Genomic DNA, 56,541 nt, shown 5'->3' with positions numbered 1-56,541 from the left:
CCGGGCGCCAAGAACCCCTGACTGCTGCCATGCAGCGTGCGCCAACGTATCTAGCTCAACCCCTGATACTTCATAGTCGTACTCCAGTGACATGTGGGAAGCGTTCTGCAACCGCCCTAATTCTTCAAGGTTACCGGCCTCCAGCGCCTTCTCTGCCCGGATACACCGCTCATTTTCAAGGACTGCGTGCCGGGCGCGCTTCAACAGATTCTCCTTATCAATTAAATACATGTACTCGTCAAACGTCTGCGCATCTAATTCACCAAGGGCTTTAATTTGAAGCTTCTGTTGTAACTCCTTCAAGGCCGCCTGGCACTCTTCCACCCGCTCATTATACTTTGATTCCACTAATTCCCGTGGCTTATTAGTATTCATGATTACAATCACGTTATCCTTTAAGTCAAGGGGAACGTATTTATAATCCAGCGTGTTGGTGTCTAACAAAATTGCTTGTCCCGCCTTACTCATCCCCACGGCAAACTGGTCAAGAATACCGCTAGAAAGACCTAAAAAGTCATTTTCGGTTTTAACTCCCATCTTAACGATGTCCAAGCGGTCAACGTCCAGGGCAAACAGGCGTTGCACCATCACCCCAAACAACATTTCAATTGATGCCGACGATGACAGCCCAGACCCGCCCTGGGGTAAGTTCCCCCAGATGTAGACGTCCATTCCACGATCTACCGTGTATCCGGCTTCCTTTAAATAATAAATCATTCCCTTAGCGTAATTGGCCCAGTTGTCCTTCTTGGCATACTTCAACTGGGCGAGTGAACATTCAATTACCCCGAGGTCCGGGAAATTACCAGAGAAGAACCGGAGTTTGTTGTCGTCTCGCTTCCGGGCAGCCCCCCACGTCCCCAGTGAGATTGCACACGGGAAAACGTGCCCCCCATTGTAGTCAGTATGTTCCCCGATCAGGTTAATCCGCCCCGGTGAAAAGAATGCCGCCTCTGGTTCATGGCCGTATTGCTTAGTAAATGCCGCCGTAATTTCTTGTTTATCCATTTAAACCAACCCCCATCGGTAATTCTCCGGCTAAGTAACCGGTTTCTTAAACACCTCTTATTGTAACCGTTTTTACTAAAGGTGGCAATACGTTTAGTTAATTTTTACCCGAATTAATTACTTAATAATTACTGACTTGGGGCGAAGATATGCTAGAATAGAAGTAAGTGACTTACGGAACGCCTGAAATCATCCCAAAACATGTTTACTGAATTTCAGCGTTTTTATAGAGGGGGGAATTACCGTGGCTACTATTAAGGACATTGCCGCGCTTGCGGGGGTTTCATCAGCAACGGTTTCACGGGTGCTTAACTACGACAAAACCATGTCAGTAAGCGATGCGACCCGGGAACGGATTTTCACTGCTGCCGAAAAGCTTGACTACCTCGAACAACGCAAGCACAAAAAGAAAACCAAATCAGGCACCGTTGCCGTTGTTCAGTGGTACACCAAAAAAGAGGAACTGAACGATCTGTACTACTACTCCATCCGAACGGGAATTGAGGAACGCGCCCGGGAACTGGGATACGTCATCCACCGGGTCTTTCATAATGATTCGTTAGATAAACTCCGAACAGTTGACGGAATTATCGCCATCGGAAAATACAGCTTGCAACAACAACGGGAGTTTCGCCAGTATAACCACAACTTAATTTTCGTTGACAGTAATACCGTCAACCGTGGATTTAGCTGCGTGACCTCCGATATGGTTACCGCCACAACGAAGGTGCTCGACCACTTCATCGAACACGGGCAACGTAAAATTGGGTTGCTAGTGGGGGAGGAACAGACCGCTGACCACACGCAAACCATCATCGACCCGCGCTTTACCACCTTTAAGGCGTACATGACGGAGTTAGCCCTCTATAACCCGAAATACGTATATGTTGGTGATTTTACGACCGATTCGGGATACCAAATGATGAACCAGGCCATTAAAGAACTCGGGGATGCCCTTCCCCAGGCATTCTTTGTAGCTAATGATTCCATCGGAATTGGCTCCTTACGTGCCCTTCACGAAGCAAACATTGCGGTTCCCCAGCGGGTGAGCCTGATTGCGTTTAACGACACGTCCATCGCCAAGTACATCTACCCGTCACTCAGCTCTGTTCGGGTAGCAACAGAACAGATGGGAATCGAGGGAGTTAACCTTCTTGATCAGCAGATTAACGGCACCGATTCTTTCCCGAAAATGATCACGCTAGGAACGGAGCTGAAACTCCGCGATAGCAGTATTAACTAGCCAATCACCTACTAAAACAACGACCGCGGCTTTTATGCGGTCGTTGTTTTTTCATGATCTTGAGACACAACAAAAGGGATGGCCTAAAACGACCACCCCACAAGAGGTTCTTGATAATGGTTTTAACTAGTTTTTCGTAATCGTTAATGCCACTTCATCTGGCTTAATCTCCGTTCCATCAGCAGGAACTACGTCAACCCGGTCAAAATCATTGGAATTTGTGACCGTAATGATTACGGTATCGTCCAACCCGGCTTTCTTAATCGCCGGATCCCAGAATTCAAGGAGCTTATCACCCTTCTTGATTATCTGGCCCTGATCAACGTAGGAAATAAAGCCAGTTCCCTGCATCTCAACGGTGCCGATCCCAATGTGGATCAACATCTTAATCCCCGTTGAGGATTCAATCCCGATTGCATGCCGGGTTGGGTACAGCTGCTTAACCGTCCCGTCAAACGGAGCGTAAACGTCACCGTCCGTTGGCTCAACGGCGTAACCAAGCCCCATGGCTCCCTTCGAGAAGAGCTCATCCTTAACGGCACTCAGCGGCATTACCTTTCCCTGAATTGGGGCGGTAACGTTGTATTCACCAGCAACAACTGGCGCGTCTTTTGTGGTTTCAACGTTGCCGTTTTCACCCCATGTCCGTTCGAGTTCTTCAACGATTTCGGCGTGTTTAGCTTCCGTCAACTTAACCTTCTTCCAGAAGAAGAGGCATCCCAAGAGAATCAGGACTAACGGCAGTGCAATTACCATTACCTTAAAGATCATGATGTCATGCGGCGTCACTGTCTTGTAGGACGCACCCTTGGTCATGTGGGCTAAGATTGCGATTGGTCCCATGCACCATCCAGCAATGGCGCCCCCAAACTTATCAAGCAGTGGCCGCACTGCTAGTGTCAAGGATTCGTCCCGGTGCCCTAACTTCAACTGTCCGTACTCGATTGAGTCGGTAATTGTCATTAAAATAACCAGGAAAACGACAGCTTGCGGCGTTGCGAAAAGCTCCATCGCAATTACAACTAAAACCATGCTCTGGCCGGCAACTGTCAGTAACAGTGCCCCAACCGTCATGATTGCAATACATGCGTAGAACACGTTCTTCCGGTTAAACGCCTTGGCCAAAATCGGAAAGGCTGAAATTGAGAAGAACCCAATTACCATGTTAATCGAACCAATAATAGCGAACTTGGATGACTGGCCTAATACGTAAGTAAAGTAGTACAGCTCAGCGGAATTAAAGATGTTAATTCCGATACAGTACAATCCGTACGAAACGGCCGTCCACATTAACTGGTCATTTCCTAATAAGACCTTAAAGACATCCCGTAGCTTCGTTTCCTCTTCGTTCTTCCGCAGATCGGAATCCAACTCGTGAGTCCCGAAACATACAGCCAGCACAGTAATAATTACGATAATCCCCGTAATCATTCCGAACATTGACCACCCACGAAGGTCCCCAGCACCGTTATTCTTCGTCAGTGAGAAGAACAGCACCAGCGGCATGATTACCATCCCAGGAAGGTTTCCCCCAATGTTTGATCCAATCCGGGCAAACGTCGAAATCTTTTCCCGTTCACCGGAATTAAACGTCAAAGATGACATTTCTGACCAGAAACTCGTATCCTTAAACGAATAGAAAATATCCATCACGATGTACAGAAAAGCAAAAATCAGCAGGTAAATAAACGGGTGCGTCCGGTTTAATCCCCCCATGTTCGTAAACAGGACGGACATGGAAATCGCACTAACCAACCCACCACCGAAGATCCATGGCTTAAACTTCCCCCACCGGGTCTTTGTCCGGTCAATCAGGTTCCCGATAATCGGGTCGATGAATAACTCAATAATCCGGAGGGCTGCGATAATGTTAGTAATATAAAGAATCATTGCATTGTCGCCCTTACCAAACAGGTGCGACGTAATGAACATGATGAAGTACGTCGAAAGTACGGCGTAGAACCAGTCATTACCAAATGCCCCTGTGGCGTAGGACAACCGGGTAACCCACTTGTTACCCTTTTCCTGTTGAACGTTTGTGTCCATAGCAAAAGCTCCCTTCATTTCGACTACACTCTTATTGTAATCGTTTCCGGATAGTTTGCAAGCGCTTTTAGTAAATTAATTAGTAAATTTTTCAGCATATAGTAAACATGCTGTTCCGTTTAATTAGAACATAACCTTCCTCTCTGCCCTTTGTAGTAAATTAGGAAGCAAAAATAAGCGTGCCGGAAGCTCATCAATTTCCACCACGCTTAGATTCTTCATTGGGATGTACTCCCCTATAATTTCGCCGTCAACTTAACGTCCGGGTATTTATCCGCAAACCACCGCTCCGCAAACTCATTCTCAAAGAGGAAGAGCGGCGCACCCTGCCGGTCCTTTACCAGCAGGTTCCGGGAACTAGCCATCTTCTCATCTAGCTGCTCCGGATCAATCCACCGGGCAATCTTCCGCCCCAATGGTTTCATTATTACCTCTGAATTATACTCATTTTGCATCCGAAACTGAAAAACTTCAAACTGCAGTTGGCCGACCGCCCCGAGAATATAATCTCCCGTATTATAGCTGCGGTACAACTGCACGGCCCCTTCCTGGACAAGCTGTTCGATTCCCTTGTGGAACGACTTTTGCTTCATCACGTTCTTAGCACTAACCTGAACAAAGAGCTCTGGGGTAAACTGCGGCAATTTTTCAAATTGGCGGGTCTGTTTCCCCGTATAAACCGTATCCCCAATCTGAAAATTTCCGGTATCGTACAGCCCGATAATATCGCCGGCAACCGCATTTTCGACCGTCTCACGGCTGTCTGCCATAAATTGGGTGGAGTTTGACAGTCGGATTTGCTTTCCCGTCCGCTGAAGGGTGACGTCCATCCCACGATCAAATTCACCCGAACAAATCCGAACAAAGGCAATCCGGTCACGGTGGTGTGGGTTCATGTTAGCCTGAATCTTAAAGATAAAGCCCGAGAACGGGTCCGTCACGGGCACCGTTTCCCCGTCGATCTGCTTGTGGGGGGTAGGAGCCGGGGCATACTTCAGGTAAGCATCTAAAAACGTCTTTACCCCAAAGTTAGTTAAGGCCGAGCCAAAGAAGACCGGTGTTAGCTTCCCGCGGGCAATCTTATCCTCATCAAACTCATTGCCCGCTTCTTGCAACAGGTCAACCTCGTCAAGAACCTGCTGGTAGGTTGCATCATCCTTAAGCGGACAATCTTCCGCAATCCGCCCAGCCGCATCAAGCGAGACGTACGGCTCATCTTCATTTTCCGGCCGGTACAACTCAATCCGGTGGTTGTAGATGTCGTACAACCCGGCTAAGCCCTTTCCCATTCCAATCGGCCAGTTCATCGGGTACGCCTCAATGCCTAAGACATCCTCTAATTCAGTAATCAGGTCCAGCGGCGGCCGTCCGTCACGGTCCAGCTTATTCATAAAGGTAAAAATCGGAATCCCCCGCATCTTGCAAACCTGGAAAAGTTTTTTGGTCTGAGGCTCAATCCCCTTTGCTGAATCGATCACCATGACGGCGGAATCCACCGCCATTAGCGTCCGGTACGTATCCTCGGAAAAATCTTCGTGCCCGGGGGTATCAAGAATGTTAATTCGCTTTCCCCCATAATCAAACTGTAAAACGGAACTTGTAACCGAAATTCCCCGCTTTTTTTCAATTTCCATCCAGTCTGACTTGGCAAACGCCCCCGACTTCCGGGCCTTCACCGTTCCCGCTTTCCGGACAACGCCCCCAAATAACAGGAGCTGTTCGGTAATCGTCGTTTTTCCGGCGTCCGGATGGGAAATAATCGCAAACGTCCGCCGCTTATCAATCGCTGTCGTTAATTCCTGCTTATCCATACTTCTAATTCTGCCAGTGACGGCACTCTTCCTCCTTTAACTCTCGGTGCCTAACGGAAATGGTGTATTAACCGGACCAACAAAGCTCTTCCCCCGCGGGTGCTCAACCAATATGCGCCGCAGCCGATCAATACAATGACGCATACGCCCAGCAACCACCGACCCCAATGGTGTTTTTTCTTCCTCGGTTTTTGCTGGGAAGCCTGCGTTTTTGCCGGAACAGCCAACGGGTCCTCCCCGTGTTCCACAAAAAATCGTTTCCGCAACCGTGCTTTATCCTTAATGCTATACCCCTTATCAAACTGCTCGTTCTTAAACCGGGTATACTCGGTATCAACATCAAAATCCAGTTGCTCCTGTTGCTTCTTCTTAATGTACGCTAACTGCTCGGGCCATGATAACGCCCGGTACCAGTTGCGGCTAAACTCGTACTTAGTAATCACTTCCGGGGTGTTACCCACCTCCCGGATCCGTCCAAAGTCTAACCACACGGTCCGCTCACAGAAGCTCTCAATCACCCGGTCCTGCGGGTCGGCAATCACAAACGCCACGCCCTGCTTTTTAAGTTTATTAATCTGCTCGCTAGCCTTAGCGTAAAAGTTCGCATCCAACAGCGTCAACAGTTCATCAATTAAGACGACGTCGGGAGTAATAAATAACGCCATCCCTAAAGCAACGCGGGCGAGCAGTCCGGTTTCTAAACGGCCAACCGGGCAATACTGCCACTGACCCAACTCCGTAAAGTTGAGGATTGCCTGCTTAATGTGTGGCCGTTGAAGTTCATCCACCTCCGCTGCGTCCATGCGGCGATCAATCCACTTAGTAACCGTTAAGCGCCGGCCGTTGGGCGCAATGGTCGTTAATGACGCAAGGTTCACCCGGGTTGCTCCGTTCACAAAACCCGTTGTTTGGGTAATCCGGCCGCTCATAATCTGCATAAGCGTCGACTTTCCCGCCCCGTTATCACCGACCAGCCCAAGGGCCTCACCGGCATTAACGCGCAAATCAATCCCGCACAACTCCCAGAAGACCGGGTGCTCTTCGTGCTCTCCTTCAGCCGAAGCGGGCATGGCCTGGCGCTTTGTAATGTATTTAACTGCGAGCTTACTCATTTCCGCCACCTATCTTTCTACTACGATAGTACCGGTTCGGGGGAAACGCGTCAATTCCTGAAAAGTTAAATTATTCCAACGTTCCCCGAATTCTCTTCGGAAAACTATGCGCTTATGATATGATTGTGTGAGTTGTGTGTAAGTAAAGTATGGTGAAACTAATATGAAACAATTTATTCACAAACACTCCGACTTTTTCTCATACACGTTTTATGGTTTCCTTGCCAGCGCGATTAACGTCGTGGTTTTCCACCAGTTGGTGAAGGTAATGGGGCTGCACTTCTACTTGGTTGCAAACATCTGCGCGTACATTGTCGCCATGCTCTTTACGTTTATGACGAATAAGCTGTTCGTCTTCCACTCGGCGTTTCGCCCGTGGGAGCATACATTCCACGAATTCACCTCGTTTTGCGGGGTACGAACCCTCTCATTTCTTCTTGATAGCCTCTTTATGATTGGAGGAATTCAGTTTTTCCACGGTCAAAAAGACCTCGTCAAGATTCTCGACCAGGTCTGCGTGGGGATTGTCAACTACTCCTTTAGTAAGTGGTTTATCTTCGAAACAACAGAAAAAATTGAGCGCGAACAACGGCACCAACGTTTGCTGCACCGCTAATAGTAAAGAACAACCGGGGTAAAGATGTACCCCGGTTATTTTTTACGGTTTCACCCGTTCATTTACTAATTCATTTTTAAAATCCGCTTATCCACCACTTCAAGGCGCTGATCAAGTGTGTACACAATTGGTTCACCGTTGTATACTTCCACGCCGTCGATCCCGGTGTCACTAATGTGTTCAATGTGCTTTAACAGCGCCCGTAACGAACTCCCGTGAGCCACAACGAGCTGGTTTCCCCCCTGCAAAAGCCGAGGCGCAATCATATCGTCCCAGTACGGGAGCAACCGCTGCGTTGCCATCTCCAAACTTTCCGCCAAAGGAAGAACCGAGCGCGGATAACGTTGGTACCGCCGATCCTCAGTGTCAGGGGCGGTTAGTTTCGGCGGAACTTCATAGAAAGAACGCCGCCAAAGAGCAACCTGTTCTTTCCCGTAAATTTTTCGGGTATCGTCCTTATTTAACCCCCGAAGTGCGCCGTAGTGCCGTTCATTTAACCGCCACGTCTTATACAGGGGTAACCACAATTGCCCGCATTCCTCACACACGAGGTTGGCCGTCTTAATTGCCCGAACCAACACCGAGGTATGCACGGCACTAAACTGCAGCTTAGCCTGTCGCAAGCGGCGTCCAGCCGCTTTAGCCTGCGCAACGCCCCGGGCAGTCAACGGCACGTCCGACCACCCCGTGTACGTATTCTCCTTATTGGCGACACTCTCCCCGTGCCGTACCAAAACCAGCTTTACCATGACGCTCCTCTTTTCCGTAGTTATCTATTTTAATGATACCGCAGGCGTCAGGTAATCAGCAATCAAACACCCTCTACTCGAGTTTTCGTTCTTTACTCCGGTTACCAATAAACGTAATAACGGAACCAAGCAAAATTACGATGATTCCCATAATCGTTTCACCGGTAATAACTTCGTGCAAAATAATCAGCGCAAGGACTGGAGCTAGTGCTGGTTTGATAAAAAACACCAACGATGCCGTGGAAACGTCCGACCATCCCATTGCCAAAAAGTAGAGTGCAAAGCCTCCACCAGTAACCCCAATTCCAATGTAAGCCAGTAATGGCAAGGTATGCCACGAAATTCCCCGAATCAATGGGAGCCGAATAAACTCGTGGAGTGCTCCCACATGAGCCATCCCGGCGACAACGGGCGCCCAGTGGGTCAACACCATTAGAATAAAAAGTTCCGCCGTCCCCGTCAGGAAGGTAAAGCAGGTCATAACAATTCCGCTTAGTTCCCGTTTAGTCGACCCGTACCGGGAAACAATTGAATACAGCCCGAACGTCACCGCCGAAAGCAGTGCTAGGATAATTCCCCCGGATAACCGGAGCCGGAACGGATTAACAATGATAAACAATCCCCCAAGGGAAATAACTACGGCCAAAAAGTTAGCCCGCCCCATCCGCTCATGCAACAAAAGAAAGGCAAAAATGAGCGCAAAAACCGGATTACAACTAAAGAGCACCGCTACGGTAGCTGCCGGGGCGTTTTGGACCGCCAGCTGGAAAAGGGTCATGCTAACAATCACGCACACAAACCCCGTCAGGGCAAATAACCCCCAGTCTTTGAGGTGCAACTGCCGGTGTTGCTTATGTAATTCAGGCAATGCTAGTGGGACTAATACAAGCCCGCCGATAAAGAACCGCAATAGATTCAGCTGGATGGCGTTAAACGCTGCTCCCGCAATCTTCAAGCTGATTTCCATGGAACTAAACAAAAACGTCGCTACTAAAATACTAAAGTACGTTCGCTTCACTTTTCTCTCTCCATTACCATTTAGTTATATTACGATAAGTATAGCACGAAAAATTATTAATCAACGACGCTTTTCGGTTAATCCGCAAAAAGAGTACGAAGACTGCAACCTCAGCCACAGTCTCCATACTCTTTTTGCATAATCGGTTTCCAAACGAACGGGCTAAATACAAGTCGGCCGCCGCCAAGCCGGTCCCGTACGCTTCGCCGGTTTACTGGCTTGGCTCCGCTCATTTTATCGGTTTACCCCTTTTTCAAAAAACTATTCGTTCCCGGATAAATCCGTTTTAATCTTCGTTGTTGAAATATCCTGCGTGCGCGGCAGGTAAATTACCTCGCAATAATCCTTAAGGAAGTCAAACTTTCCCTGCCAGTCGTCCCCCATCACAAACGTGTCGATATGGTAACGCTGAACATCTACAACCTTCTGGTCCCACGACCGCTCCGGAATGACCCGGTCAACGTAGCGAATCGCCTTGAGGATGTATTCCCGATCAGCGTAGCTCATATAGGCGTGTTTCCCCTTAATTCGGTTGAACTCATCGGTCGAAAGCCCCACTGTTAATTCATCGCCAAGGGCTGCCGCTCGTTCGAGAAGACGGACATGACCGCGATGTAACAGGTCAAACGTCCCGTACGTTAATACCCGTTTCACGGGCGCTCATCCCCTTTCTCCTCGTCATAACGCAGCTGGTAAATGTGGTAGCAGTACTGCACAACCACCTTTAACACGGCATAAAATGGAATGCCTAAGATCATCCCCGGCAAGCCCGCAATATTACCGGCTACCAACAACAGCACAATGATCGTAAGCGGGTGAATGGCCAGTGTTTTCCCAATGACATTCGGGTAAATCAGGTTCCCGTCGACCTGCTGCACCACGATACAAACGATAATCACCAGGACCGCTGTCTTAAACGAGTGCGTCAACGCCAGAATTAATGCTGGAACCAATCCAATGTACGGACCAATGTACGGAATAATGTTGGTAAAGCCAGCGAAAATTCCAACTAACAGGCCATACGGCACCCCTACCAGGCTGTAGCCCAACGCTGAAAACGTCCCGACAAACGTACACTCAATTACCTGCCCAAGGATGTAGTGGGAAATCGTTTGTCCCATCTGCAATAACAGGTTTTCAACACTAGCCGCGTGCCGCTTGGGGACCATCCGCTTAACGGCTGGCATCAGACGGTACCCGTCCTTTAACATGTAAAACAACATGAATGGCACCGTAATAATCGTTACCGTGATGTTGGTAATCGCACTAATCAGGGATCCAAAGCTACTGGTCAACGACGTCATGAAGCGCCGCACCAGGGCGGTAGTGTTAGTCCCCAGGTGCTTAGTAACCTGCTGCACATCTACGTGGTGAAGCCATTCACGGTGGTGCGGGTCGCTCAAAAACGTATTAATCCCACGCTGAGTAAGCGCAATGATATGCGGTAATTTTCCGATTAACTGTTCTACCTGCGAAATTACCCGGGGTAACAGGTATGATGCTCCCAACGCAATTAAGCTGATTAAAACCACAAACACGATGGCTACTGCCAGCGTCCGGGTAATTCGCCACCGCCGATAATGCACCTTTACGAGAAGGTTTACCAACGGATTTAGTAGGTAAAACAGGAAGCCCGCAATAATTAAGGGCACGGCTAAAGTCGAGATAAACGTCCCGACCGGCCGAAAAACAAAGCTAATCTTCGTGCATACCCATACCAGGGTCGCCACAATAAGCAACTCTAAAGACCAGAAAATAATGCGGCGCTGGTCCTCCTGTCGTTTATTCATAATATTGCCTCCTTACTGAACAGCACGGGAGCGTGACCCAACGTCATGCTCCCGTGCATTGTTATAAACCGGTCTGCTACTGCCGGCGTGACAACTCAAGGTACCGGTTGTACCAAATCTCAACGTATTCCTTAGAAAAAGGTCCCCGCCCGCGGTCAATCCAGTCGACCAGGGTCAGGACGTTGTGCTTAAGAATCTTATCGGTTTCCGCCGAATAGTGCCACTTAGCGCCGTGGGCTTCGTACTCGTCCACGTCCAGCAACCGGCGTTCGCCGTTCGGAAAGACCTTCACGTCCAAGTCATAGTCGATGTACTTGAGGGCTTCCCGGTCAAGTACTGCCGGTGATGCTAGGTTACAGTAGTACGAAATCCCGTTATCCCGGATCATCGTAACGATGTTGAACCAGTAGTGTTTATGGAAGTATACCAATGCCGGCTCGCGGGTCACCCACCGGCGCCCATCGTCTTCGGTCACCAGCGTGTGGTCGTTGCAGCCAATAATGGCATTTTCACTTGTTTTAAGAACCAGTGTGTCGCGCCATGTCCGGTGTAAGCTCCCGTCGTGTTTATAACTCTTAATGGTTATGAAGTCGCCTTCTCTGGGTCCATTTGAATGACGCATCTGCTCAACCCTGCTTTCTACACGGTATTCTCCACCGATATCATTCTGTATTATACCAAATAATCGCCGGAAAACCATTCCCGTTTCTTAAAATCACCGCAAGCTAAGCTTCACCACCGCCTCACAGCGCGCGGTTTGCGGAAACATGTCAACGGACTGGATATACTCAACGCGGTACGCCCTGGTTAGCGCCACGAGGTCCCGGGCAAGGGTTGCCGGGTTACATGAAACGTAAACCATCTTGGGGGGACGGGCCCGGAGAACCGTTTCAATCAGGTGAGCGTCCAACCCCGTCCGCGGGGGATCTACGACCAGGGCATCCGGGGCAAATCCCGCCCGCGCCCACTGCGCAAAAAGATCCTCGGCCTTCCCCACTTCATAGTGAGCGTGACGCCGGCCAGACCGGCGAGCATTCTCATTAGCGTCCGCAATTGCAGCGGGAATGACGTCCATTCCCCGCACCTCCTGGGTGGGACCAGCTACAAAGAGACTAATGGTTCCCACCCCGCAATATGCGTCACACAACACTTCACCGGGTTGCAACGCCAATGCCTTACCGACTTCAGAGTACAACTTGAGCGTTTGGTGCGGGTTTAACTGGAAAAACGCCCGCGCGGAAAGGTCAAACGTCACGTCTCCCAACCGTTCCGTAATTGTTGGTTTCCCGGCAATCAGCATCGTTTGTGCTCCCCACACCAAGGACGTTTTCTCCGGGTTAACGTTATGCATAACGGATACCACCTGCGGGCAGCGCTGCATGGTCATCTGAGCCAGGGCCGCCGCCTGGGGAAGCGCCCGGGTGCGGGTGATTATAACTACCTGCATCTCGTGGGTAGCAAACGCCTCGCGGACAACGATTGTCCGGACCACCCCCGTATGCTGGCGCTCATCATACGGCGCAATTCCCAACTCTTCAATAGCCGCTAATACGGTGCGCATCACCTTCATTGTGGCTGGGGTTTGGGTACTAAACGTTGGCAGGTCAACTAGCCGGTGACTTCCACGCTGGTACAACCCCGCAATCAGCTTCCCGTTCGGCCCCCGCCGTACCTGAAACTGGGCTTTATTCCGGTACGCATACGGGGTTGTCATCCCGATGGTTGCTCGGACATCGTAGGTAGCATACCCGGTTGGTTTAAACTTGGCCAACGCCTGCTTGATTAAATCGCGTTTAAACCTAAGTTGTGCCGGGTATGCCAGGTGTTCTAATTCAATGCCCCCGACCGGATACGAATCTCTGGGGGTTACCCGGTCGTTACTGGAACGCTTAATTTCCACCACACGGCCCTCTAAGTACCGCGGATGAATGGCCGTGAGCGCCACCACAACCTGCTCTCCCGGGAGGGCTCCCGAAACAAAGCAAATCTTTCGTTTGTAATAGGCAATTCCCTCACCATTAATTCCCAGGCGTTTAATTGTCAAGAGCACCCGCTGCCCCCGCCGTACCCGTACGTTTTGTCCCATGTAATTCTCCCCACTTCATTCGTTGCTTTTCCCATTATACACCCGTAAAACTAGGCACTTTCCCACACTTCTTCTATAATAAAGCTAGGAAGGAAGGTCAGTGTATGAAAACCATCACCGCAATTGAAGCCCAAAAACACCACGCCCACCGGTTTAACGTCTACCTGAACGGGGAATATGCGTTTCCGGTAAGCGAACAAGTCCTGGTAGACTTTACGCTGCATAAGGGCCAAGAACTCGATACCACTCAAATCGAACAAATTACTGCGGCAGACACTACATCCCGCGCCTATTCCCAAGCACTTGACTACCTGAGTCACCAACTGCGGACAACCCAAGAGGTCCAGACCGCTCTGCGCAAACGGACGGTTCCGCCAGAAATAATTGAGACGGTATGTGCCCGTCTCAAGGACCAGCACCTCCTTGATGACCAAGAATACGCCAACAGCTACGTTCGAACGGTTGCCCGGACCGAATTAAAGGGTCCCCGAATTATCCGGCAAAAATTACGCCAACGCGGGATTACCGCTACTGAAATTGACCAAGCACTCCTCCAATTTCCGCCAAAACAACGGGTCGCTAACGCCTACACACTAGCCCAAAAACTCACCCGCCGGTACCACAACAAACCCATCCGCTTGCGGCAAACCAAAGTCAACCAGGGATTAATGACGGCGGGGTTTGAGCGTGACACCATTACCCAAGCGCTCGCCCAATTTTCCCCGGAAGTTGACGAAGAACATGAAGCAGTACTCCTCCAAGCAGCCGCCGCAAAGGTTTGGCGGCGGTACGACCGCTTTGACCAGCACACCCGCATGCAAAAAGCCAAGCAAGCACTTTACCATCAGGGGTTCCCGCTTGATGAAAGCACCTTTGCCCTAGAAGACCTGGCCGCAAAAGAAGAGGAATAAAAGAGCATCTTTTAAATAACCTAAACCACAGTAAAAAGCGTGATGCAAGGACAAGTTGGGGGATCCATTCCTCCTAGTTCACCCAACTTGTTACTTTCACCACGCTGATTTTTGTTCTACTCCGCCTTTTTACCTATTATTAATTAACAGTTTTGCTTTCACGGTCCCCGTTATAAATCGTGTTCGGAACAATAACGTAATCCACCTGCCGAAGGGCACTTAGATCCCGCCCACCAGCGTACGAGATGGCTGATTGCAAGTCCTCCTCCATCGCTGTCAGGGTTGCTTCAAGCGATCCCCGAAACGGTACAAGCAATTGTTTCCCCTCGACGTGGTGGCGGTTACCCTTTTGACGCGCAGAAGCCGATCCCCAGTACCGCTTGTACTTTTGACCATCAATGGTCACAACCTCTCCGGGTGACTCGACATGGCCGGCCAATAATGAGCCGACCATTACCATAGTGGCACCAAACCGAAGGGCCTTGGCAATGTCCCCATTAGTCCTAATTCCCCCATCAGCAATAATCGGTTTCGTGGCCACAGTAGCACATGCCTGAAGCGCTGCTAACTGCCAGCCTGCCGTTCCAAACCCCGTTTTTAGCTTGGTAATGCACGCCCGCCCAGGGCCAATCCCGACTTTCGTCGCATCTGCTCCCGCAGCTTCTAAATCACGAACGGCGTCCGGCGTAGCAACATTACCGACAATCAAAAACGTTGCTGGTAGCTGGCGCTTAACGTACCGAATCATCGCCATTACGTAATCAGAGTGCCCGTGGGCAACATCAATCGTAATGTATTCAGGAATGGTGTTCGTCGTTCGCAATTCATCAATGAATTCCCGCTCCTGGTCCTTAATTCCAATTGAAATTGAAGCATACCGGTTATTTGCATGCATTTCCTGAACAAACGCTAACCGCTGATCCGGTTCAAACCGGTGCATTACATAGAAGTAATCATGATCTGCCAGCCATGTTGCAATTTCAGGGGTAATCACACTGGCCATGTTCGCCGGCACAACGGGGAGCCGAAAGCGACGCTCACCAAAGATCACGTGGGGATCCGCCTCACTCCGACTCTTAATAACACATTTCTTCGGGACGAGCTGAACGTTATCAAAATCAAAGGCTTTCATCTAACCATTCCCTTCTGGAATTATCATTCCAACCAGGCATTACTGTATATTATCCGAATATTTCTGTCAATACAACGCGCATATTTAATGAAATAGTTCGCATATACCGAACAATATTCAAATAATAATTGACATATTGCGCTCTCCAACGTTAAAATTGACCCTGTTAATCATTTTTTGGTGCTGATATAATCACTAGAATACGGCTAGTAAGTTTCTACCCGGAACCGTAAATTCCGGACTATGAGCATGTCTTTTTGACATTTATCCGGAAAAGCCGCATCCTTTTACCCAGTGTTTTATCACACCGCGAAAGGAAAAAGCTGATGCGCAAACTAATTACCCACATTCAACAAGAAGGCGTTGTGGTCAACGACAACGTCCTGAAAGTCAATTCATTTCTTAATCACCAAATCGATCCGCAGCTAATGCAAGAGATTGGAAATGCCTTTCACGCTAAATTTGCCGACCGTCCCATCACCAAAATTCTGACAATCGAAGCGTCAGGAATTGCGCCGGCCCTAATGACTGGGTTGGCGTTCAAGGCGCCCGTCGTTTTCGCTAGGAAATCAAAGAGTGCCACCCTCGCTAACGGAAACTACACTGCTAGCGTCGTTTCCTACACCAAGCACACCACAAACCAAGTCCTCGTTGACCGGCAGTTTCTCACGGCAAACGATCACGTTTTAATCATTGATGATTTCTTGGCCAACGGGGCCGCAGCACACGGCCTCATTGAGATTTGTAATCAAGCCCACTGCCACCTTGATGGCATTGGAATTGTCATTGAAAAGGCCTTCCAACCAGGAGGAAAAACACTTAGGACAGAGGGCTACCCGCTCAAATCACTTGTCCGGATTAAATCACTTGCGAACCACCACGTAACGTTTATGGAGGATTAACACTATGAAACAATTAACTCATGAAGTTTCCCACCACAAAGCATTCGTCCTTGGAATTCAACACTTACTGGCAATGTATTCCGGTGCAGTAGCTGTTCCCTTACTAATCGGAACCGCGCTGCACTTCACCAGCACCCAAATGACTTACCTCGTTTCAATTGATATTTTCATGTGTGGGCTGGCAACGATTCTCCAGCTCATCCGGAACCGGTATTTTGGAATCGGTCTTCCCGTCATTTTAGGCTGTGCAATCCAGGCAGTTGCTCCCCTCAAAATGATTGGAAAAACATACTCCATCGGTACGATGTACGGTTCTATTATTATTGCTGGAATTTTCGTCTTCCTAATTGCTGGGATCTTTGCAAAAATTCGCCGGTTCTTTCCCCCGGTCGTAACCGGAAGCTTAATCACCGTAATCGGACTTACGTTGATTCCAATTGCAGTTCAAAACCTCGGCGGGGGAACGGCAACCAGTTCTTCCTTCGGGAGTTTACGTACGTTACTTGTTGGTGGCATTACGATCCTAATCATTCTTGGAATTCAGTTCTGGAGCAAAGGTTTCATCCGGTCAATCGCGGTCTTGATTGGCCTGATTGGGGGAACCCTAATTGCAGGAATGATGGGAATGGTATCCCTTAAACCAGTTGCACAGGCTGCTTGGTTCCATTTCCCCCAGCCCTTTTTCTTCGGCGCCCCACGCTTTGCCCTATCACCAAGTCTAACAATGATTATTATTGCCCTGGTTTCCATGGTTGAATCCACAGGAGTATTCTTCGCCCTTGGGAACCTCCTCCACCGCGAAACAACCGCTGCCGACCTTAAACGCGGTTACCGGGCAGAAGGGTTAGCGGTAATTCTCGGGGGAATTTTTAACACGTTCCCGTACACAACGTTCTCCCAGAATGTCGGGCTCTTAGAATTATCGGGGATCCGAACCAAACGTCCCATCTACTGGGCGGCAACCCTTTTAATGGTAATGGGACTATTACCCAAGATTGGCGCGTTAGCAACAATTATCCCCACGCCAGTCCTCGGGGGCGCAATGCTTGTTATGTTTGCAATGATTAGTGTTCAGGGAATCCGGATGCTCGGAAACGTTGACTTCACCGATGAACGAAACCCGTTAATTGTTGCTATTTCTATTGGTGCGGGACTAGGCGTTGCGGTTTACCCCAACATCTTTCAGGCGTTCCCGCCCGCCCTTCAGCTCTTCTTGGGAAACGGAATTGTTGTGGCTAGCATTTGCGCCGTGGGGTTAAACGCACTGTTGCATCATAAGGAAATTACAACCGCAACGAATGATTCCCATTAGTTCGTAATTCCTTAAAAAAATAAACCCGTAGAAACCATTTTCCTTAATGACTTCTGCGGGTTATTTATAACTAAATTATACTGCCCATTTTCTTCACTATTTACTGAACATTTCCTTCCCGCACCTTTTCTGCGTAAGCGGTCAGCTTCCGCAGACGGTGGTTCACCCCCGACTTTGAGATACCACCAGGAATGAGCGCACCGAGTTCCTTTAAACTAGCTTCCGGGTTGGCCAACCGTACCTCAGCTACTTCGCGGAGCTTAGGCGGAAGCTGGTTTAACCCCACCGTCCGCTCAAGGAATTTAATGTTATCAATCTGTTGATTAGCCGCGTCCGCTACCTTATTGAGATTAGCCGTCTCACAGTTAACGATCCGGTTTACCGAATTCCGCATGTCACGGACAATCCGGATGTCTTCAAACTTCAGCATGGCAGTCGTCGCTCCGATGAGCGACAGGAAGTCGGCAATTTTTTCCGCTTCCTTGAGGTACGTGATGTAGCCGCTCCGCCGTTCAGTCTTCCGCGCGTTTAATCCGTAGTGGTTAATCAACGCACAGATAGTATCGTTATGTTCGGCGTACAGGGAATAGATTTCCAGGTGATAGCGACTCGTTTCAGGATTGTTAACCGAACCCCCCGCCAAAAACGCCCCCCGCAGGTACGAGCGCACCGCCGCATCGGTCGGTAAGTTTTGCGGGTCCACCGTTGGTTTGAGCTGAAACCCATCAAGAATATCAAGATCGCGTAACAGCTGTTCACTCCCGGTCTTGAGGCGCACAATGTACAGGTTATTTTTCTTAAGCTTCATCTTCCGTCGCACCAGCAGTTCAGCTTCAACCTGGTAGAACCGCTTAAGGAGCTGGTAGATTCGCCGGGCAATCGCGGGATTTTCCGTTTGCACGTTAAGCACAAAGTGGTGGTTAACCAACTCAAGGGCCCCGTTCATCCGAATTAAGGCCATCAGTTCCGCCTTTGCGTTAGCTGCAACGTGTACGTCCAGCATCGTGAGTTCCTTTTTTACCTGGCTTGCGTATGAGGCCACACCGACCCCTCCCTTACCTTAATTGTATTCGTTCGCATCCCACGACCGGGGCCGCCCCATTAACTTGGTGAGTTCCGCTACGACCTTTGACCCGTTATGAAACACCCCGTGATCACGGAGCCGCAGGAAATTATCGGAGATTACCCGGCACCCCTGCGCCCGGAGGCCCCCAAAATCGTACCGTACTTGATCGAGGTACTCGTCGTACCGCTGCCGGTCCATGTAATCAGCGGGAACCTGTTCATTATTAACCAGCACCGTATCAATGTAGTGCCCGCCCAAATGGTCGTTCAGCACCCGCACGTGATCGGCATCGGTGAAATGCTCAGTCTCGCCCTTCTGCGTCATGATGTTGCAGATGTACACCACTTCAGCGGGGGTTTGTTGGAGCGCCACGCGCACGTTTTCAATCATCAAGTTGGGCAAAATGCTGGTAAACAGGCTTCCTGGCCCTAATACAATTTGGTCAGCATGCATAATCGCCGCGATCACCTCAGGAACGGCAGCGGGTTTACTCCCATCAAGGGTTGTCACCCACACCCGCTTAATCGTCTTTTCGATTCCGGAAATCTCAGATTCCCCGGCCAGGGTGGTCCCGTCCGCAAACTCGGCGTTGAGGACGAGGGGCGTATTAGCGACCGGATAAACGTGACCGTCAACCCGCATGAGTTCCGCTAATTTCTGAACGGTCGCAAAGATGTCGTCCCCCATCATCTCAGTCATCGCCGCAATGATGAGGTTTCCCATCGCGTGACCCGCAAAGAAGTGGTCGTCAGACCGGAAACGATACTGAAAAACTTCCTTTTCAAAGTCACTCAGCCGCGACAAGGCAACCAGGACATTGCGGATATCACCGGGTGGCACCACGTTCACGTAGTTCCGCAGAATTCCTGACGATCCCCCGTCATCAGCAACCGTCACGACGGCCGTAATGTCCGCCCCGGAAGCACGCAGGTTATTTAAAATCACGGGCAACCCCGTTCCCCCGCCAATCACGACAACGCGGGGCTTTCTTCCATGAACTGTGAGTTTCATGAGCGGTTCACGGTCTCCTTTCTCCGTTGACTATCCCGGTGAAAAAGCCGGACTGGGTACTGGCCATCCTGCTTGAGGTCCGCTGCCAACCGCCGGGCAATTGCCACGGACCGGTGCTGGCCACCAGTACACCCAATCGCAATCGTCAGGCTCGTTTTCCCCTCATCAATGTACCCCGGCAACGCGCAGCGCAACGTTTTCAGGTAATTCTGGTAAAATTCCTCGGTTCGCGGAGAATTCATAACGTAGTCGTACACGTCCTTATCCATCCCCGTTTTTTCCTTTAACTCTGGAACGTAGTACGGGTTAGGTAAAAAGCGGACATCCATCACCACGTCCGCATCAATCGGAAGCCCGTACTTAAAACCAAACGAAATGACCTGGACGTGGAACGGCTCACTGTCCGCGGTGGCAAACCTCTGGAAGATTTTTTCCCGCAATTGCCGCGGGCTAATCGTTGACGTGTCGATTACGACCGACGCCCGCGCCCGCATTTCTGCCAGCATCGCCCGTTCCTTTTTAATTCCGTCCAGTATCCGGCCGCCCATCGCAAGCGGGTGGGACCGGCGGGTTTCCTTATAGCGGGCCACCAGTTCCTCGTCAGATGAATCCAGAAATACAATGCGGGGTTGGACCCCCCCTTGAGTATCCAGTTCCTGAAGGACGTTCACGATTTCCTTATAAAATTTAGGTGAGCGGGCGTCCATTACCAGCGCCACCCGCTTGTATTCCGCTGAGTTATGCAACAACTCCATCAGCTTCGGTAAGAGCAGTGGGGGCATGTTATCCACGCAGAAGTACCCGAGATCCTCGAAGCTTTGCATGGTCACGGTCTTCCCCGCACCGCTCATTCCAGTAATAATTACCAGGTCCATATCATTGGCCATCCCAGCAACCTCCTCTCTGGTTTACGGTTTCAAAGGAAATTATAGCATAGGACCTTTTACGGCTGTGCACCTTGTTCTAACCAGGATTTACCCGGGCTACCTCCCCGTAATTCTCCCTGACCGGTTTTCCCGCTCAGCGGCCCGCCTTAATTTATTTACCTGGCGGGACGGCTCTACACCTTGGTTAAATCGGGCTCCGCTCGCCCCGCCTCCGGTAAATAACGACCCCTTCCTTGGACGATTTCATCGTCCTCCGTCTGGCGTCGCTTTATTTACCTGGCGGGACGGCTCCGCACCTTGATGCACCTTGTCTTTTAAATACCGGCCCGTATAACTTTCCGGTACCCTACAAATTTCTTCCGGTGTTCCGGTGGCCACGACCGTTCCCCCACCGTCCCCGCCTTCAGGGCCGAGATCAATGATGTGGTCAGCCACCTTGATAACATCGAGGTTGTGCTCGATCACCGTAACGGTGTTGCCCTTATCAACCAACCGCTGCAGCACGCCCAACAGGCGGTTAATATCATCGGCGTGCAATCCCGTTGTGGGTTCGTCCAGAATGTAAAACGTCTTCCCGTTACTCTTCTTATGCAACTCACTTGCCAACTTCATCCGCTGGGCTTCCCCACCGGATAAGGTCGTTGCTGGCTGGCCAAGCTGGACGTACCCCAACCCAACATCGGCAATCGTCTGCAACTTCCGCCGAATCTTAGGGATGGCATCAAAGAATTCAAGCGCTTCATCAACCGTCATTGCCAGTACCTGGGCGATGTTTTTGCCCTTATACTCCACCTCAAGCGTCTCGGAGTTATACCGCGTGCCGTGACAGACCTCACACGGCACGTACACGTCCGGCAGGAAGTTCATCTCAATCTTAATAATGCCATCCCCGTGACACGCCTCACACCGGCCCCCCTTAACATTAAAGCTAAAGCGGCCCTTCCCGTACCCGCGCATCTTAGCGGCGTTAGTCGTCGCAAACAACCCGCGAATGTCATCAAACACCCCGGTATACGTGGCCGGGTTACTCCGCGGCGTCCGCCCAATCGGGGTTTGGTCAATATCAATGACCTTCTCGAGGTGCTCAACCCCCGTAATCTTCCGGTAGGCTCCTGGTTTAACCAAACTGTTATTTAACTTCTGCGCTAGTGCCCGCTTTAAAATCAGGTTAACCAGCGTGGATTTTCCGGAGCCCGATACACCCGTCACCGCGATAAACTTTCCGAGCGGAAACGCCACGTCAATCTGCTTAAGGTTATTCGCCGCCGCCCCGTAAACCGTAACGGCATGTCCGTTTCCTTCACGACGGGTTGCCGGTACCGGGATAACCTTCTTCCCGGACAAGTACTGCCCGGTGAGGGACTTCCGGCTCCGGGCCACCTGCTTGGGAGTCCCAGCTGCCATAACCTGTCCCCCATTAGCGCCCGCGCCGGGACCAATGTCAATCAGATAATCAGCCGCCCGCATCGTTTCTTCGTCGTGCTCCACAACAATTAAGGTGTTCCCCAGATCACGCATCTGCTGGAGTGATCTGATTAACCGACCGTTATCCCGCTGGTGAAGGCCAATTGACGGTTCGTCCAGAACATACATTACCCCGGACAGGTTGGACCCAATCTGGGTTGCCAGCCGAATCCGCTGGGCCTCACCCCCAGAAAGCGTCCGCGCCGACCGGCTGAGTGTCAGGTAATCCAACCCGACGTTATTTAAAAACGTCAACCGATCGTTGATCTCCTTGAGAATCGGCCGGGCAATCTGTTCGGCCTGCGCATTAAAGGTCAACCCGCTAAAGAACTTCGCTGCGGCCACCACCGGTAGTTCCGTAGCCTCACCAATGTTTTTGCCGCCAACCTGCACGGCCAACGCCCGCTCGTTAAGCCGGTACCCGTGACACTGCTGACAGGGAAGTGTCGTCATGTACTTGCGCAACAGTTCGCGGGTGAAGTCGCTACCGCTACTATGGTAGCGCCGATCAACATTGGGGATAACCCCCTCAAACTGCATATCAAGGTCGCGGGCGCCGCCCATTTCACTTCCTTGGAACTGGAAGTGGAACTGCCGCTCCCCGGCCCCGTACAAAACGGTGTGCTGATCAGCTTTACTAAGCTTTTCAAACGGCACGTCTAAGGGAATGCCAAACTGCCGGCAGGCCTGCCGCAACATCGTCGGGTAGTACTGCGCCGTTGCAGAGTTCCACGGAGCTACCGCGCCTTCTTCAAGCGACAAACGCTTATCTGGAACAACTAAATCAGGATCAACCTCAATCTTATGGCCTAACCCGTCACACGCCGGGCAAGCCCCGTACGGTGCGTTAAACGAAAACAAGCGCGGCTCAAGCTCCCCAATCGTAAACCCGCAGTATGGGCAGGCAAAATTTTCGGAAAACTGCAAAGGAGCACCACCGATCACGTCGACCGTCATAAACCCATGGGTTAGTTTGAGGGCCGCCTCCACTGAATCAAAGAGCCGGGACCGGATCCCCGGTTTGACAATAATCCGGTCAACAATCACCGCAATGGCGTGCTTCTTATTCTTTTCAAGTGCTGGCACCTCATCCAGGTCGTAACGTTCCCCGTCGACCATTACCCGGACAAACCCGGCCCGGCGAATCTTAGCTAATACCTGCTTGTGTTGCCCCTTCTTGTCCCGCACCACCGGCGCCAACAGTTGGAGCTTGGTTCGCTCCGGTAACTGCAGAATTCGTTCAACCATCTGCTGGGGGGATTGCCGCGTAATCACGTGACCATCGTGCGGACAAACCGGCGTGCCGACCCGGGCCCATAATAACCGCAGGTAATCATTAATTTCCGTCACCGTGCCAACCGTTGAACGCGGATTATGGGACGTCGTTTTCTGATCAATGGAGATGGCTGGTGAGAGCCCGTCAATCGCATCCACGTCGGGTTTACTGGTCTGCCCCAAAAACTGGCGGGCGTACGCCGACAAACTTTCCACGTACCGACGGCGCCCCTCCGCATACAACGTGTCAAATGCCAGTGAACTCTTTCCGGAGCCGGATAATCCCGTTACCACCACTAACTTGTTCTTAGGAATCGTAACGTCAATGTTTTTCAAGTTATGTTCCCGCGCTCCGTGAATCACAATCTTATTCTGTCCCACACTTTCACCTTCCGTTTACTCACCAATCTGTAATTTCAATTCCATAATCGTATCCCGGAGCGTCGCGGCTTCCTCGTAGTTTAGTTCCTTGGCCGCCCGCTGCATCTGCTGCTTTAAGTTGTTAATCAACTCGTGCTGCTCGGCCCGGCTCATCTTGCTAAACTCAACCTCGTTTTCGGGTTCATCCGTATTTTCCGGTGTCCCGTTCGTCACTGAAATAGCCGCCCTAATCTTCTTCTTAATCGTGTGCGGTGTAATGTGATGTTCTTGGTTGTATTGCTGCTGGAGGGTCCGCCGCCGCTTCGTTTCATCAATGGCCGCCCGCATCGACGCCGTTACCTCGTCCGCGTACATGATGACGTGACCGTGCTCGTTTCGGGCCGCCCGCCCAATCGTCTGAATCAACGAGCGTTCGTTACGCAAAAAGCCTTCCTTGTCAGCGTCCAGGATAGCCACCAGGGAAACCTCCGGCACGTCAATCCCCTCCCGCAGGAGGTTAATTCCGACCAAGACATCAAACTTGCCGAGTCGCAGGTCGCGGATAATCTTCGTCCGCTCCAGCGTTTTAATATCCGAATGGAGGTACTTCACCTTAATTCCTAGGTCTTTAAGGTAATCCGTCAAATCCTCGGCCATCTTCTTAGTAAGGGTCGTGACAAACACGCGCTCGTTCAGGTCAACGCGCTTATTAATTTCCCCCACGAGGTTATCCATCTGGCCCATTACCGGCCGCACCTCAACCTTGGGGTCCAGTAACCCCGTTGGCCGAATAATCTGTTCGGCCACGTGGGTGGTTCGGTCTAGCTCGTACGGCCCGGGTGTTGCAGACATATAGATAATCTGGTGGACGTGCTGTTCAAACTCGTTAAGCTTTAACGGCCGGTTATCCACCGCACTAGGTAAGCGGAACCCGTAATCCACCAACACCTGCTTGCGCGCAAGGTCGCCGTTGTACATCCCGCGCACCTGCGGCATCGTCACGTGGGACTCGTCGACCACAATCAGAAAATCATCCGGGAAAAAGTCCAGCAACGTGTGCGGTGGTTGACCGTGTTTTCGGCCTTCCAATGGTGCTGAGTAGTTCTCAATCCCCGGACAGTACCCCATCTCGCGCAACATCTCAATATCATAGGTGGTCCGCTGCTTGAGGCGTTGGGCTTCCAGCAGTTTCCCCTCCTTTTCAAAGTAAGTCTCCCGCTCTTCGAGTTCCTGCTGGATAGCTTTGATCCCCGCATCCAGGTGCACCCCATCAATCATGAAATGGGATGCCGGGAAGATGGCCACGTGATCGCGGTCACCAAACACCTCACCGGTCAGCGGATCAATTTCACGCATCCGGTCAATTTCGTCCCCGAAAAATTCAATCCGCAACGCCCGCTCATCATGGGACGCCGGGAATACCTCGACGACATCACCGTGTACCCGGAACCGCCCCCGTTGAAAGTCAATGTCGTTACGGTCGTACTGAATATCAACCAACGCACGTAACAAATCATCCCGCTCAAGTTGCTGCCCAACCCGCAGGGAAATCACGTGTTTCTGGTATTCCACCGGATCCCCCAACCCAAAGATGGAGGAGACCGATGCCACCACAATTACGTCGTTGCGCTCCAACAACGAACTCGTCGCAGAATGCCGGAGCTTATCAATCTCATCGTTAATGCTGGAATCCTTCTCAATGTACGTGTCACTGGACGGAACATACGCTTCCGGTTGGTAAAAATCATAATAACTAACGAAGTATTCAACCGCATTGTGCGGAAAGAACTGCTTAAACTCGCTATACAACTGTCCGGCCAGCGTCTTATTATGGGCTAACACCAGCGTTGGCTTATTAGCCTGCGCAATCACATTAGAAATCGTGAAGGTCTTCCCCGTCCCGGTCGCCCCCAGAAGAATCTGTTCCTTCGTTCCGGCTTGAATTCCCGCTGTCAACTGCTGAATAGCCTGGGGTTGGTCCCCCGTCGGGCGGTACTTGGACACCAACTCAAACTGGCGGTCCGCCTGCCGTTCAATCATGCGCACTTCCCTCCATTCGTACTAACTTAAAGTAATTCTATTCTACCACGCCGAACATACTTTCGCATCACACCGACTACGCAAACCGCGTCCCGGATTACCACCTCCCCTTCTTTTTTTAACGAAATATTTTCTTCCCCGTCAAAAATTACCGGCTGCTTCGTTATTAAGAGTGTAAGCTTACAAAATAATCACCAGGAGGAAGCACCATGAATAACGATCATTGGAATAAACTCAGTATCCGGCTGGGATGCACCGTCAAGGACAGTGCCCGGTTACGCCAGCGGGCGTTTAACAACGTCAACCCCACGGCGACCGATCAGACCATTCAGCAGTTTGCTAAACTGATTAGTCAGCTAACCGATGAACCGGTTAAGACAATCATGTTGACAGGGAACCGCACGATTGCGGTTCAGTAGTCACCACCGCACCACTGAAAGGGGGAATTTAAATGAAAGTACTGAACCTCACGTTCCGGGATAGCCAGGGAAAAACACGTCGCGTTCGGCTCACCAACGTCACCACCGCCCATGATAAGGATACCGTTCACCAGATCATGGACCAATTGAGCGGACTTAAACTTTTTGTTGCTGCGGATGGCAGTGAACTGCTGGCACACCCAGTGGCCGCAGAGTACGTCGATACGACGGCTGCATCACTCTTCAAGGAAGAGAAAACAGCACCAGTGACACACTAAGCACACTGGTTACCGAACAAATGGGGATGGTTACAACCATCCCCATTTTATTTTGAAAAAATTATATTCTGTTTCTTAATTACGCCCAGTGTGCCCGGCTCCTGGCCCCCAAACCCTTTACGTCTCACCCCGCAGCCGCATCATCCGCGCCCATAACTGTCGACGCCACCGGTAAACCGTACCGGGGGCCACCCCGGCCTCGCAGGCAATCTCCCTAACCGATAAATTACGGGTCAAACGTCCGATTAAAAAGATGCGCTCTCCGGTAGAAGCCTCCTGCAAAACCTGGTTAAGAAGCTGCTGAGCTTCAATTGTTTCAGCCGGTAGAAAATGAGTTACCAGGTGCGCGCTGCCCCCCCCCCCCTACTGCGGCGGGGATTAGACCGTAATTGACGGTTTTTTGGTGACGCCGTTCCCGCCGGAGATAATCGATTAATCCCCACCGGATGCGCTGGCTGGCATACATAATAATCTGGTGTTCGTCTTGAGCGGTAAACCGGGCGCAATAGTCGGCGTAGGCCGCCGCGAAAAGCAACTGCCCCTCCACGAAAAGATCTTCATAAAGCGGACTCCCCGGAGTAAGGTGAAGCCGGTGCAAGGCTGCATGGATAACCCGTTCCCGCGACGAAGACAATACATATTCAAAATGGACTGGTTTCATTGGCTCCTCCTTGGGTTACCGAACAAAACCAGTCTATCAATTCAAATAATTTATGCGAGGTCAAATTGAACATAAAATGTGAAATTTAGATTCCTCGGTAAAAAATAATGCAATCCTATTTTAATATCATATCCCAGCACTTTCGTCCATATCCAATGCCACGCATTCCCCGATTAATTGCTCTACGTGATTAACTGGATTTCCAACCGATATTTTTGTGTGACCATTTTAGTAAAATCATCCTTATTGAAAAACGGCATCTCATCCCCCATCTATCTTATAGGATACAAGAATGCACCGTAATCATAATGACCCTTTTCCCCAGATATAGTACTTTCTGGCATGATTGATACAATTATTAATTTTGAATTGTTTTTTGAAAATTTTGTTTTCACAACCGAGCCAATCGGTAACATTGAAAACATCCCTTTTTATATATTTACCTTACATAACGAATACGTACATAAAGACCCTCTAGTATAAGGTATAACAGCATAGTATTCACATATACAATCATAAAAATCATCATAACATCATCTAATTGCAAATATGGATATTGGCCCCAATGAATTGTAGATAGTAGTACTAAATCCAACGGAATATATCCTAAAACAAACAGTAAACAATATTTAACATGAGAATTAATAACTTCCTCGTTTGGTTCAATTTTCTCGAACTGAGTTGCATCGTTCCGTCTATTAGCTTCGTAACCTAGTAAACCAATAATAATTGCAATCAACCACATCCACCAATGAAACGTTAGATGAAATCCACTTAACCAGTTAGTAAACGAATTAAAAAACGGAAGAGTACACATTACTCCCATTACAAAAGTAACTCCACGATTTGAAATGAAATCGTGTTTTAGCCGTACAAAGCAATGTTCTTGTTTGTCATAGCAAATTAATGTTTTATGTCCTTTACCATCATGATGTTCCTCATGTGCTTTCAGAAAACCATAGCGTAAAATTCGCGGCCTATCGTAGTTTCCCCTCTTCAAAACCTTTCACCCCACGTATCTATCTATTACCTTATTAATTTTGTCATCTAGTTTACTTGAAATATATATTCTAGCAATCGTTTCAACCGGGCCAAGAAATTCATCGAATGCTGAGAAAAAAGAATCAACTCCAAAATCAATTGCACCATCCACCACAGTCTTTAATGCAGTTAGTTCAAGAGATTTTCGTAATCCTTCACCTTCGTGAACTTCCTCAGCAAATAATAATGTTATTCCTGTCCTTTTTAGAGCATATTTGCCACTATCTTCCATATCCGACTGGTAAAACACTATTCCTCACGTTCCTTTGCAGTTAAATGGGGAATCTTAATCTCTCTCTTATTAATTTGACCGACCACATACTCGTCAAATTTACGCCATTGATTGTCGTCATACCCCTTGTAGACCACTTCAGTAACGTCATCGTCATTGAAAAACGCCATCTCATCCCCCATTTGTCCTATTGGATATAGGAATGCGCCGTAATCGTAATAACCTTTCTCGCCAGACATGGTACTTTCTGGCATGATTGATACAATTATTAGTTTTGAATCATTCTTTGAAAACTTTGTTTTTACAATTGAGCCAATCGGTAGCAATGAGAACCCTCCTTTTTATACGTGTATATTCTTACTTTACATAATGAGTACGCACATAAAGCCCTTCTATTATGATGCAAAGATATATAATGTTAAGCCATATAACCCAAAAGACAAGCAAAATTCCCCAAAAATCATAATTAGGAAACTGGTCTGCGCCCAACCAGAGAAGAAATATACTGAATGGAATAACTCCCAAAAAATACAACAAAACATAGACAACATTTGCATTAATTACTTTATCGCTTGCATCTATTCGCTCAAACTGTTCAGCATCATTACGCCGTTTAAACTCATAACTAACTAAACTGAATAAAATTACCGGGACAATCATCCACCAATGAAATGTTATTTTCACCTTAGATAAAAGATTTACAAAAGGACTTCCGATTGCTACTAATCCCAAAAAAGCTAACCCTCGAGATGCCATAAAATCGTGCTTTAAACGCACGAAGCAATGTTCCTGCTTATCGTAGCAAATTAATGTCTTATAACCTTTTCCGTCATGATGTTCTTCATGCGCCTTTAAGATACCGTATCTCAAAAACCGTGCTTTATCGAAATTTCCACGTCGTATTTTAAGCATAGCTTACCCCACAAATTTATCTATCTCACCGTTTATATAATCATCTGCTTTAACAGATAATCCTATTCCTAAAACTGTCCCTAGTGGTCCATCAAAAGCATCTGTAGCCGTTCCGAATCCTTCAAGGACAAGATCAACAACACTATCCGCCGCAACCTTTAGTGCCGTTCGTTCCAGCGATTTTTTAAGCCCTTCTCCATCATGCATATCTTCAGCAAACATTAATACTGCACCAAGTCTCTTTAGAGCTACTTTTCCACCGTCTTCCATAAATTCACCTATTCCACCACCAAGGCGTTTTAAAAACATTGATACGCTTCCTAGATGTTCACCAAGGTAGGCCGAATGTTCTGCAATCTTTCCAACTCCGTTTCCTGCATAAGCTATCAGTTTACCCTCACCAGATTCAAAACGGTCCATCCATCTTTCGGTCTTGTTAAGTCCCTTTGCTAAGATTCCGTTAGCAATGAAATCACGGTGGCGCTTCTCCACATCACGTGCCCACTTCAAATCTTTGCTACTGGGGGTCTTCATCACAGTGCAACTTGGATCAGTAATATTTTTTGATTGAAGCTGTTGAGCCGCAGCGTTTATATCCGCAAATGTTCCGGTTAACCCGGTAAAGAAACGTGTTGACTCACCACTAAACTCAATTAAGTGCTCTTTAATTCGCTCACATTTTTCCAAGCAATACGAATTTTGGCTTATTTGCGTTTCAAGCGAATTTGTAGCTGGACCATCCCCTGGACCAGTCATTTTATCCAAAGCATGGTTTAATTTGTCTCTCTCCTATTTATAATTCGGTAACACCAACTCGTCCCCCCTTTAAATACAATTACATACTCACTTTACATAGCGAATACGTACCTCCTAATACAAGGTAGTATACGTACATAAGAGCAAAAATAGTTATAATATCGTCAATTATAAGCATAGATATTGTCCTCAACGAATCGTAAACAATAGCATCCAATCCAATGAAACAAAATTATGTTTTAATCGTATAAAACAATGTTCCTGCTTAGTCGTTGATATTCCTCAATCGCTTCCCCATTCTAATAACCTGGGCGTAAAACATGGTAATAATTGTCATTCCAATATATACATCAAAAAATTCGATGCAGTAATTAAATACGCACATCCCAAGCGTATAACTCGTTATGTACATATATATTCCTACCAAACTAATAAGAAAAAGTATTAATGCGACTGTCAAAACACGCCGATTCCACGTGCTTACCACACATTTACTAATAATACGATGTGAAACACCTACATTTTGATGGTTAACAATTACAATATCAGCAGCAAAAATCCCCACTGTAATAAGCGCCACAGTTACTTCCCAATACCAGTGAATGTGCATTGGAACATCATAAAAAAGTGATCCTAGAATTGGCGCTAATAAAATTGGAAGAAAAATGGCAACCTCTTTATATGAATTTGAGACACTTCCTGCCGATTCTAAAAAAATATTTTTTTGGCAATCATACAAAATTTGTTTACGCCGTTTTTGATTTTTATTCTGGATTACCCCATACATTAAGTACCTAACATTTTTCATAATTAAAAATCCTTATCAATAAATTGATTTATCTTGTTATTAACAAATTTATCAACTACAGTGTCTGCAACTACACCTGTAGTAACACCTGCTACAGACCCAACCGGGCCACCAAAAAATCCTTCTATAGCGGTAGTCCCAGTGTCAATTATTCCATCCAAAACTATGTCTGTCCCGGTGGTTGCTATGACTTTAGCCGTTGCTTTAATTTTGCTTCGTGTATCTTTAAAATCATCGTACGCTGTGAATCCTAGCCCAACTAATGCTAATGCTTTACTATCAGCAAACTTCTCTACTTTGCCACCAACATATTTTGCACCATGAGAAATTTTTTCAAAATCTGACGCTAAATATGATGAATGTTTAGATGCCCAATGAAATCCTTTGCCAACTAAACCTACTGCACGTCCATAAGAGTGTTTAAATAAATCTAATCCTTTATCAGTTGCATGTAATACGTGATGTCCTTCATACTCCCAATGCTTCTTTTTTATATCATGTGCCCATTTCAAATCTTTACTACTTGGGGTCTTCATCACAGTACAACTTGAATTAGTAATATTGTTTGATTGAAGTTGTCATGCCGCAGCGTTAATATCCGCAGTCCCATTAAACCACTAAAGAAACTTGCTGATTCTCCACTAAACTCAATTAAGTGCTCCTTAATTCGTTCATATTTTTCCAAGCAATACGAATTTTGGCTTATTTGCGTTTCAAGCGAATTTGTAGCTGGACCATCCCCTGGACCAGTCATTTTATCCAAAGCATGGTTTAATTTGTCTCCCTCCAATTTATAATGGCGAATTTTTTCATCAAGTTCCTTAACACTCCAACTCCGGCTATCAACCTTATCGGTATAATCACTGTGTAACTTCTTGACCCCATCGCGTAGCTGATCACCCGCTGTAATAACCCCCGTAATAGCGGGATTAATTACTGACTTAATGAATGTTCGTGCCGAACGATAGGCCATTCCTTCAAGTCCATTACTCTCCGTCACATTATCTAACCATACGAAAATCATTACTTGCCTGCCTAATTGCAGACAAAACCATCGATAATCCCGAAAAGTATTTTTCCGATCAATTATCGTCTTCGTTCTTAAAGAATAGTGCTAACATTGCTCCAAGCATTGTTATAAACGTTAATCCCATATCAACATCAGTATTAAAAATTGATGCCCAACGTTGAATAGAATTATCTTCAATTTTATCGAACTTCAGTTTATTAATCTGATAAATAAAGAAAAAGCAATAAAATATTCCGACTACAACAAATGCAAAAATGACCAAAATTGAACCCGGGCGTACAATATTTTCAATTAATACTATTACTATGATAATCGCAGCAATCCCGGGGATTATCGCCAATTTTTTTGATCGTTGCGGTAATAATAATCCGACCGATAAACACACCAATGTAATAACAACGCCCATTGCATAGAATGCTGGAATAATCCAGCCAATATCATCTAAGGCCATATAACAACACCCATAAAACGAACAGGCAAATATCCAGAATAAATAATAGCCTATTATTTCTAAAAACAATTTCCATGGTTGACCATTTTTAATTTTTTCAGATAATTTATTCACGAATATCCCTGACAATACAGAAATGACTATAAAAGCCACTCCCCACGTTTCAAAATTACTTTCCGTTATATAAAACAAAGAACACGGTGCACACACAATTACGATGAATCCTAATATCATTCCTGAAAAAAGAACTCCTAAAGTCGATAAGATATATTGTTTACGCTTCATTTCACTACTTCCCATCAATATCTGAGTCAAACTCGCTCTTGGCAAACTCCATTCCTTCATGATTACCGTACACGGCTCCGGCAACGCCACCAAATGCGAACCCTGTAGCTCCGCCTTCAATTTCACCAGCTGCTGCTCCTAATTATTATCATCAGAACTGCTAAAAATTAACGCTATAATTCCCAATACTAGTGTCAAAAAGTTCAACATCAATAACTGACACGCCCAAAAAATATCTGACCAACACTGCCTTTGATCCTGTCTAATATTGTTAAATTTCAATTGATTTATTTGGATTACTGCGCCAACACAACATAAAATAATTAATCCTTCGAGTAAAAGACATTTAATTTTCGGATTGTTTTATTACTGATTTAATGTAGAGACTTTTACCTGAAATATTATGTGGACCACAAGCATAATTTCTATAAGGCAGAGCTGCTAACTGCTGGTTATTTCTGTCTGAATATTTTTCCCAATAACCCATTCGTAACCTCCTCTATTCAAAACCAATTAATTTTCCCATCTTTTTTGAACACTCAAAGCCATCTATATACATCTTTACTCCCTCCGTTCTTGCATCCGCATCTACTTCAAATCCCAATTCTTTATTTCCGTTTATATATCCTTCGATTTCAATAAAATTCATTGGTGTAAGATGCGTCTTCTGATACTCAATCGTAATCGTCTTAATCGCATGCCGTTGATCTTGTTTATGAACGTACCGTTTAATCTTCGGCGTTTCTTCCTTCACCAAACTAACCAACTCTTCATGCTGCTTAATTTTTTCTTCGTGCTGCACAATAATTCCCCTGGTAATTTTTATCCCTAACACCAGCCCTAAGACTACTAACACTGTCACTGTTATCGTGTTCCAATTAATTTTCTTTTTCATTTTGATTTCCTGTTTCTTATTTTATTTGTTCATCCGTTGCGTTCATCTTTCATATTAGGTTTAACAGATTATCTGACTCCCGATAAATCCCAGCAACATGGTGAACATGACTAGCCGGAAGATGCGCTTCACTTTTAGGAACAACAACGTAGGCTTCGACACCATCGGATTGTTTTACGATTGATTTGATGTAAAGATTACGGCCTGCAACACTATGTAACCCGCAATTATAATTTCTATATGATAAATTTGCTAATTGCTGGTTATCATAGTCTGAATATTTTTCCCAATAATCCATCAATATCCACCTTTATTCAAAACCTATTAGTTTTTGCATCTTCATAGAACAACCGAAACCATCTAAAGATAGTTTCACCCCTTCTGTTTCTGTATCTGCATCTACCTCAAATCCTAATTTTTTATCATTATTTATATATCCTTCAATTTCTATTTCATACATTGGCGTCATATGTGTTTTCTGATACTCAATCGTAATCGTCTTAATCGCGTTTCGCTGATCCTGTTTGTGAACATACCGTTTAATCTTCGGCGTTTCTTCCTTCACAAGACTAACTAACTCTTCATGCTGTTTAATTTTTTCTTCGTGCTGCACAATAATCCCCCTGGTAATTTTTATCCCTAACACCAACCCTAAGACTACTAACACTGTCACTGTTATCGTGTTCCAATTAATTTTCTTCTTCATTTTGATTTCCTGTTTCTTATCTCCTATGTTTATTCTTATAATATTAGCCAAATTATTTATTTAAGTTTTTAGTGATTTCAGGCAATTTTCTCGCTGCTACTTTTCCAGCCTGACCAAACAACACCGTTTCCAAGTCGTTCGCGATACCTGTCAGTTTACTATTAAGATTACTTTCAATTGTCTTCATATTCGTCATTGCAGTTTTAATCTCAGCGTTAGTTACCGCCTTAGCTGCTTCGGCTATTCCCTTAACCGCTTCCTTCTCAACTGTTTTTTTAGCATCTTTTAACTTATCGCCAACTTCAGAGAAATCCGATTTGATGTCATCATAATCCTTTTCAATTGTGCTCCATACACTCATTTTGTTCCTCCAACATTAAATAATTGCGTTACACTCGATATTGTTGACATTCGATTAGCATTGCTTTGATCTGTAGTATTGATATTATCCGCTGCGCCACTTAGTCCTTGTGTATATCCCGCCACCAGTTCTGCAACGTTATTTAATTCCTCTATTCGTCGCTTTAACTTCCGACATGGTTCAGTAACGTACCGGTGATAGGTATAACCAACATCATGAAAGGTACCGGTGATTTCACTTTCGGATAAATCGGGTGCTGCCACTTGAGCTGAAGATTTAGCATTCTTATACTGTGCCGGCAACGACTTCTCTAATCCTTTAACTAACATAGTGGCCTCCTCTACAGCAGTCTCCATGGAAGCAGTTAGTTCCGCAGCGCTTTTATTAATCCCAGATGGACTACCGCCAACTTGCATTGATTCAATTAACAAAAACGCATCTTCAGCCACTCCAGAACCGGAAAATAAGGGAAGCCGTGATACTTCCTTACAATACTTCAGATTCCCATGGTGAAAAAAGTAGCCACCCCACATGTGTTCACCCTTTAGCCCCTTATATTTGTTAGGACTAATAATTTCCATCAGATGGCCTGTATGAGGATACAAGGCATAACCCATTCCCACTACGTCTTTAGTATCAATATACGTATATGTCCGGTTACTCAAAATATGGGCATTTTCAAGCTCTGTTTTGGTTAACGTATTCATCATATTAGGCGACTCATAGCACCGCACGTTTTCAATCCGTTTTAGATACCTACGTTTTACACGACAACTAGCAACATAGGCGGAACTTCCACCATACGAATGCCCAGTTACGACAAACTTAGCATGACTATAGCGTGCCATTTCCTTATTCAAAATACTGGCTGCATCATGAAAACCTTCTGGTTGACTTTTAATTCCTACCAACTGATTACCTGCTCCAATAAGGTCGTTAGTCCAATCGGCTGGTCCATTACCGCTGAGATCTGCTGGACTATTAGATCCCCGGTAAATCACCGCAACATGATGGACATGACTTGGAGAAAGATGCGCTTCGCTTTTAGGGACAACAACATAGGCTTTAACACCGTCGGGTTGCTTTATTACTGACTTAATATAAAGCTTATGTCCTGCAACTTTATGCGGCCCACAATCATAATTTTTATATGTCAAGTTTGCTAATTGTTGGTTATCGTAATCTGAATACTTCTTCCAATAATCCATTAATACCCATCCTTACCTAAAACCCAATTAACTTTCCCATTTTAGTAGAACAAGAAAAACCACCTATGTGTAACCTTTCTCCTTCTGTTTCTGTATCAGCGTCTACTTCAAATCCTAATTTCTTATTCCCGTTTACATATCCCTCAATTTCAATAAAATCCATTGGTGTTACGTGCGTCTCTTGATACTCAATCGTAATCGTCTTAATCGCATGTCGTTCATCTTGTTTATGAACATAGCGCTTAATCTTTGGTGTTTCTTCCTTCACCAGACTAACCAACTCTTCGTGCTGCTTTACTTTTTCTTCGTGATGCATAATAATTCCGCCCCCAATAATTAATATGCCGATAACAAGCAACAAGGTTATCCATTTAATCCTCTTTTCCTTTTCCATCTCGCTCTTCCACCCTTTGTTTCTCGCTGGTGTACTCCTGTTTTAACTGAATTAATAAATTCTCAGTTTGTTTATTTAGCCCAAAATACTCCTTTTCGCAACGGTGCTGAAAAATCGTTTCCGCTCATTGATAAGGGGGGTTATCGACCAAATGAATTTCCCAATCCCTTTCTTTTCATTAGTGTCAACCACGTGCAACAGCAAACGCAACACCTAAAATCCGTTAGCTCCGAAGCCCAACAATGGTTTTCGGAGTAGAGTGTAACTAATATCTCTCTAACATAACCCCAAATCTTAGACATAAAGTCTAAAATTTGGGGTCAACAAATTTTTATCACCATTGTTTTGCTTTTCCCGATATTTTTTAATTAATCCTTCCACTTCGTCAATATCCGCTGCATTAAAGCAGTGCAACATTACATCTGAACCCAAACTTTTAGGGTATATAACACCCCCATACTCGAAATATTGCTCATCATCAACAACATTCCAACTAACAATCATTAACAGTATATTTTTGATTCGAACTATGGTTCCTAAAGGATATATATTCATTTAACTTCTCCAATGCGCTCCATATAAAGCACCTTTGAATACAAAGTAAATAAAATATCGTGAATAATTCAATGTGGATATTGTATTTATGATTTATTATACTAAATCTTTTCTAAACCTTTTCAAAATCATAAATGGCATAAAAGGCATAATAAACTCAGTATCGCTTAATTCGCAAATAATACCACATATTTTAACAGCTAAGCCCTTCTTCCGCGCCCGTTTCAGATATTTACGGACATTTACTTCTGCTGTCGATAAGATATCCTTTAAGTACGGAAGACTAAATAATTCGGCAAGTATGCTAACCCCAATATCAGTTAACGGCATTTTTAATACAAATTGAACTAATGTCGCCATCAGAATATAAACTATTATTGCAATTAAAATGTTTTTCTTTTTAGCATTAACGTAAAAAGAGTAATCATTACTATCCCGAAAGTCATATACACCAAAGGTACTACTATGAGCAATGAAATAGTTCTCCCAGAGTTATATATCAGTAAATCCGCTATTATAAAGCCATAAAGCCAGTATATTCCAAGCTGATAAGCTGCTCCTGCGATAAAACTTCGGAAAATAGAACAAGCTCCGGGATAATCGCTCATAAAATAGCCCGCTACTGCAGTTAAAACTAAACAACCTATAAATTGAAATCCAATATTAGAATTCAAAAATAAATCTTTATTGATATTGATAAGAAATAGATACAAAACTAGAACAATTATATTCATGATATAGCCCAAAACAAACGATAAAAACGCATAATATTTGCTAGGCGTGTTTGCTACTTTATCAAATCCATCCATGTTTTTATTCCCCTAAATTCCAAAGCAACATTACTACTACCTGCTAAACTTATTCAAAACTCCTTCGAAAAAATTTTAACCACATGCCTGGCAAAAAGAACAACATAAAATTGGCATTGTGCATTGTTTGTAAACAAACAGTGCATATTTGCGCCGACAAGTCCTCTGTATCAACGTATTCGAAATAATCACAAACATTATTCTTAATTAAATCAAAACACCATTCCATATATATAAGTGATAACAATTCAAGAATTACAAGAACTAAACAATAATATGCCCCCCCCTTTAAAGTAATTTGGTAAAATGCAACACTCATCACCATAAAGACTACGGCCAACACTAATTTCTTTATTCTATTACCCATGTCAAAGAAAAAATATGCTGTAAACATTACTGCCTCAAAAGTTACGTAAGATAAAATTAAAGCAATGAATATTATAATATCCTTACTCAAATAAGCTTGTAATAAACAAGAAAATAATAAATTAAGTATTATAATCGTAACAATAAAATAGATTACAGACGTACAAACAGTCAAAAAAACACTTTTTAAATCAACAACGTGTGCTAATAAAAATCCTAGAGCAATAACTATCACTAAATACGCTATATATTGAAAACCAATGCTAACATTAGGAATAAGTAAAATAACATTGTTTTTAAGGCAAGTTATGATTATGATACCCATCAACATATCAAGTACATATCCCAACATTAGCGATATATACGCACACCGTTTTTCTTTCTCATCATTTACCCTACTTAACTTTCCCATAATACTATTCTCCTATATCACGATCAGTAATCCACGATGTTGTTTCAACAGCAATTGTACTAAGCTTTTCTAATGTTGATTCCTTTCCCACACGTTTCATTGCATAATCAAAATTATTACTTTCAGGTTCAACTTGCTCCCATGCTAATTTTGTTGACTCGACTTCTAAAGCTATCAGTGTTGCTGATTTCACCACCCCCTTGATTAACGGCGACGATAATTCAACGTTTTGCTTTGGTTTCCACAAGTCTCTGCCTGGTAATGGAAGAACCCAAGTCTATTTTTGCCAGCGCTTACTATTCCTTAAATAACATTACTAACCAAATCTTTCTTTTATCATTGGAATGCTCATAAATGGTAACCAAATTAATTCCACCCATAAGGTTGGTATTTCTTCTAAAACAATACAAATTACAATCGATAATTTAAGCGAACTATTCGATAAATCTTGATAAATTTCGTTATAAACCTTCGATACATATTCGTGTAAATGAATGATTGATAACAATTCACATAAAACGCATAAACCCATATAGCATATTCCTACATGTAACATAAAGTAACAGACAGTTACCGTTCCAAAAATTAAACATAGTAGTATTATTAACCATACATTGGCTGTTAAATTACACTCAACGCCGTTAATAGCTACAATAACAATGTCAAACCCCATGACAAGTAAAAAAAATATTACAAATACTACTACAGAATGATAATTTAAAGCTGTTGTAAGTAAGAGACCAGCTAATGCTACCAGTGATACCACGAACACTACTAAACTAATACAAGATAAAATAATATTTTTATAGTCTGTAAAATTAAGTATCATCATTCCGGCTGATACAATTACAAAACCATCAATTAAGAATTGAATGTCAATACTTATCCCCGGAATTTGGGGAACAAATCCGTATTTAGCAAATAATATACTAGACACTGCGATTAAAACATATATACCGTATACATTTAAAAACGACAACAATGTATATCTTCTAGATAGCCGTTCTATATCTTTCATCTTAATTATTCTCCTAAATCTCGATCAGTTATCCACGATGTTCCTTCAACTGCAAGCGTACTTCCTGCAATTCCACCAATTCTTCATTCCTTCAAGGGTACCCCGCCCACGGCTAACATCTAATGTAATATGCCCTTTTTTCACAACGCTCTCCTCCATTAATTCTGAATCTCATCCAAAAATTCAACCTGACAATTCTTTAAATTCAACGTAAACGTACTGTTAAGCCAAAAAAGAATTGGAGTGACTTGTAACAAAAAATACGGCCCAACTAAGTTATTCGGCATGTCAAATGTAAGCCAGAGTCCTAAAACCTCTAATGCGCTCATCATAAAAAGTCCCGGTAATATTCGGAGAAGATCTTTCCCCGAATAAAGCCGAACTCGATACAGGGTGACACCCTGCGGAACCGTATATTTATGTGACCCATATTTCACAAAAAGAATCCCGAATACTATGCTAAATGCAATACTAATCACTGGCGGAATATGGAATATAACTGCATTGCCATTTCTACTCCATAAGTACCCGATTATTGCGAGAACTAGCCAAACGTAGAGTGGCCAACTAATATCACTTTGCTGATTAACATCATCGACTGTCTTCCAACAATAAATTGGCATGAACCACTGTAAAAACGGGAAAACCAGAAACAAGAAACGTTGACTGCTAATAAAGTTATACTTTTCTCCTGATTCGAGGGTAATCTTTCCCAAGAAATATTTATTTCCTTCCACGTATGCGTTTTGTTTCAATGTTTTTTCCTTTTCTATTAGTTCCAGTGACGATTATTTTTATCTTCCCGCAGATTCTTCATTATCAAGAAACTCAACTTGACAATGCTGAAGCCTCATTACCGTAAAATGACTTACATAGAAAAAAGCCACTGTAGCTGTAACTAATAAATACGGGCCAGCAAGATCACTAGGCATTGTTATTGTAAATGCCAACGCAGCAACCTCTAACAGAACAGCTATCATAAAAGCCGGTAATGCAGATAATGCTTCTTTACTTGGATAAAGCCGAACTTTATATAAAGTAACCCCCCGTGGAACCTGATACTTATGTGACAAATACTTCATAAAAAGTATTCCAAAAAGGGTTATAGCTGTAATGCTTAGTATAGGAGGAATTCTAAATGATAAAGATGTGTCTCCCTGTCCCTTTAAATAAGCCCAACAAGTAAAGATAACTAATACATTAAGCGGCCACTTAATAGTACTATTTTGATTCACATCGTCGGCTGTCTTCCAGCAATAAATCGGCATGAACCACTGTAAAAACGGGAAAACCAGAAACAAGAAACGTTGGCTACTAATAAAGTTATATCGTTCCCCTGATTCGAGAGTAATCTTTCCTAAAAAGTATTTGTTGCCTTCAACGTATGCCTTTTGTTTCAACAGACTACCTCCGTCCTAGTTAAATCCCCTTACCATATCATTATTTATCTGTCGTTCTTCTTTTATATCGTGCGCAGTCCCACTGTCTAATTTAGGGCTCATCCGATTAGTAACTTGGCGTTCTTCGTGTAACTCTTTTTTAGACTCTTTTGGCTCGGCTTCTATTTCCTTTCCTAAAACATCAACTGCGTGGCCTATATTGTTCATCGTATGCCTAAATGGCGGGTAATGTTTATATGCCATATTATATACTTCGCCTAATCCAATACTAATAAACGCACCAACTGGATCTGAAAGCCCTGATAAAAGCTTAGCTGTCACAGCACTAACCCCCACACCTCCAAAATCCTTCATAAGTGAAACACCAAAGTCACGCGTTTTCTTGAAGTTACGGCGGAAATCAAATGCCGATGTAATATACTGAAATATATCAGCACCTTTGCCCACTTTATCAGCTACCCGATACAATTCCCGTGCATGAAAAACTTTCCCCTTCTTCACAACATCTTTTCCAAATGCTGCGAAGAGACTAGCCGCATCATCTAACTTATCTTCTACCTCACTACGATTTTTGATCACGTTATAAGCGAACTCTGACCATCTATCAGAAATGTATTCTGCCCATTCCAAATCAACCGGAATCCCAAACACACCATTCACAACAGTCACCGACTGCATAACGTGTGTTCCCTGATCAAAAGCAGCACTTAATTTATCTATATCACCAAAAAGGGCGCCTGATTCCCCGTCATAATTCCGGAAATGCTGGAGAATTTGTTCTGCCTTTTGCAGGCGCGCTTGCGCATCTGTTCGTACTCCCTTAGTAGCGTCTGCAAATTTGTCCCCCGCCGACTTATCAATCTTATTGAGTGCTTTTTGCATATCATCAATCATTGAAATTTCGCCTTTGGCACTCGCAACTTCTTCCTGCAGTTCATCTTCACTGTGACTCTTAGAATCCACCTTAGCGATGTATTGCTGCGGTAACTGAGTCGTTCCCTGCTTAACTGCCTCTGACAGCATTACCGCTGCCTGTAACATTGGAACCACTACGGCTTCGGCGTAATCTTTAACGTGAGTACCTCCCATTCCACTTATATCGCTTGAAGCGGCCTGGGCAACTGTCGCACTAATTTGTTGAATATTGTTTCCTAATTCTGTACACGCCTGCTGGCAGCTACTTGCCTGCGCTTGTGAAGCCCCTAGGTCAAACCGTTTTCCCATAATCCTATTCCCCCATCATCACTACTATTCCCCAAACAGGTCCTGTTCTGCCTTCGTTTCATGACTAGCCTGTTGCTTCTCGACACGCTTTTGCAATTGATCAACATCAGCTAACTTAATCTTCTTTTCTTTAAGTAAATCGGCGTAAACTTGCTGGAAGCGCTGTTCTTCTTCGTCTTCGTAACCCTTATAAACAACCTTTTCAATATCACTGTTATTGAAATAGAACCGGCCATCGTCACCGTTCGAACCTTCTGGGAAACGGCATCCCTCATACTCAAAAAGCTGTTGTTCACCATCAACTTCGAAAACAATTGCCCGGTTAATTACAACTACCTTTACCGTGCCATCTTTTAAGTACAAAACTGTTCCTAATGGTAATAACATCTGGTTAACCTCCTATTACACAAAGAGGCGGTGTAGGCCGCCTTGTAATTTCTATTTATTAATGAATCTAACAACACAATTTCCCAAATTAGTAAACGCAAATAATAAGCAATACACTACACTTGGTTCGATAAGTGCAATTAAAAGCATTGGGACAATATCATTCTCGGCATATGGAATAAGTATCAACGCTCCTCCGCCCAATAAAATGTATAATACTAATCCTAGAAATGCGTTCCTAAGTCCTTGCTTTCGTGGATAAAGTCGTACCTTATACAGCTTACAATTACTTGGCACTCTTAACCCTCTCATAATAAATTTCACAACAATAATACTAAGGATTATTAACATTAAAATTAAAATGAATGCCGGGATTTTTACTGGAAGATACGCATTACCAGTTATTGGGAAAAGCACTGCTAACAATATTACAGTCCCAATCGGCGCATGATATTTTTCCCAAGTTTCAACAGTAACAACATCATCACCGCTTTTCCAACAATAGATTGGCATAATCCACTGTAAGAAAGGAAAAAGAATGAACAGCAGTCTTTCTCCCCCTAAGAACACAAACTTTTCGCCTGAACCTAACGTAATTATTCCACGCAGATTCCCATCAATTTTAACGTACGCATTTCGTTTCATTGTTTAAAAATCACCGTTTCCCTACAAACTTAATCTTGCAATCGTGTGGATCTAATAAAAGTTGCGATAATGCAATTGGAAAACATACAAATAAAACAATTCCTAATAAAATATACATTGCGCTGTTCGACATATTTTTTAAAAATATAAGCACTCCAAATATTGCAGAACCAATGTAAAAAAATAACCATCCAGCAACCCGTAAAATTCTTCTAACAGGAGGATATATTCGAACTTTATAAACCTCGCCTTTAGACGGAACCTTTGCCCATCCCGAGAGAACCCGCGTTAGCAAAAACGTTAATGCCACAATGGATACCAACATCACCTGCATCCGCTTGGTGATTAACGGTTTGCTGATATATTCTCCAATGCTGTCCGGCCGCCAGCAATAGATTGGCATGAACCATTGTAAAATGGGGAATAATATGAATAATAAATTTTCACCACCAAAGAAAAGAAATATTTCTCCGGATTGAAGCTTGATTTGTCCATGCAATTTGCTATCACATCGGACATCTGCTTGACGTTTCATAATTACGCCTCTCAATCCTGATTTCGATAAAGGTAATTAATTTTCAACTTTCTCCAGAAATTCAACGGAACATTCCCGAAGACTAAGTGCCGATAAATTCCCTGCATAAGAAAATAGCGGTATACATACGAACAGCATGTACGGCCCAATAAAATCACTTGGCATTGTCAGTATTGCCCATATAGCTATTATCTCAGGAAGTGAAACTAATATAGTAACTAATAACACAAAGGCTCCTCTTTTACCTGGATGAATCTGCACCTTATATAAGGTGGTATTTTGTGGAACCATAAATTTATGTGACATATATTTAATAAATATAATTCCAATAATAATCGCTATACTAAAACTTAATATGGGGGAATATAAAATGGTAAGGGAAAACCTACCCCCCAATTTCTAGTTAAAGGTATTAAACATATAAGTAAAACAACTGATGGCCAACTGATATTGCTATTCTGATTAACATCATCACTTTCTTTCCAGCAATAAACAGGCATTACCCACTGAAGAAATGGGAACATTAAATACAAGAAACGCTGACCACCAATAAAATTGAAGCGCGCCCCCGATTCTAAAGTAATTGTTCCCAAAAAACTTTTATTTCCCTTTATATATGCTTTCTGTCTCATTTTTTCTCCCATATTAGAATGTCCCGCTAAAAGCTAGATGTTATTGAGCACCAGTTAGGCCCGGTATATAGTTTTCAGGTAACTTATCAACATGCGCATGTTCGATAATCTTATCACCCTTATTCATTCCCCGCTTAATTTCACGATGTTCTTTTTCTATACTATCTTGATTCCGATAAAGTCAATTAATTTTCGACTTTCTCTAGAAATTCGACAGAACACTTCCGTAAACCCAATGCCAGTATGTTGCCCATACAAGAATAGAACGGCATACATACTAACAACATGTATGGGCCCAATAAATCACACGGCATAGTCAATGTTGCCCAGATGGCCACTACTTCAGGGAGTGAAGCGACCATATTAACTAATAATACGCATATCCCTACTATTCCTGGATGAATCCGTATTTTATACAAAGTAACATTTCGTGGAATTTTAAACTTACGTTCCAAATATTCCACAAACATAATCCCAACAGTAATTGAAATTCCAAAGCTCAAGACCAGAGGAATATGAAATGGTATTGGGAATCCAACACCCCAATTTCTAGTTAGTGGGATCAAACATACAATTAAAATTGCTAGTGGTATATTAAAATTAATATCCTGGTTAACATCATCACTTTTCTTCCAACAGTAGACCGGCATTACCCATTGAAGAAATGGAAACATTAAATACAAAAAACGCTGGCCACTAACGAAATTAAATTGCTCTCCAGACTCGAGAGTAATCGTTCCTAGGAAATTTTTATTTCCCTTTACGTATGCTTTTTGTCTCATTTCTTCTCCTTTTAAATTAATCTACTAAAAACTAGGCGTTGTTGAATAACCATTAGGCCCCGGCATCGAGTTTTCGGGCAACTTATCTACCGCATGTTTGATAATCTTATCGCCCTTATTCATTCCCCGTTCAAATTCACGATGTCCTTTTTCTATACTATCTTGATTCCGATAAAGGTAATTAATTTTCAACTTTCTCCAGAAATTCAACGGAACACTTTCTAAGGTTAAGTGCTGCTATATTATTTAAATAAAAATAGAACGACGTAAATAGTACTAATAAATACGGACCACTGAAGTCATATGGCATAGCAAACGTTAACCACATAGCTCCTACTTCGATAAGCAAAAACAATAAATCAAGTAATAATATGACCACTCCCGTTATCCCCAAATGAATTTGTATTTTATATAAAGTAACGTTTTGTGGCATCTTAAACTTAAGCGTCATATACTTGATAAACACTATTCCCACAGCAAGTGCAATTCCCAAACTTAATACAGGTGGAATATAAAATGGTGACGGGAACCCTGCACCCCAATTTCTAGTCAATGGCCCTAAACATACAAGTAGGAGTACTAATGGCCAGATAATATTACTGTCCTGGTTAACATCATCGCTTTCTTTCCAGCAGTAAATCGGCATCACCCACTGTAAAAAGGGAAGCATTAAATACAGAAAACGCTGGCCGCCAATAAAATTGAAACGTTCGCCTGATTCGAGAGTAATCGTCCCTAGAAAATTTTTATTTCCTTTTATGTATACCTTTTGCTTCATTGCTAAATCCATTACCTAACGTTCCTTTTTCTCAATAAACTCAATCTGACAGTCATGGACATCCATTAAGCCAAATAGGAAAATATACTCCGCCAAGTATGCCAATAGACATAACAACATCACTGGAAACAAGTACTTTATCAACGTTGAAAAACAAATCATAACAAGAAACATGAAAATTAAATACACAGCTAACCCCCGCAATCCCTGAATAATTCCATATTTTTGAGGATGAATGCGAACCTGATAAACCTTCCCACTCCGCGGGACTCGTGTAATAAACTTAATTACATCAACCACGCAAATAGCCATTAAAATTGCCCAAACAAAAACTGGAAGATGGAGCGGCAGGCGAATATTGTCGTCTGTTGGGATTAACTTAGCTAATGCCCCACCAAAAATTCCTATCACTAGTGTTTCCCAAAGTGTGCGCTTGTTTCCTGAATTCTGGTCAATCTCTTCTGCTAAATCATCATCACGCCAGCAGGAAATCGGAAAAATCCATTGTAAGAACGGAAACAATATAAATAAGATGTTTCCTCCACTTACAAACACAAACCGTTCTTCCGAACCCAAGGTAATTATGCCCCGCAGGTGACCGTCAACTTTAACATACGCAGTCCGATTCACTAGCTACGCCACCTCTTTTCATTATAAAAACACGGCAACAATACAATCCTTTAAATTAATAGGCAAAGTAACAAACTGTGCGCCTCACTTGATTTAACAAAAACTCAATTGATATTTTCAAACATAACCCCAAATCTCAAGCGCAACACTTGAGATTTGGGGCTAATTATTTCTCATTTTCCTTCTTATCGTCTTTCTCAGCTTTTGCCTTCTTGTACTGCTCCTGTAACTCAGCATACTCATCATCCAGTTTGGTTAACTTCTCATTATATTCTTCTGCTAAGTCCTCTAATTGCTGCACGCCTACCCGTCCGGCTTGACGTGAACGTTCAACAGAATCAGCAAGCACATACCGATACTTGCTCTTTCCTAAATCGTCTAACATTTCTTTCTGAAAACGAGCATTCTCTTCCGAAACTGACCGTAAAATATCAGTATTCTTATGCAGCTTCTTAATGTCAGTTAGTAATTCTTCTTTTTTGTCTTCCAGTTTATGCAACTGCCTTCTTAAACTAGAAATATCTTCTTTCGCCATTAGGCCATTCCCCGTTCTTTGAGTAGCTTTTTAACAGGATCTTCAGTATCATGAGACACCATCGATAACCTAGGCAACTGCAATGTTTTTACTTGTTTTTTTACTAATTCCGAGAAATTATTAAATTCCGGTGATTTATATCCTTTAAACAATACATTTGCAACATCTTCGTTATTGAATGGAATCGTACCGTCATTACCTATTCCCTCAGGGAAAATACAACCACAATAATCAAAATAACCACGCCGTCCATTCTTAGAATATATTGGGACGTATCCTATAACCATTACCTTCACTTTTACATCTTCTTTTAGACTCACTACACTCCCAACAGATAACATTCATTATCCCTCCTCGAACGTCTTTAAACGTTTAAACGGAATCTCGCCTTTATCAAGGCTATGCTTAATAAACTCATCAAACTCTTTTTGATCCTCATTATCAAAGCCTTTATAGACAATTTCGGTTATATCCTCATGATTAAAAAAAGCCATATTTTCGTCTATTCTCCCCTCGGGATAAAGAAACGCTCCATAATCATAGTAGCCCTCTTTATTTTTCTTTGTGCTCACAGGCATTATTGAAGCAATTATTAATAAACTATTATCCTTCGAGAATCGCGTTTTTACTATTGTTCCAATTGGCAACAAAATTCTCACCCCTTATTAAATTTTATACTTATGAGGTCGCACATATTTTATCCAAACATATCCCATTTCAATATATGTCAGAACAAACACAGCCGTTATAAAAATGGCAAAATAAACCAATAGACACGTACCCAAACATTTTTTTAAAAAATAAAGAGCAATTATTAACACATCGATAGCAACAAGCAATCCTATTGCTCTAATCAAAGTTTTATTAGCATCCTTCACGATTTTTTCAGAGGAAATATTTTCAAAATCATTAGGATTATTCTGATGTTTAAAGTGAAATGCACATATTCCCATAAGTCCTACAACTACTCCTATTAGCCAATGGATACGCATTGGAATATCGGAAATATGATCAAACGAGCCTAAAAGAAATGTTACTAATAGCGCAGCAACAACAACATCCTCAGTCCTTTGCCCTTTAAAATTATTCTTTCTTTTCACAAACTTATGCTCTTTTAAATCAAAAGACACTAACGTACGTTCATTTTTCTTAGAACCACGCCGTGTAATCTCTCCCCATTTAACGAAACGAACCTTATACATATCTCATTATCTCCCATCTATTGCATGATTGAGTTTCTTATCAACCCATGAATCTATATATTTATTAGCCTCATAACTAACTGCAACACCAGCTGCTGTACCAACAGGACCATCAAAAACGTCACTAAGCGATGCTAAACCCGTAATTCCTGCATCAACAACTCCATCAACCGCTACCTTAATTACCTTATTTGCTCCATCATCAACAACCTGTTTTGCTCCCTCCCTAATGGCCGCACCTATTACACTTCTTCCGGAATCTCGCTCCTGCTTATATCCAGATATAATTCCAGCCATTTTTTCATATTTCCCAGACCATTTCCCAAGATGACCAAAACGCTCCGAATATCTTTTAAATTTCCTGGGATGAGCAGACTTTTTCCCAATCCAGCCAATAACACCTGAAGCTCCTTTTGCTAATTTACCAATCCAATGTCCAACTTTATCATGATCAGTTAAAAGACCATTACGATGATAATCACGCACACGTTTGTCTAAATCTTTTCTCCAATATAGTTTTTTACTGTTCGGAGTTTTCATCACAGTACATTCAGGGTTGGTAATATCTTTTGACTGAAGTTGTCTAGCGGCGGCATTGACGTCTGCAATTATTCCACTTATCCCACTAAAAAATTTGGATGATTCTCCGCTGAACTCAATTAAATGCTCTTTAATTCGTTCATATTTTTCCAAGCAATATGAATTTTGGCTTATTTGTATCTCAAGGGAATTTGTAGCTGCGCCATCCCCTGGACCAGTCATTTTATCTAACGCTTGATTTAACTTTTTTCCCTCCGATTTATAATGGCGAATCTTTTCATTAAGTTCCTTAACACTCCAACTACGGTCATCAACCCTCATAGTGTACTCACTATGCAACTTCTTGACCCCATCACGTAACTGGTCACCGGCTGTAATAACCCCCGTGATAGCAGGGTTGATTACCGACTTAATAAATGTTCGCGCCGAACGATAGGCCTTTCCTTCAAGTCCATTACTCTCCGTCACATCATCAACCGTGTTCCGTAACTCACGAAACTTGTCGTTCAACTTCGAGACAGCTGAACTAGTACTACTTGCTTGTGACGATACTGAACCCAACTTAACTTTGATTCCACCTGATGCCATTGATACACCCCCTAACGTGCTGTTTCTTGATCCGTCTGTTCGAATGCGTTTGCAACCTTCACAATCGCTTGGCCTGCATTCTGCAGCCCTGCACTCAAGTTCTTAATTGCATTCTCATAGGCAGTAATTGCCTCATGTGCACTATTATTTCCACCATAACTTGATAAAGTATCCTTCTTAATGGATGGTGCACTCGGAATTTGTCCTGCAATCTGACTTGCAGCACTTTGCGCCTCACCAAGGTCACTTTGAATTTGCCCCATAATCATAGCCCCCTAATCATCAATAATCTTGGTCTTTACAAATTGCCTGTCAAACTCAACCCATACATCGCCAACATCAGGTTCAACTTCGTTCTGACTGTACGATGTATCAATCACCGTTTGATCCTGCTTCCGCATCGTAATTACCAGGGAATTCATGTACTGTTTGCTCAAATTACTCATCATAATATCAGCACGTAGGTCAGTATTATCAATTCCCGCAATTACCGCAATATGCGCGTCAATGCTTTGCTTGATTACTGTCTGCAACTCCATGTCAGTTAGCCCACTCTTCTCCTTAAACTTCAGAATATCCGTTACGTAGACAATCATCCATCCATCAGTTGGATTCTTCTGCCGGTATTCCACCGTTTCAAAAAGTGTATCCTTAACCTGCTTTAAATCCTCAACCGTTGAGAAGTAATTATCACCATCAGGTAAAGAACCGTCAGAATCAATCATTAACTTCGTCTCAACTTTAAGTTGGGAAAGCGCGGAATAGATTGCCCGCTTTAATGGGGCGAATTTCCGCTTCATGTTTCCAATTAACAACAAGTTCCCCGCTTCGTCCGGATCGTAAACCACCGGCTTAACTTCTTCGTAGTCCAACCCCAATGGTAACTTGCCGGCTGCCAGCACTTGCTGAACATCTTTCCGGTCGAAGAATTCATCGGCGGTTAACTGGTCCTTCATCATTGGGATTGGTTCTGGCCGTGCGCCGATCCAATCCTTATTCATCTGGGCTACCTCTTCTTGCAGGTGGTTAACCACTTCTAGGTCGGTTTCCCCATCAACCGGGAGAGCCACCTGGAAGGACCGGACGGCCGTATCGGTCTTAATTAGTGCCCGCCCTGGAATGTCTTCAAGCGGCATCTTCGTGGCACCTAACAGTTCAATAATGTCGTCCCGGTTATTCTGCCGTAACATAAGCCGCTGCTTAATGTTATTCAACAGTGTGTTATGCAGCGCCCGTGCAGTCGCAGCCGTGGTTACCAGGTGGAGCCCAATACTACTTCCTTCCCGGGCTAACTTCGTGACGGCGTTTAGGAATTGCTCCCCAAACTTCATTTCACCGACACTATCGAAGTTATCCACGATTACGACCACGTCCGGAATAACCTGGTTGGTCTTCTCCTCGTACATGGCCAGGTTAGCAACCGCCGCTTCACTCAACAGCGCCTGCCGTTCCTTAATCAGGCGGTTAATCCGAACGATCATCTTCCGGATTTTTTCATCTTCACCCAAGGTTATCGTATCCGCAACGTGTGGTAAATCCTTCAATGGCAGTAACCCGTTCGTGCCAAAGTCCAACAGGTAAAAGTTCAACTGCTCTGGCGTATGACTCCGAGCGAGTTCCATCACCAGCGTTTGAACCAGCGTCGACTTTCCGTAGCCCCCCGCCGCAAAGATGGCGGCGTTCCCGTCTTCACTCAGGTTTAGGGTCAGCAGACGTTGCGCTTGCTGACTTGGAATATCAACCTGCCCAATGACTGCTGTCAGTGGTTGTTTATCCCGTTGCCATGCGGCTTGCCGGTCTAACTCCCGGAGTTCATCAACCATGATCCGCTCCCGGAGCGGTGGCAACCACGGTTGCTTCAGTGGGGCGTCGCCCGTCGCCTTAAAGGTGGCGGCCACATCGGCCACCACTGCTTCAAGCTGGGTCGGCGCTGCGCTGACATCTTTTTGCTGGTCCAAGCCACTCAGGTCGTTACTGATGATGTGCGGCTGGCCCATCTTATCCAAGCGTTTGATGACGTACTGTTCGGTCTGCCGGCCTGCCTGTTCCGGCCGGTAATCGGCCCCACTCCAAGCACTCTGGAAGAGTTCGTACAGTTCGTTGTTCCCCACTTCCAGGTAAGCCCGGCCGGGCTGCGTGATCATCGCGGCATCCGGGGTATGGAGGACTTCTTGGGAATCGGCCTTATCCGACACCTTCAACGAAATCTTGAAATTAGAGTTTGACCAGATCTGATCGTTCACCACCCCGGCCGGCTTCTGCGTTGCCAGGATCAGGTGCACCCCTAAGGACCGCCCAATCCGGGCCGTTGAAATCAGTTCGTCCATGAACTCGGGTTGTTCGGCCTTGAGTTCAGCGAATTCATCAGAAATCATGAACAGGTGCGGCATCGGCTCGGTGGCCGTTCCGTCCTTAAAGAGCTTCTGGTACTGGTTGATGTGGTTGACGTCGTACTTGGCGAAAAGTTCCTGGCGGTGGCGGAGTTCAGCGTTAATTGATTCCAACGCCCGCATACTCTGCGCCTTATCCAGGTTGGTAATGGTGCCAACCAGGTGCGGGAGGTCCCGGAACAGGTTGGCCATCCCCCCACCCTTGTAATCAATCAGCAAAAAGGCCACGTCGTACGGGTGGAAGTTGACCGCCAGACTCAGGATGTAACTCTGAATCAGTTCGGACTTCCCGGACCCGGTCGTCCCGGCAATCAACCCGTGGGGCCCGTGCGCCCGTTCGTGCAGGTCTAAGGCGACCTGTTCGTCCGGCCCACTTACTCCCAGTGGCACTGCGAGTGACTTATACGGCGAGTGTTCCTGCCACCGCTGCGGAATGTGTAACTCGTCAATGGTTGTCACCCCGTATAAGCCCAAGAAGGTGACCTGGTCTGGCACCGAACTGTGCAGGGTTTCCTGGTGTTCCAGCCCGCCCAGTTTGCGCGGAATGAGGTCCCGCATGGCGGCGGTGAGGTGGTCAAGGTGGAAGCGTTGCTGCTTCAGTTCACCCCGTTCCATCACCAACTCCCCGGTCTGGCGGTCGCGCATGTCCACAACGGTCGTAATGTTTTCTGGTAACTGACTGAGGACGTCCTTGACGTAGACCAGGCTGACCCCGTACTTCTCCGGTTCATCACCCACGAACTCCATGATGGCGTGGTCTAAGATGAGGTCTTCATCCACCACGACCAGCACGTAGCGCGGGCTAAACAGCGGGGCACTTTCGCCTTCTTCGGTTGTATTTACTTCGTTTTGCCGTTCCTTCATTACCTGGTGCAGGAAGTTCATGAGTTGGTCCCGGCTTTGCCGGTTGTAAACCAGCCCCCACATGTTTAGTTCCGGAATCCGGAGCTGCCGCAACCACCGCAACGGGGCCCACTGGTCGTAGTCTTCTTCGTTGAAGACCACGATGAAGCGCACGTCGTGGTAGCTATGGAAAGTGGCAATCTGCGTCAGCATCCACTGCAGCTGTTCCACCACAATCTTCTTGGGCCCCACGTACCCCACGGGGCCGTGCACCAGATCCGTAGTAATCGGCATCTGGGGTAAGTGCTGACTCTGTTGAACCAGCTGGTACGCCTTGGCGGTTAACTCGTCGTCTAAATTCAACGTACCGCTGTTTCCTAGTTCAACGGGCGCGGACGGCGCCACGGTTCCAAAGCCTAACCGGTACGTCAAAAAATCAAAGTCCTGCGGCCGCTTCTCGTAGATCCGCGGGCTGTACTTAACCGCCATCTGGTGAACGGTGGCCGGGTCTGGGTAGTGGTATTCCAACGCGGCTCGCTGGGCGCGTTGGGCCCCGTAAATCTGTTTCACCATTCCGTCATAGTACGCCAGGTACTTAGCCTTCCGGGCCCGGCGCTTTTTCTTATAATCCTTCCGGTTCCGGAAGTAGTCCACAATCGAGAAGATAACCGTTACCCCGGTAGTCGCCACCGAAAACAACATGAACATCCCGTTGGCCCGCATCAACGCCATGACGATGCTGACACCGACCATGGCAAGTGCCGGCACCACCGACCGTAACAGCCCCTGGTTATTCTTCGTGACCGGAGCCGGCGGGTTGTCCACCGTAATCTTGGTGGTCGGCGGCCGCTTAATTAACCGCGGCGCCCGGTGGTACTCCGGAAAGTTCGCCGGTAAGGCGTGGTGGGACGTCTTAATCCGGGTCAAGCGACTATTAATTTGACCCGCCAGCACCTGCAGCTCGTCCGGGTACACCACGAGTGTCGTGGTCCCAAACTGCAGAACACTTCCTGCCCCCAGCGGCAACGTCCGTTCCTGGGGCACAAAGTAGTTCACTGCCACATCACCCCGCAGAATATGTAGCGTCCAGTTCGCTTGCACCGTCGGTTTAGTTAGTTGGAGTTCGACCTCATCGGCCACCTGCACGTCGGCGCCCGGCCGGTTTGCGATGATGATGTGGGTGGTGGTAAAAAAATCCCGGATGTCCATCAGCCAATTCCTCCTTAGTGGTGTTTCTTTTGTAACTGCTGATAGTGCGTGTACTGCTTTTGGAGACTCTCAAGCTGCTGCTCGCGCTTCTGGGCGGACAGGTGCTTGTCTTGCTTGACCGCATCAATCTTTCCGAGTAACGCGTACATAATCAGGTTGGTGTCTTGCAGCTGTTTGGCCGTAGCCAGGGCATCATCTAGTTGCCCGCGCCCGTCCTCAATCCAGTAGTTAAGGTATGTCGAAGAAGCATTTAACGTCACGTTTTTTAAGATATTCGCCCGCTGGGTGTGGTTAAACCCTTTGTCCGCAATGTAAGCGCGGGCTAGTTCGTATTTTTGGGTTTGCGGCAGGTGTTGGAGCTTAACGTGCTGGAGATCCTTAATCGTTTGGTCGTAGTTCTCCGCCTGAAAATCATGGTCGGCCGCCAGACACGCATTATCCGTCGGTACCTTACTTAATAACAGGTAGCCCAACGGAATCAGTAGTAGCACGCACGCCACTCCTAACCACAAAGCCAGCTGGCGTGCCACCATGTACCGTTTCCGTGGAACCCGGACCATCGTCTGCTCTTCAGTCGTTGCGGCCTGGGCAGCCTGCTTTTTTAAGAAGGTGGCCATGTCCGTCATCGTCGTCATCTGGAGGAGGTCCAACATGAACTGGCTTTGCTTGGCCCCTTCCGCTAACAGGCCGTTGTACAAGTCGTCAAACGACCGCCCAGTAAAGAGGGATCCAGCTAGGCACTGGAACTGGCGCACTAGTTCAGCATCCGTTAAGGCCGCACCCGGCATCTTCTCCGGAATCCCGCGGTACAGCAGGTGCGGCACGTTATTTGCATCCAAATAAATATTATGCGGGTGGAGGTTGGTGGTCAGTTCACCGGTTAATAAGAGATCCCGCACCGGTAACAAGTTGACCAGTAAGCGCAACTTCATGGCAGTCGTCCACGCCGGCACGTCCTGAATAAAACGCCCCGGCATGCGGTCACTGGTCAGCGTTACCCGGTCACTCTCCCAGCCAATCGCGACCGGTAAGAAGAGGTCGTGGGCGGGAGCGACGGCTAAGAGTTCATCGGCATCCTTGGCCGTCACCTCGGCCCGGCTAATGCTTTGAATAATCTGGTGGTCATCATACTCATACCCGTATTCCTGGTGATCAAAGTGGTACTTAATTGCTTGCATGTTCGTCCTCCCGTAATCGTAAGGCATCCCCCGTCGTAATTTGGGCCTCCTGCAGCGTGCGGGAGCCGCGCAGCCACCGTTGCTGGGTTGTGACCTGCACGGTATAGGGCCGGGGGGGTAGTTGGTAAATGGCGACCAACTGATCCACCAGCTGGCTGAGCGGAATGTGCGGGTTCACCTGCACGTCCACCCGGCGCTGGTCTGGTAATTCAACGCTAATTGCGACTGTGTTGTTCACGCTGTTCCCTCCATATCATGTGTCCCGAAATTCCGGCGGCGCCACACACGACCCCTCCGGCCACCAGCCACAACCACGGCAGTTGCCCCCGGTGCGTAATCGTCACTTGGTTACTTGTTGGGGCATAGTGCGGGGGAGTTGTCTTCTTGCCCGGCCGGCGAAACAGGTTCGCCTGGTTGACCGGGTTGGGCAGCCGCCCGTTTTTAGTGAAGACCGTCCGGCGGCCCTGGCGTAGTAACTGATGCCTGGTTTGAGCCAAATCCCCCACCCGGTCCGTCTGGAATAACTGGGTGTTTTCATTCCGGGTCTGTTGGCGCTGGTGGTTTTGTCCCACCTGGTTTAGGGGTAAGTTGAGTTGCTGGTTGGAGGGAGCGGCCTGAACGGCCGGCACCCCACTTCCGAGTACCCCCAGGCCACAAAGGACCACAACTAATTGTTTATTTAATAACCGCACGCCGGTGCCACCCGCTTTCTGGTCCCCACAGGAGTACACAGCCCAAGCCGATGCTGACCATGGCCATGCATAACAACCCAAGCACCACGTCACTGGTATTCATCAACACAACGTTCAGCAGCTGGTGACCGACTAACGCTAGACAGTTAAGGTGGGCTAAGAGGCCGCCATGAACCAACTGGGCCTGGTTAATAATGAGGTTAATCAAGGCAGCAATCCCAAGGGCCGTACCGCCCATGCCGCCATAGCGTAACAGGGCATCCGCGATCAAAGCGAGCGTTACCGTTAACATCACGCCTGAAAGTAGCCACGGTAACCGGTTAGCTGCGACTAACGGGAATTGGGGGCCGGCCACAAGGGCAATCACTCCCCCACTAATCAGGCTAGCGCCGCCAATAAAGATTAGCTTCCGGCTGCGTTCGCCCAAACGGGTTTGCCATGCCGAGAAGTACTTTCCGGCCGTCAAGAAGCGGAGCGTTTCCCCGGCATACGCGATGAACCACGCCACAACGGCCATGATAATCGTCCATAACCCCATGTTGTACTGCTGGGTGTGGCCGGATAATTCCACGTCCCCATCACCAGCAACGGGGTTGGCAATAAAGTGCATCAACTTACTGTTCGGCACCCCGTTTTGGTAGGCCGCGTTTAACACCTGCATAAACGCCTGCTCAAAGTTGCCGCTCCGGGCAAGGTCGTGCCGGAAGGCTTGCTGGAGGTTCATTGACCGGCCCTTCAGCCCCTTCCCGTTGGCCTGCACAAGGGCAATTTCCTGGCTAAGTCCGTTGAGCCCGTCATAAGCGCCGCTAAATGCCTGGGCGTCATTACCCGCCTGGTTGGCGGTATTGCCTGATGCCTGAGCAAGGTTGGCCGCCTGCTTCGGAGCACTCGCAGTGGCTTCATCACCATTGGCAT

The 56,541-nt window shown here is 45.8% G+C and carries 68 protein-coding genes and 1 riboswitch (2 of these 69 running past the window's edge); of the genes, 7 read left to right on the top strand and 61 right to left on the bottom strand.

Going from position 1 to position 56,541, the window contains the following annotated elements:
- A protein-coding gene (locus ACI3E1_RS04335; RefSeq protein ID WP_405024432.1) for a galactokinase crosses the window boundary here: on the bottom strand, positions 1-1,008 show its 5' portion. Its footprint begins 159 nt before the window's first position; 1,008 of the gene's 1,167 nt are visible here — the first part of the coding sequence; it begins with the start codon at positions 1,006-1,008; its stop codon lies off the left edge, out of view.
- Between the two features lie 244 nt (positions 1,009-1,252).
- Here ACI3E1_RS04335 and ACI3E1_RS04330 point away from each other — a divergent pair, with 244 nt between their 5' ends.
- Positions 1,253-2,251, top strand: coding sequence for a LacI family DNA-binding transcriptional regulator (locus ACI3E1_RS04330; protein ID WP_405024431.1), 999 nt, complete (start codon positions 1,253-1,255; stop codon positions 2,249-2,251).
- Between the two features lie 126 nt (positions 2,252-2,377).
- Here ACI3E1_RS04330 and ACI3E1_RS04325 read toward each other — a convergent pair whose 3' ends face one another.
- From ACI3E1_RS04325 to ACI3E1_RS04315, 3 genes are all read right to left on the bottom strand, one after another.
- On the bottom strand, positions 2,378-4,297 hold the full coding sequence (locus ACI3E1_RS04325; protein WP_405024430.1) for a glycoside-pentoside-hexuronide (GPH):cation symporter: 1,920 nt from the start codon (positions 4,295-4,297) through the stop codon (positions 2,378-2,380).
- A 236-nt stretch (positions 4,298-4,533) separates the two neighbouring features.
- A complete protein-coding gene (locus ACI3E1_RS04320; protein ID WP_405024429.1) occupies positions 4,534-6,108 on the bottom strand; it encodes a peptide chain release factor 3 in 1,575 nt (524 codons plus the stop codon).
- Between the two features lie 50 nt (positions 6,109-6,158).
- A complete protein-coding gene (locus tag ACI3E1_RS04315; protein ID WP_405024428.1) occupies positions 6,159-7,220 on the bottom strand; it encodes an ATP-binding cassette domain-containing protein in 1,062 nt (353 codons plus the stop codon).
- 163 nt (positions 7,221-7,383) lie between these two features.
- Between ACI3E1_RS04315 and ACI3E1_RS04310 the strand changes: the two genes are divergently transcribed.
- Complete coding sequence (locus ACI3E1_RS04310; protein ID WP_405024427.1) at positions 7,384-7,836, top strand: GtrA family protein; 453 nt, start codon at positions 7,384-7,386, stop codon at positions 7,834-7,836.
- A 65-nt stretch (positions 7,837-7,901) separates the two neighbouring features.
- On the opposite strand, the gene ACI3E1_RS04305 is transcribed toward ACI3E1_RS04310, so the two are convergent.
- From ACI3E1_RS04305 to rlmD, 7 genes are all read right to left on the bottom strand, one after another.
- Complete coding sequence (locus ACI3E1_RS04305; RefSeq protein WP_405024426.1) at positions 7,902-8,585, bottom strand: 2,3-bisphosphoglycerate-dependent phosphoglycerate mutase; 684 nt, start codon at positions 8,583-8,585, stop codon at positions 7,902-7,904.
- Positions 8,586-8,658: 73 nt separating this feature from the next.
- On the bottom strand, positions 8,659-9,603 hold the full coding sequence (locus ACI3E1_RS04300) for a DMT family transporter (RefSeq protein WP_405024425.1): 945 nt from the start codon (positions 9,601-9,603) through the stop codon (positions 8,659-8,661).
- 110 nt (positions 9,604-9,713) lie between these two features.
- Positions 9,714-9,836, bottom strand: a complete 123-nt coding sequence (locus tag ACI3E1_RS04295; RefSeq protein WP_405024424.1) for a hypothetical protein — start codon at positions 9,834-9,836, stop codon at positions 9,714-9,716.
- A 28-nt stretch (positions 9,837-9,864) separates the two neighbouring features.
- Positions 9,865-10,257 carry a glycerol-3-phosphate cytidylyltransferase gene (gene tagD, locus ACI3E1_RS04290; RefSeq protein WP_405024423.1) on the bottom strand — a complete coding sequence of 131 codons (393 nt, stop codon included), beginning with the start codon at positions 10,255-10,257 and terminating at the stop codon, positions 9,865-9,867.
- Positions 10,254-11,393, bottom strand: coding sequence for an AI-2E family transporter (locus ACI3E1_RS04285; protein WP_405024422.1), 1,140 nt, complete (start codon positions 11,391-11,393; stop codon positions 10,254-10,256). Before ACI3E1_RS04285 ends, tagD begins: the two co-directional genes overlap by 4 nt.
- A 76-nt stretch (positions 11,394-11,469) precedes the next feature.
- Positions 11,470-12,015, bottom strand: coding sequence for a DUF402 domain-containing protein (locus ACI3E1_RS04280; RefSeq protein WP_283582187.1), 546 nt, complete (start codon positions 12,013-12,015; stop codon positions 11,470-11,472).
- A gap of 93 nt (positions 12,016-12,108) precedes the next feature.
- Entirely contained in the window at positions 12,109-13,479 is a 1,371-nt protein-coding gene (gene rlmD / locus ACI3E1_RS04275) for a 23S rRNA (uracil(1939)-C(5))-methyltransferase RlmD (RefSeq protein ID WP_405024421.1), read from the bottom strand.
- Positions 13,480-13,583: 104 nt separating this feature from the next.
- Between rlmD and recX the strand changes: the two genes are divergently transcribed.
- Positions 13,584-14,390, top strand: coding sequence for a recombination regulator RecX (gene recX / locus ACI3E1_RS04270; protein ID WP_405024420.1), 807 nt, complete (start codon positions 13,584-13,586; stop codon positions 14,388-14,390).
- A 139-nt stretch (positions 14,391-14,529) separates the two neighbouring features.
- Here the strand turns inward: recX and ACI3E1_RS04265 are convergent, their stop codons facing one another.
- The gene (locus ACI3E1_RS04265) at positions 14,530-15,522 is read right to left on the bottom strand and encodes a GMP reductase (protein WP_405024419.1); all 993 of its coding nucleotides are present in this window, start codon (positions 15,520-15,522) and stop codon (positions 14,530-14,532) included.
- Positions 15,523-15,686: 164 nt separating this feature from the next.
- Positions 15,687-15,786, top strand: a riboswitch (purine riboswitch).
- Between the two features lie 62 nt (positions 15,787-15,848).
- Here ACI3E1_RS04265 and ACI3E1_RS04260 point away from each other — a divergent pair.
- Positions 15,849-16,424 carry a xanthine phosphoribosyltransferase gene (locus ACI3E1_RS04260; protein WP_405024418.1) on the top strand — a complete coding sequence of 192 codons (576 nt, stop codon included), beginning with the start codon at positions 15,849-15,851 and terminating at the stop codon, positions 16,422-16,424.
- 4 nt (positions 16,425-16,428) lie between these two features.
- Positions 16,429-17,736, top strand: a complete 1,308-nt coding sequence (locus tag ACI3E1_RS04255; protein ID WP_405024417.1) for a nucleobase:cation symporter-2 family protein — start codon at positions 16,429-16,431, stop codon at positions 17,734-17,736.
- A gap of 100 nt (positions 17,737-17,836) precedes the next feature.
- Here ACI3E1_RS04255 and whiA read toward each other — a convergent pair whose 3' ends face one another.
- From whiA to uvrB, 5 genes are all read right to left on the bottom strand, one after another.
- Positions 17,837-18,778 (bottom strand): DNA-binding protein WhiA, encoded by a 942-nt coding sequence (gene whiA, locus ACI3E1_RS04250; protein WP_405024416.1) that lies wholly within the window; start codon positions 18,776-18,778, stop codon positions 17,837-17,839.
- Between the two features lie 18 nt (positions 18,779-18,796).
- Complete coding sequence (yvcK, locus tag ACI3E1_RS04245; RefSeq protein WP_405024415.1) at positions 18,797-19,813, bottom strand: uridine diphosphate-N-acetylglucosamine-binding protein YvcK; 1,017 nt, start codon at positions 19,811-19,813, stop codon at positions 18,797-18,799.
- Positions 19,810-20,700 (bottom strand): RNase adapter RapZ, encoded by an 891-nt coding sequence (gene rapZ, locus ACI3E1_RS04240; RefSeq protein WP_405024414.1) that lies wholly within the window; start codon positions 20,698-20,700, stop codon positions 19,810-19,812. The genes yvcK and rapZ overlap by 4 nt, the downstream gene beginning before the upstream one ends.
- Positions 20,701-20,943: 243 nt before the next feature.
- Positions 20,944-23,820, bottom strand: coding sequence for an excinuclease ABC subunit UvrA (gene uvrA / locus ACI3E1_RS04235; RefSeq protein WP_405024413.1), 2,877 nt, complete (start codon positions 23,818-23,820; stop codon positions 20,944-20,946).
- A gap of 15 nt (positions 23,821-23,835) precedes the next feature.
- Entirely contained in the window at positions 23,836-25,839 is a 2,004-nt protein-coding gene (gene uvrB, locus ACI3E1_RS04230; protein ID WP_405024412.1) for an excinuclease ABC subunit UvrB, read from the bottom strand.
- Positions 25,840-26,048: 209 nt separating this feature from the next.
- On the opposite strand from uvrB, the gene ACI3E1_RS04225 reads away from it, so the two are divergent.
- Together ACI3E1_RS04225 and ACI3E1_RS04220 are read left to right on the top strand one after the other, a co-directional pair.
- The gene (locus ACI3E1_RS04225) at positions 26,049-26,258 is read left to right on the top strand and encodes a DUF1659 domain-containing protein (RefSeq protein WP_405024411.1); all 210 of its coding nucleotides are present in this window, start codon (positions 26,049-26,051) and stop codon (positions 26,256-26,258) included.
- Between the two features lie 32 nt (positions 26,259-26,290).
- Positions 26,291-26,536 (top strand): DUF2922 domain-containing protein, encoded by a 246-nt coding sequence (locus ACI3E1_RS04220; protein ID WP_405024410.1) that lies wholly within the window; start codon positions 26,291-26,293, stop codon positions 26,534-26,536.
- A 316-nt stretch (positions 26,537-26,852) separates the two neighbouring features.
- On the opposite strand, the gene ACI3E1_RS04215 is transcribed toward ACI3E1_RS04220, so the two are convergent.
- The 44 genes from ACI3E1_RS04215 to esaA all read right to left on the bottom strand — a co-directional run.
- Complete coding sequence (locus ACI3E1_RS04215) at positions 26,853-27,197, bottom strand: hypothetical protein (protein WP_405024409.1); 345 nt, start codon at positions 27,195-27,197, stop codon at positions 26,853-26,855.
- A 272-nt stretch (positions 27,198-27,469) separates the two neighbouring features.
- Positions 27,470-27,613 (bottom strand): DUF4176 domain-containing protein, encoded by a 144-nt coding sequence (locus ACI3E1_RS04210; RefSeq protein ID WP_405024408.1) that lies wholly within the window; start codon positions 27,611-27,613, stop codon positions 27,470-27,472.
- Between the two features lie 590 nt (positions 27,614-28,203).
- On the bottom strand, positions 28,204-28,488 hold the full coding sequence (locus tag ACI3E1_RS04205) for a hypothetical protein (RefSeq protein WP_405024407.1): 285 nt from the start codon (positions 28,486-28,488) through the stop codon (positions 28,204-28,206).
- Positions 28,488-28,796, bottom strand: coding sequence for a DUF4176 domain-containing protein (locus ACI3E1_RS04200; protein WP_405024406.1), 309 nt, complete (start codon positions 28,794-28,796; stop codon positions 28,488-28,490). The genes ACI3E1_RS04205 and ACI3E1_RS04200 overlap by 1 nt, the downstream gene beginning before the upstream one ends.
- 31 nt (positions 28,797-28,827) lie before the next feature.
- The gene (locus ACI3E1_RS04195) at positions 28,828-29,382 is read right to left on the bottom strand and encodes a hypothetical protein (RefSeq protein WP_405024405.1); all 555 of its coding nucleotides are present in this window, start codon (positions 29,380-29,382) and stop codon (positions 28,828-28,830) included.
- A 3-nt stretch (positions 29,383-29,385) separates the two neighbouring features.
- The gene (locus ACI3E1_RS04190; RefSeq protein ID WP_405024404.1) at positions 29,386-30,138 is read right to left on the bottom strand and encodes a hypothetical protein; all 753 of its coding nucleotides are present in this window, start codon (positions 30,136-30,138) and stop codon (positions 29,386-29,388) included.
- Between the two features lie 265 nt (positions 30,139-30,403).
- Positions 30,404-30,946: a hypothetical protein gene (locus ACI3E1_RS04185; protein WP_405024403.1), complete on the bottom strand. Its 543-nt coding sequence runs from the start codon at positions 30,944-30,946 to the stop codon at positions 30,404-30,406.
- 2 nt (positions 30,947-30,948) lie between these two features.
- Positions 30,949-31,482, bottom strand: a complete 534-nt coding sequence (locus ACI3E1_RS04180) for a hypothetical protein (protein WP_405024402.1) — start codon at positions 31,480-31,482, stop codon at positions 30,949-30,951.
- Positions 31,482-31,970, bottom strand: a complete 489-nt coding sequence (locus ACI3E1_RS04175) for a hypothetical protein (protein ID WP_405024401.1) — start codon at positions 31,968-31,970, stop codon at positions 31,482-31,484. Before ACI3E1_RS04175 ends, ACI3E1_RS04180 begins: the two co-directional genes overlap by 1 nt.
- A 58-nt stretch (positions 31,971-32,028) precedes the next feature.
- Positions 32,029-32,838, bottom strand: a complete 810-nt coding sequence (locus ACI3E1_RS04170; protein ID WP_405024400.1) for a hypothetical protein — start codon at positions 32,836-32,838, stop codon at positions 32,029-32,031.
- Between the two features lie 220 nt (positions 32,839-33,058).
- Entirely contained in the window at positions 33,059-33,199 is a 141-nt protein-coding gene (locus ACI3E1_RS04165; RefSeq protein ID WP_405024399.1) for a hypothetical protein, read from the bottom strand.
- A 12-nt stretch (positions 33,200-33,211) separates the two neighbouring features.
- Complete coding sequence (locus ACI3E1_RS04160; RefSeq protein WP_405024398.1) at positions 33,212-33,607, bottom strand: DUF1433 domain-containing protein; 396 nt, start codon at positions 33,605-33,607, stop codon at positions 33,212-33,214.
- Positions 33,608-33,656: 49 nt separating this feature from the next.
- The gene (locus tag ACI3E1_RS04155) at positions 33,657-33,905 is read right to left on the bottom strand and encodes a hypothetical protein (protein WP_405024397.1); all 249 of its coding nucleotides are present in this window, start codon (positions 33,903-33,905) and stop codon (positions 33,657-33,659) included.
- A gap of 12 nt (positions 33,906-33,917) precedes the next feature.
- Positions 33,918-34,313 carry a DUF1433 domain-containing protein gene (locus ACI3E1_RS04150; RefSeq protein WP_405024396.1) on the bottom strand — a complete coding sequence of 132 codons (396 nt, stop codon included), beginning with the start codon at positions 34,311-34,313 and terminating at the stop codon, positions 33,918-33,920.
- 52 nt (positions 34,314-34,365) lie between these two features.
- Complete coding sequence (locus tag ACI3E1_RS04145; RefSeq protein ID WP_405024395.1) at positions 34,366-34,674, bottom strand: hypothetical protein; 309 nt, start codon at positions 34,672-34,674, stop codon at positions 34,366-34,368.
- Complete coding sequence (locus ACI3E1_RS04140) at positions 34,671-35,882, bottom strand: lipase family protein (RefSeq protein WP_405024394.1); 1,212 nt, start codon at positions 35,880-35,882, stop codon at positions 34,671-34,673. Before ACI3E1_RS04140 ends, ACI3E1_RS04145 begins: the two co-directional genes overlap by 4 nt.
- A gap of 16 nt (positions 35,883-35,898) precedes the next feature.
- Positions 35,899-36,276 (bottom strand): DUF1433 domain-containing protein, encoded by a 378-nt coding sequence (locus ACI3E1_RS04135; protein ID WP_405024393.1) that lies wholly within the window; start codon positions 36,274-36,276, stop codon positions 35,899-35,901.
- Between the two features lie 294 nt (positions 36,277-36,570).
- Positions 36,571-36,831: a DUF4176 domain-containing protein gene (locus ACI3E1_RS04130; RefSeq protein ID WP_405024392.1), complete on the bottom strand. Its 261-nt coding sequence runs from the start codon at positions 36,829-36,831 to the stop codon at positions 36,571-36,573.
- Between the two features lie 96 nt (positions 36,832-36,927).
- Positions 36,928-37,191 (bottom strand): hypothetical protein, encoded by a 264-nt coding sequence (locus tag ACI3E1_RS04125; RefSeq protein ID WP_405024391.1) that lies wholly within the window; start codon positions 37,189-37,191, stop codon positions 36,928-36,930.
- 23 nt (positions 37,192-37,214) lie between these two features.
- Positions 37,215-37,640, bottom strand: a complete 426-nt coding sequence (locus ACI3E1_RS04120; protein ID WP_405024390.1) for a hypothetical protein — start codon at positions 37,638-37,640, stop codon at positions 37,215-37,217.
- 49 nt (positions 37,641-37,689) lie between these two features.
- Positions 37,690-38,418, bottom strand: coding sequence for a hypothetical protein (locus ACI3E1_RS04115; protein ID WP_405024389.1), 729 nt, complete (start codon positions 38,416-38,418; stop codon positions 37,690-37,692).
- 4 nt (positions 38,419-38,422) lie between these two features.
- The gene (locus ACI3E1_RS04110) at positions 38,423-38,611 is read right to left on the bottom strand and encodes a hypothetical protein (RefSeq protein WP_405024388.1); all 189 of its coding nucleotides are present in this window, start codon (positions 38,609-38,611) and stop codon (positions 38,423-38,425) included.
- 123 nt (positions 38,612-38,734) lie between these two features.
- Positions 38,735-39,436 carry a hypothetical protein gene (locus ACI3E1_RS04105; RefSeq protein WP_405024387.1) on the bottom strand — a complete coding sequence of 234 codons (702 nt, stop codon included), beginning with the start codon at positions 39,434-39,436 and terminating at the stop codon, positions 38,735-38,737.
- Between the two features lie 158 nt (positions 39,437-39,594).
- Positions 39,595-40,191 (bottom strand): hypothetical protein, encoded by a 597-nt coding sequence (locus ACI3E1_RS04100; protein ID WP_405024386.1) that lies wholly within the window; start codon positions 40,189-40,191, stop codon positions 39,595-39,597.
- Positions 40,192-40,230: 39 nt separating this feature from the next.
- Positions 40,231-40,836: a hypothetical protein gene (locus ACI3E1_RS04095; protein ID WP_405024385.1), complete on the bottom strand. Its 606-nt coding sequence runs from the start codon at positions 40,834-40,836 to the stop codon at positions 40,231-40,233.
- A 15-nt stretch (positions 40,837-40,851) separates the two neighbouring features.
- The gene (locus ACI3E1_RS04090; protein ID WP_405024384.1) at positions 40,852-42,060 is read right to left on the bottom strand and encodes a T7SS effector LXG polymorphic toxin; all 1,209 of its coding nucleotides are present in this window, start codon (positions 42,058-42,060) and stop codon (positions 40,852-40,854) included.
- A 24-nt stretch (positions 42,061-42,084) separates the two neighbouring features.
- Positions 42,085-42,447, bottom strand: a complete 363-nt coding sequence (locus ACI3E1_RS04085; protein ID WP_405024383.1) for a DUF4176 domain-containing protein — start codon at positions 42,445-42,447, stop codon at positions 42,085-42,087.
- 51 nt (positions 42,448-42,498) lie between these two features.
- The gene (locus tag ACI3E1_RS04080; RefSeq protein ID WP_405024382.1) at positions 42,499-43,092 is read right to left on the bottom strand and encodes a hypothetical protein; all 594 of its coding nucleotides are present in this window, start codon (positions 43,090-43,092) and stop codon (positions 42,499-42,501) included.
- Positions 43,093-43,102: 10 nt separating this feature from the next.
- Complete coding sequence (locus ACI3E1_RS04075; protein ID WP_405024381.1) at positions 43,103-43,627, bottom strand: hypothetical protein; 525 nt, start codon at positions 43,625-43,627, stop codon at positions 43,103-43,105.
- Positions 43,628-43,977: 350 nt separating this feature from the next.
- Complete coding sequence (locus tag ACI3E1_RS04070; RefSeq protein ID WP_405024380.1) at positions 43,978-44,259, bottom strand: hypothetical protein; 282 nt, start codon at positions 44,257-44,259, stop codon at positions 43,978-43,980.
- A 185-nt stretch (positions 44,260-44,444) separates the two neighbouring features.
- A complete protein-coding gene (locus tag ACI3E1_RS04065; protein WP_405024379.1) occupies positions 44,445-45,041 on the bottom strand; it encodes a hypothetical protein in 597 nt (198 codons plus the stop codon).
- A gap of 181 nt (positions 45,042-45,222) precedes the next feature.
- Positions 45,223-45,831: a hypothetical protein gene (locus ACI3E1_RS04060; protein WP_405024378.1), complete on the bottom strand. Its 609-nt coding sequence runs from the start codon at positions 45,829-45,831 to the stop codon at positions 45,223-45,225.
- A gap of 3 nt (positions 45,832-45,834) precedes the next feature.
- Positions 45,835-46,449, bottom strand: coding sequence for a hypothetical protein (locus ACI3E1_RS04055; RefSeq protein WP_405024377.1), 615 nt, complete (start codon positions 46,447-46,449; stop codon positions 45,835-45,837).
- A 166-nt stretch (positions 46,450-46,615) separates the two neighbouring features.
- On the bottom strand, positions 46,616-46,984 hold the full coding sequence (locus tag ACI3E1_RS04050) for a hypothetical protein (protein ID WP_405024376.1): 369 nt from the start codon (positions 46,982-46,984) through the stop codon (positions 46,616-46,618).
- A complete protein-coding gene (locus tag ACI3E1_RS04045; RefSeq protein WP_405024375.1) occupies positions 46,984-47,325 on the bottom strand; it encodes a DUF4176 domain-containing protein in 342 nt (113 codons plus the stop codon). Before ACI3E1_RS04045 ends, ACI3E1_RS04050 begins: the two co-directional genes overlap by 1 nt.
- A gap of 3 nt (positions 47,326-47,328) precedes the next feature.
- A complete protein-coding gene (locus ACI3E1_RS04040; RefSeq protein WP_405024374.1) occupies positions 47,329-47,631 on the bottom strand; it encodes a DUF4176 domain-containing protein in 303 nt (100 codons plus the stop codon).
- Between the two features lie 18 nt (positions 47,632-47,649).
- Positions 47,650-48,186, bottom strand: a complete 537-nt coding sequence (locus ACI3E1_RS04035; protein WP_405024373.1) for a hypothetical protein — start codon at positions 48,184-48,186, stop codon at positions 47,650-47,652.
- A 6-nt stretch (positions 48,187-48,192) separates the two neighbouring features.
- Positions 48,193-49,314, bottom strand: coding sequence for a hypothetical protein (locus tag ACI3E1_RS04030; RefSeq protein WP_405024372.1), 1,122 nt, complete (start codon positions 49,312-49,314; stop codon positions 48,193-48,195).
- 11 nt (positions 49,315-49,325) lie between these two features.
- On the bottom strand, positions 49,326-49,577 hold the full coding sequence (locus tag ACI3E1_RS04025; RefSeq protein WP_405024371.1) for a TIGR04197 family type VII secretion effector: 252 nt from the start codon (positions 49,575-49,577) through the stop codon (positions 49,326-49,328).
- Positions 49,578-49,589: 12 nt separating this feature from the next.
- The gene (gene essC, locus ACI3E1_RS04020; protein WP_405024370.1) at positions 49,590-53,756 is read right to left on the bottom strand and encodes a type VII secretion protein EssC; all 4,167 of its coding nucleotides are present in this window, start codon (positions 53,754-53,756) and stop codon (positions 49,590-49,592) included.
- 14 nt (positions 53,757-53,770) lie between these two features.
- Positions 53,771-54,934 carry a type VII secretion protein EssB gene (gene essB, locus ACI3E1_RS04015; RefSeq protein WP_405024369.1) on the bottom strand — a complete coding sequence of 388 codons (1,164 nt, stop codon included), beginning with the start codon at positions 54,932-54,934 and terminating at the stop codon, positions 53,771-53,773.
- On the bottom strand, positions 54,921-55,172 hold the full coding sequence (locus ACI3E1_RS04010) for an EsaB/YukD family protein (RefSeq protein WP_405024368.1): 252 nt from the start codon (positions 55,170-55,172) through the stop codon (positions 54,921-54,923). The genes essB and ACI3E1_RS04010 overlap by 14 nt, the downstream gene beginning before the upstream one ends.
- Positions 55,150-55,626: a hypothetical protein gene (locus ACI3E1_RS04005; RefSeq protein WP_405024367.1), complete on the bottom strand. Its 477-nt coding sequence runs from the start codon at positions 55,624-55,626 to the stop codon at positions 55,150-55,152. The genes ACI3E1_RS04010 and ACI3E1_RS04005 overlap by 23 nt, the downstream gene beginning before the upstream one ends.
- A protein-coding gene (esaA, locus tag ACI3E1_RS04000) for a type VII secretion protein EsaA (RefSeq protein WP_405024366.1) crosses the window boundary here: on the bottom strand, positions 55,610-56,541 show its end. 2,302 nt of this gene lie beyond the right edge of the window; the window shows 932 of its 3,234 coding nt (coding positions 2,303-3,234); the start codon falls outside the window, past its right edge; it ends in the stop codon at positions 55,610-55,612. The genes ACI3E1_RS04005 and esaA overlap by 17 nt, the downstream gene beginning before the upstream one ends.

This window comes from Ligilactobacillus sp. LYQ139 (assembly GCF_045033025.1).
Taxonomy (GTDB): domain Bacteria; phylum Bacillota; class Bacilli; order Lactobacillales; family Lactobacillaceae; genus Ligilactobacillus.
Note: the sequence above shows the minus strand (reverse complement) of the source record. Positions and strands in the feature narration are given on the sequence as shown.

Excerpts from the sequence above, each read along its gene's own strand:
- ACI3E1_RS04265 (WP_405024419.1), bottom strand. The coding sequence starts at position 15,522 with ATGAAAGCCTTTGATTTTGATAACGTTCAGCTCGTCCCGAAGAAATGT.
- ACI3E1_RS04145 (WP_405024395.1), bottom strand. The coding sequence starts at position 34,674 with ATGAGTGTATGGAGCACAATTGAAAAGGATTATGATGACATCAAATCG.
- ACI3E1_RS04310 (WP_405024427.1), top strand. The coding sequence starts at position 7,384 with ATGAAACAATTTATTCACAAACACTCCGACTTTTTCTCATACACGTTT.
- ACI3E1_RS04220 (WP_405024410.1), top strand. The coding sequence starts at position 26,291 with ATGAAAGTACTGAACCTCACGTTCCGGGATAGCCAGGGAAAAACACGT.
- yvcK (WP_405024415.1), bottom strand. The coding sequence starts at position 19,813 with ATGAAACTCACAGTTCATGGAAGAAAGCCCCGCGTTGTCGTGATTGGC.
- ACI3E1_RS04115 (WP_405024389.1), bottom strand. The coding sequence starts at position 38,418 with ATGGGAAAGTTAAGTAGGGTAAATGATGAGAAAGAAAAACGGTGTGCG.
- ACI3E1_RS04125 (WP_405024391.1), bottom strand. The coding sequence starts at position 37,191 with ATGGCGACATTAGTTCAATTTGTATTAAAAATGCCGTTAACTGATATT.
- ACI3E1_RS04155 (WP_405024397.1), bottom strand. The coding sequence starts at position 33,905 with ATGGATTATTGGGAAAAATATTCAGACTATGATAACCAGCAATTAGCA.
- ACI3E1_RS04025 (WP_405024371.1), bottom strand. The coding sequence starts at position 49,577 with ATGGGGCAAATTCAAAGTGACCTTGGTGAGGCGCAAAGTGCTGCAAGT.
- ACI3E1_RS04080 (WP_405024382.1), bottom strand. The coding sequence starts at position 43,092 with ATGAAACGAAATGCGTACGTTAAAATTGATGGGAATCTGCGTGGAATA.
- recX (WP_405024420.1), top strand. The coding sequence starts at position 13,584 with ATGAAAACCATCACCGCAATTGAAGCCCAAAAACACCACGCCCACCGG.
- rlmD (WP_405024421.1), bottom strand. The coding sequence starts at position 13,479 with ATGGGACAAAACGTACGGGTACGGCGGGGGCAGCGGGTGCTCTTGACA.
- ACI3E1_RS04210 (WP_405024408.1), bottom strand. The coding sequence starts at position 27,613 with ATGTTACCGATTGGCTCGGTTGTGAAAACAAAATTTTCAAAAAACAAT.
- ACI3E1_RS04060 (WP_405024378.1), bottom strand. The coding sequence starts at position 45,831 with ATGGATTTAGCAATGAAGCAAAAGGTATACATAAAAGGAAATAAAAAT.
- ACI3E1_RS04215 (WP_405024409.1), bottom strand. The coding sequence starts at position 27,197 with ATGAAACCAGTCCATTTTGAATATGTATTGTCTTCGTCGCGGGAACGG.
- ACI3E1_RS04325 (WP_405024430.1), bottom strand. The coding sequence starts at position 4,297 with ATGGACACAAACGTTCAACAGGAAAAGGGTAACAAGTGGGTTACCCGG.
- ACI3E1_RS04260 (WP_405024418.1), top strand. The coding sequence starts at position 15,849 with ATGCGCAAACTAATTACCCACATTCAACAAGAAGGCGTTGTGGTCAAC.
- ACI3E1_RS04175 (WP_405024401.1), bottom strand. The coding sequence starts at position 31,970 with ATGATTTTCGTATGGTTAGATAATGTGACGGAGAGTAATGGACTTGAA.
- ACI3E1_RS04045 (WP_405024375.1), bottom strand. The coding sequence starts at position 47,325 with ATGTTATCTGTTGGGAGTGTAGTGAGTCTAAAAGAAGATGTAAAAGTG.
- ACI3E1_RS04160 (WP_405024398.1), bottom strand. The coding sequence starts at position 33,607 with ATGAAAAAGAAAATTAATTGGAACACGATAACAGTGACAGTGTTAGTA.
- ACI3E1_RS04280 (WP_283582187.1), bottom strand. The coding sequence starts at position 12,015 with ATGCGTCATTCAAATGGACCCAGAGAAGGCGACTTCATAACCATTAAG.
- ACI3E1_RS04130 (WP_405024392.1), bottom strand. The coding sequence starts at position 36,831 with ATGAATATATATCCTTTAGGAACCATAGTTCGAATCAAAAATATACTG.
- uvrB (WP_405024412.1), bottom strand. The coding sequence starts at position 25,839 with ATGATTGAACGGCAGGCGGACCGCCAGTTTGAGTTGGTGTCCAAGTAC.
- essC (WP_405024370.1), bottom strand. The coding sequence starts at position 53,756 with ATGGACATCCGGGATTTTTTTACCACCACCCACATCATCATCGCAAAC.
- ACI3E1_RS04135 (WP_405024393.1), bottom strand. The coding sequence starts at position 36,276 with ATGGAAAAGGAAAAGAGGATTAAATGGATAACCTTGTTGCTTGTTATC.
- ACI3E1_RS04090 (WP_405024384.1), bottom strand. The coding sequence starts at position 42,060 with ATGGGAAAACGGTTTGACCTAGGGGCTTCACAAGCGCAGGCAAGTAGC.
- ACI3E1_RS04030 (WP_405024372.1), bottom strand. The coding sequence starts at position 49,314 with ATGGCATCAGGTGGAATCAAAGTTAAGTTGGGTTCAGTATCGTCACAA.
- ACI3E1_RS04225 (WP_405024411.1), top strand. The coding sequence starts at position 26,049 with ATGAATAACGATCATTGGAATAAACTCAGTATCCGGCTGGGATGCACC.
- ACI3E1_RS04050 (WP_405024376.1), bottom strand. The coding sequence starts at position 46,984 with ATGGCGAAAGAAGATATTTCTAGTTTAAGAAGGCAGTTGCATAAACTG.
- rapZ (WP_405024414.1), bottom strand. The coding sequence starts at position 20,700 with ATGGCCAATGATATGGACCTGGTAATTATTACTGGAATGAGCGGTGCG.
- ACI3E1_RS04315 (WP_405024428.1), bottom strand. The coding sequence starts at position 7,220 with ATGAGTAAGCTCGCAGTTAAATACATTACAAAGCGCCAGGCCATGCCC.
- ACI3E1_RS04070 (WP_405024380.1), bottom strand. The coding sequence starts at position 44,259 with ATGAGACAGAAAGCATATATAAAGGGAAATAAAAGTTTTTTGGGAACA.
- ACI3E1_RS04075 (WP_405024381.1), bottom strand. The coding sequence starts at position 43,627 with ATGAAACGTCAAGCAGATGTCCGATGTGATAGCAAATTGCATGGACAA.
- ACI3E1_RS04195 (WP_405024405.1), bottom strand. The coding sequence starts at position 29,382 with ATGCTTAAAATACGACGTGGAAATTTCGATAAAGCACGGTTTTTGAGA.
- ACI3E1_RS04085 (WP_405024383.1), bottom strand. The coding sequence starts at position 42,447 with ATGTTATTACCATTAGGAACAGTTTTGTACTTAAAAGATGGCACGGTA.
- ACI3E1_RS04140 (WP_405024394.1), bottom strand. The coding sequence starts at position 35,882 with ATGGATTATTGGAAGAAGTATTCAGATTACGATAACCAACAATTAGCA.
- essB (WP_405024369.1), bottom strand. The coding sequence starts at position 54,934 with ATGCAAGCAATTAAGTACCACTTTGATCACCAGGAATACGGGTATGAG.
- ACI3E1_RS04165 (WP_405024399.1), bottom strand. The coding sequence starts at position 33,199 with ATGGGTTATTGGGAAAAATATTCAGACAGAAATAACCAGCAGTTAGCA.
- ACI3E1_RS04120 (WP_405024390.1), bottom strand. The coding sequence starts at position 37,640 with ATGGATGGATTTGATAAAGTAGCAAACACGCCTAGCAAATATTATGCG.
- ACI3E1_RS04150 (WP_405024396.1), bottom strand. The coding sequence starts at position 34,313 with ATGAAGAAGAAAATTAATTGGAACACGATAACAGTGACAGTGTTAGTA.
- ACI3E1_RS04305 (WP_405024426.1), bottom strand. The coding sequence starts at position 8,585 with ATGGTAAAGCTGGTTTTGGTACGGCACGGGGAGAGTGTCGCCAATAAG.
- ACI3E1_RS04180 (WP_405024402.1), bottom strand. The coding sequence starts at position 31,482 with ATGAAGACCCCAAGTAGTAAAGATTTGAAATGGGCACATGATATAAAA.
- ACI3E1_RS04105 (WP_405024387.1), bottom strand. The coding sequence starts at position 39,436 with ATGAAAGATATAGAACGGCTATCTAGAAGATATACATTGTTGTCGTTT.
- ACI3E1_RS04190 (WP_405024404.1), bottom strand. The coding sequence starts at position 30,138 with ATGACTGGTCCAGGGGATGGTCCAGCTACAAATTCGCTTGAAACGCAA.
- ACI3E1_RS04295 (WP_405024424.1), bottom strand. The coding sequence starts at position 9,836 with ATGAGCGGAGCCAAGCCAGTAAACCGGCGAAGCGTACGGGACCGGCTT.
- ACI3E1_RS04185 (WP_405024403.1), bottom strand. The coding sequence starts at position 30,946 with ATGAAAAATGTTAGGTACTTAATGTATGGGGTAATCCAGAATAAAAAT.
- ACI3E1_RS04035 (WP_405024373.1), bottom strand. The coding sequence starts at position 48,186 with ATGTATAAGGTTCGTTTCGTTAAATGGGGAGAGATTACACGGCGTGGT.
- ACI3E1_RS04320 (WP_405024429.1), bottom strand. The coding sequence starts at position 6,108 with ATGGATAAGCAGGAATTAACGACAGCGATTGATAAGCGGCGGACGTTT.
- ACI3E1_RS04065 (WP_405024379.1), bottom strand. The coding sequence starts at position 45,041 with ATGAGACAAAAAGCATACGTAAAGGGAAATAAAAATTTCCTAGGAACG.
- ACI3E1_RS04255 (WP_405024417.1), top strand. The coding sequence starts at position 16,429 with ATGAAACAATTAACTCATGAAGTTTCCCACCACAAAGCATTCGTCCTT.
- ACI3E1_RS04285 (WP_405024422.1), bottom strand. The coding sequence starts at position 11,393 with ATGAATAAACGACAGGAGGACCAGCGCCGCATTATTTTCTGGTCTTTA.